Origin of the sequence: Desulfotruncus alcoholivorax DSM 16058, assembly GCF_000430885.1 — a bacterium.
GTDB lineage: Bacteria > Bacillota > Desulfotomaculia > Desulfotomaculales > Desulfallaceae > Desulfotruncus > Desulfotruncus alcoholivorax.
The window spans coordinates 1-57,671 of the sequence record NZ_KE387267.1; the positions used below are offsets into that span (position 1 = coordinate 1).

Below are 57,671 nucleotides of genomic sequence, written 5' to 3' on the forward strand. Positions count from 1 at the left end.
AATATTCCTCCGGTGTAAGGTAGCCATTGGTCTCATGTAATCGCTGTCTGTTATAAAATATCTCAACATATTCAAATACTGCGGCGCGAGCTTGTTCACGAGTTAGAAAACGTTGTTCGCAGAGCCACTCGTACTTCATTTTCCCCCAGAAGGCCTCCATCGGGGCATTATCCCAGCAGTTCCCTTTCCGGGACATGCTGCAAATAAATCCATGCCTCTTAAGGTAATTTTGATAATCGTTTGAGCAATACTGACTACCACGATCGGAATGGATTAACGCCCCCGGGGCTACTTTATACCTTTTACAGGCGCGATCCAGAGCATTAATAACAAGCTCTTTCGTCATTCGCTCGCTCATTGAGAGCCCAACTATTTTTTGGCCACATAGATCCATTACAGCAGCTATATAAAGCCAGCCTTCTTCTGTCCATAGGTAGGTTATATCGCTGACCATTTTAATATTGGGTCTCGTTGCTGTAAACTCCCGGTTTAAAATATTTTCCGCCACTGGTAGGTGGTGCTTTGAATTTGTTGTTGCCTTATACTTTTTAGCCAGCTTAGATCTAATGCCTTCCAGTTTCATTAGCCGCTCTGCTCGCTTGTGGTTAACCGGAGAAACCCCGGGGCTAAATAGCATTGACCTAAACCTGAAAAAATGTTTCTACGAACTCAACCGCTTGAACTGTTACATCAACGGCGTCGAGGACAGCCAGATGCGCATAATCCTGTCGCTCCGGTACATCAACGGCATGACGTGGCAGCAGATCGCGTTTTCTATCGGTGAGCATGATGAGCGGTATCCGCGTCGCAAGCATAACGAGTTTCTGAAGAAGCATCGCTTTAATGAAAAGGAACAGAATATGGCTGTCTGATATTTTAAAGAGTGCTTTCTGGCAAGTGCCGAGAGCACTCTTTAAAAATAAAATGTACTAATTGATGCATAAAACTTTACAAATGGCGTATAATATAGTATCATTGCATTACAAAGAGGTGGTGCAATGAATCCGCATTATAATCAAAACTATACCAAAGAGCAAATTGTCGCTGTTTTGCAGACAATACAGGATGCGTAAGAGAGAGCCGATTTGTTATTTCAAAAAACGAGAATAGACAGGAAAACATCGATTTCATAAACGAATATAACCTCACCAGCAAAAAGCAGAAAGAGATTCTTTTGAAAATTTCGCCGGAGGATTTCTGCCATACGCTGCAAAATACGAATTTGGGATTTGAAAATGAGGTCCTATATGTTTTTTGTCAGCAGGTCATGTTGTTTAATTTTGAAGGCAATGAAGAAATAGTAGATATTTATAGCAAATTTAATATTATCGACCTCGATGGAGGAAAGCGTGTGGTGGTTATATCGTTCCATAAGCGTAACAAGCCGGTTGATTACCTGTTTCGGTAATGGTCGGGAATGAAAGGAGGAAGCTTTATGAATGAGAAAATGACATTCTGTGAGGAATGCAGAAAAGATGTCGACTATTCTGCTGAAAGTGTTACTATGAAAGGAACATTGAAAGGTGAAGAATATGAGTTTATCGGAAAGAAAGCGGTATGTGCCGAATGCGGTGGTGAAGTTTATGCAGCGAAAATTGAGGATGAAAACTTAAAAGCGCTATATGATGCTTATCGCCAAAAGAACGGCATCATTTTGCTTGAAAAAATCTTGGAGATTCCACAAAAGTACAACATTGGAAAACGTCCGCTCTCCTTGCTTTTGGGCTGGGGAGAAATGACGTTTACCCGATATTGTGACGGTGATATGCCGATAAAGCAGTATTCCGATGTGCTGCAGAGAATTTACGAGGAACCGGCTTTTTACCTGTCGCTGCTGGAAGAAAACAAAGGAAACCTGAAATCTCAAACTGCGTATGAAAAGAGTAAACGTGCCACAGTAGAATTGCTTGGCGGACAAAAAACTGCGGCTTCCAAAGTGGATGAGGTTATCGGCTACCTATTGTTCCAGTGCGAAGACATTACGCCGCTGGCATTGCAGAAAGCCCTATATTACATTCAGGGCTTCTACTATGCTTTTATGAACAGTTTCTTGTTTACTGAGGATTGTGAAGCATGGGTGCATGGCCCGGTCTACCGGGAAATATATAATCGCTATTCCAGTTATCGTTTTAACCCGATTGAAAGCAATAATGAGTTTGATGTTTCTGTGTTTACGGGTGCGGAGAAAGCGATCATTGACAGTGTTATTCAGAACCTTTGCTGCTACAGTGGAAAAATACTGGAGCGGTTTACACATTCAGAAATGCCTTGGCTGAAAACGCGTGGCAATCTGCCTGCCGATGCACATTCTAACCGCACAATCAGTAAAGAAGCTATCGGCGAGTATTTCTCTGCTGTAAAGCAAAAGTACAATATGTTAACGCCTAACGACATTGAGAATTATGCTCAGGTTATGTTTAGCAGGTCAATTAAAAGTTGACGAAAATGACGAAAGGTTTCTGCTAAACTGATACCATAGACAATTGCATGAGATAGCCTTCGCGGGACTAACCTGCGGGGGCTTTTCTTATGCCTTTTGGAGGTGAAACTGTGCCAATAAAGTCAAAACGTCCATGCAGCTATCCCGGCTGCCCAAAGCTAACGGACGGCCGATTTTGCGAAGAACACCAAAAAGCAGTGGATGCACATTACAACAAATACGAGCGGGATCCAGCAACACGCAAACGTTATGGCCGAGCCTGGAAACGGATCCGCAACAGATATATTGCCGAACACCCGCTCTGTGAGCAGTGCCGGAAGGAAGGCAGGCTTACATCTGCCGAGGAGGTACGTAAGCGACAAATAATCCCCACCTTGTAAACGAAGTGGGAAATTGGATATTGTTATTTATATAGACGACACGTAATGGGTAAAGTGCTTGACCACGGCAGTAGCTTGTCTAGGGCCAAACTGTCACATTGCCGATTTAGATACTATTGCCAAGATGGATCGTATCTGCGATGATCTCGGTGTGGATACTATTGAAATTGCCAACGCCGTTGCCACGTGTATGGAAACCGGTAAAATTCAGTGGGGTGATGCGGATGCCGCTCTCGCTCTATTAAATGAGATAGATGAGGGCACAGAATTCGGCAACCTTCTTGGGGACGGTTGTGAGGCTGTGGGCAAAAGCCTTGGGTGCAAACGTATCCCGGTGGTAAAACACCAAGCAATATCCGGATATGATCCACGCAACACGAAGGGGACGGGTATCACCTATGCCACGAGCCCGATGGGTGCTGACCATACCGCCGGCCTGACGATGGGCCGTGCTTTCGATGATTGCGGGCGGGCGGCACAAGCATATGTTTCCAATAAGTTGCAAGTTGCCATGGCGTTTGCCGATAGCATGATGTGTATATTCGCCTTTGCCCACGCTGTACCAGGAATACCGCTGCTTGCAGAACTGATGGCGGCCCTGTACGGCGGTGATAGTGACATTTCCCGCGTTGCAACCATAGGAGTCAAAACGCTGTTGACCGAGAGGACATTTAATAAACTGGCCGGCATGACAACCGAAGACGACAGGCTCCCCGGCTTCTTTTACCGGGAGCGCTCTGCCACAACCGGTTCACGGTTCGATATCAACGACTATGAATTAGAGGTGCTTTTCGATTTTTGATGATTACGTTAAACGGGCGAGAAATCAACTTTGAAAAAGGTATGACCGTGGCAGATGCGATAAAGGCGGCCGGAGCATCCGTCGATGCCATGACATTGGTTATAGTGGACGGGAAACTATTACTTTGTGGCCGGTGTTATACGGAACCGCTGGTCGACGGTGCTAACATCAGACTGATGACTATTACCTCAGGAGGGTAAAAGCAAAGAATAACCTTATAACGGAAATTTAAAAACAAATTTACTTAATATCGACTTGCGGGCGATTAAAAAACCGGGGATAGATAATAGATGTCCTGTTTATCTATCCCCGGTTCTCTTGTTTGGGAGACGGTGTTATAATATGCCTGTATGCTGTTTATGCTGCCTCTCGTTAAAATGATGTTTCATGGGGTGATTGGGGTGATTAATAATTTACCGGGCACTAAACATACAAGTTACTTTTTCCCAAGACGAGTGTCTATGCCGCATCCTTCGGGAGTGGGGCAGCAATCCGGTGTATAGCAACTGACGTTTAAAAAAGAACATTTCTGACCGCAAGAGGGACATTTTTCCGGTAACTTTTCAGGTTCAGATTTAAATGTATAACCGCATTGATCACATTTCCATTCCATTTGTAACCGGCCTCCTTGTATGGGGGTTGTTTGTGATATTACTTATTATAATATAAGCTGAAAAACTTACAGCTAATTTAAGTAACTCTTAACAATTTATTAAAGTGTACAAGGCTTCAATTAGTCCTAATCGGTACGGTCAAGAAAATCAAGAAAAATAAATCACTGGAGAAAAAAATGTTTATGTATATTTTCTCAATAGTACTTATCGTAGCATCAAATATATTATACAATATATGTCAAAAGTCGACGCCTGAGAGAGCCAATCCTTTTTGTGCGTTAATGGTTACATACATGACCGCCACGTTCTTTACCTATCTTGCATTCCTGTTTTATAAAGATGATAAAAGATTCTTAGAATCTTTCAAAGATATCAACTGGACAAGTATTATGCTTGGCGTTTCAATTGTTGGTCTTGAGTTGGGGTACTTATTGGCATATAGGGCGGGTTGGAAAATAAGCTTGGGCTCTTTGGTCGCCAATATAGCACTTGCAGTAATACTTATCCCAATTGGGATATTATTTTATCATGAAGGGTTCGGATTTAATAAAATTTTGGGGGCACTATTTTGTATCCTTGGATTAATACTGATAAATAAATAATAAACCAAACAATTGAAAACAGCCAAACCGGGCCTTCTGTCGCCACCGCCGCTTACGGCCCTTTTGACAGTGCCCGGTTTGTGGAACTGGTCGGCGATCAAACATAGCATACCTTGGGAATTATTATGATATTAAGAGATATTCCAGGACAAGTAACATTGGATCTCAGATTGCTGAGCCGTGTTCCGGTGGTTTTAAGAGATGGCGAGTACCGTGTAACCTCCACCTTTTTAATGATAAAATTATTGCGCTGGAAGCGGGTAATACCACCTCGCAGTTATACGAAACAGCTTTTGATATTGGTACTACCAGTGTTGCCGGTTATTTAGTTGATTTAAACAGTCGTTAGGTTTTAACAACCGCTGTTGCGGCCAACAAGCAGAGGGTACATGGCGCCGATGTTATATCGCGGATAAATTATACCATTGAAAATTCCATTGGACTTTAATGGTATTATCAAATAAGATAGGGAGTGTGTAAAAGTGAGTGCTAATGAAATAATTCTAAAAGCCCTAAAAGCTTCCAAAGAACCTTTAAAAGCGGGTGATATTGCGGAAATTACCGGTATCGACAAAAAAGAAGTCGATAAAGCCATTAAAGCCTTAAAGAATGAAGGGAAAATAATTACGCCTAAAAGATGCTATTACTCCATAAGTGAATAGAGTTAAATCAAAAAAACTCGCAGCAACCATTGATATGGGTGCTGCGAGTTTTTTATCCTAATTCCGCCAGCTTCCTGCCATATTCCTTTACTTCTTCCATGGCTTCGGGGTGTTCAAGTATTTCTCCTTTAAGATCAACGTCACTGTAACATAACGTTTTAACCAGTTTTACTTCCATAATCATAAAGAAATATTTTACTACCTGTATTGCTCCATCAAATACACCCGGCAGGTTAGTTCCGGCACAACTAATAAAGATTCCTTCGCGCGCAGGTCTGTTCTCCAAATCAACCGCTTTTCGATCCAGCAGGTATTTAGCGGCCCAGAATTGCTGGGAACGGTCAATCAATGCCTTAGCCTGGGCGTTGATTCCCATTGAAAAAATTGGTGCGGCAACGATCAAACGGTCGGCTGATCGGATTTTATCAAATAGCTGCAGGGCATCATCTTTTATTACGCATTTTCCTGTGGTGTTGCATGCTCCGCAAGCCCGGCAGGGTTCAAAGCGATAATCTGTTAGCTGGATAAATTCTGTATCACAACCCGCCTGCCGGCATTCTGCCAGCGCCGCAGCGGCGAGTTGCGAGGTGTTTCCATTAATGCGGGGGCTGCAGGCCAGGGCCAGGGAAGTAAGTCTGCCTGGTGCCGGTTTTACTCCGGTTACTCCTGAGCGCTCCATAACCCGTGCAGATTACAGAAACCTCTGGCCGAGACGTTTGGTGCATCAACATTGAACCTGGCTTCGGGTTTTTCCCCGGGTTTCAGATATTGCCTGTACACTTTACCGCCATCAATAACTTCAACCCACTCAATGTAGTGTTTTTCTTCCATCGGGTGCTCAACACTGCCTACTTTTACAGTTACAATGTTACCTTCCCTGGTGAGTACCGGAACGTGTTTCTCCTTGGCGGCGTCCACTGTGTTCTCTTTAAATAATACCATCGGTTGGTTGCAGCATACCAAACTTCCTTTGCCCGGGTGCACAACCTCCACAATGTTTCCGCAAACGTTGCATTTGTAAACCTGATTAAGCTCAGTCAATTTAAATCCTCCTTTTTAATCTATTTATATATTGTATTATTTTACTTATATTAGAATATACAGATTAAACTTGTTTTAAGTATATCTTAAATATTTATTAAATAGCGGTATTTTAGACAGCAAGGGTATAGTTATTATCTATTTTACAATTGTTACAGGGATATTTACCCCGCTTAAAACTTTATAACTGACGCTTCCCAGCACCATCCCCTTGATGGTTCCCAAACCGCGCCTTCCCATGATAATCATCTCTATTCCATTCTCCTTGGCATACTTGATAATTGTTTCCGCCGGTTCGCCTTCTAAAATGATTGCTTTTACCCTGGTACTGTTCTTTCCAAAACTTTCCCTTGCATTTTCCAAAATACTGCCGGCGTTACTATCCTTAAAGGGATAAATAACTGACAGAAGAACGGCTTCCATATCAGAAGCCCTTTTTAACAAATCAGCGGCAAAAGTGACGGCTCGCGTTGAATATTCCGAACCGTCGACGGGGATCAGTATCTTCATTAATATTACCTCCTGCATGGGTGGATATTGGGGTTTTTTACTTCATTTTCAGCTCTATCAGGAACTTTTTAAACAACCGGTAAGTCTAAAACTGTAAATGATCAAATAACCCGGGAGGTTGGTGGTATGCTAACTGCTATAGGTATGGTTTTGTTGGGTACTTTTGGAATCCCTTTGATTATGAGAAGGTTTTTCGAGACTGAGCAGTAGTTTTTGATTTAATTATAAGTGAATGAAAATATATTCACAAGATGTGTGATATAATGCTAAGGCTAAATCGTATAATTTTTTGCGACAGCGGGGGCGGTTCTCTGTTGTCGCATTTTTTTTAAAGCGTGTGCTTGGGAAGCTGTGTGGGCTGCATATGGGGCGGGCTGCTTGCACGCAGCTTGTGTCATGTGTTTAGCGCTGCCAAATTATTGACAATCGTAATAAATCGCAGTATACTGTTGTTTACAGTATACTGTTTTAAAAAGATGAAGGGAGCAACTGGTATGGGCAGTTCTAAAAAAGGAAAGAACTATCGTCATCTCCCGGCCTTTTTGTTATTGTTCCTGGCCGAAAAAGACGCGCATGGCGGTGGGTTGCTGACTGCGCTTCAGGAAAGGCTGCCTTCGCCCCAAGTGGATAGCGGCGCGGTTTACCGGGTGCTGCAGGAGTTGGAAAAGGAGGGGGCGGTGGTTTTCCGGTGGGATACTGCGGAGCCTGGACCGGCTAAAAAAATTTATACTATTACGGAGAAAGGATGGGAAACACTGGCTGACTTTGAAGCGGACATAACCATGCGTGTGCGCAATCTCAACTACTTTTTAACTCAGTTCCGCTCTTTAAAAGAAATAAAAGAAAAGAGAATGAAAAAAAAATCTAAAGCCTAGAAAACCAAAGTGGGGAGGATGTCCTATGCGCGAGACCAGATATAGAACGGTGACCCTTGGTGTATTATCCATTGCCCATCTGATCAATGATATGTATAACAATTTTTTACCGCAGCTCTTACCTATCATAGTGGCAACGGCGGGTTTTTCAGTGGCCAAAGCCAGTTCACTGGTATCCGCCTTTACCATTACTTCATCACTGGTGCAGCCTGTATTCGGTTACCTGGTTGACCAGAAAAACCAGCGCTGGCTGGTCTTTGTGGGGACGATGTGGATGGCGCTGATATTGAGTTTGACCGGGTTGACCGTAAATTATTGGTTGTTGCTGGTAATGGCTGCCGCAGCCGGCATCGGTACCGCCGCATTTCACCCCCAGGCCTCGGCTATGGTTTCTTCAGTAAGCGGTGACCGCAAAGGCTTCATCATGTCGGCTTTTGTGGCCTCCGGCAATGTCGGATGGGCGGTGGCGCCGGTGGTTTTGGTTCCCTTGTTTGCCATTTATGGCGCAAAAGGAACCACTGTCATGGTTATCCCGGGAATTGTAGCAGCTCTGTTTTTATATATCTTTGCCCCGCGAAGCGAAAAGAAAGCCGTTCAGAAAAAAAACTTTGGTGAAATAATTTCTTCCATGCGGCCGGCGCTGGGTGAATTAAACAAGTTAATGGTCGTGGTGGCTCTGCGCTCTCTTGTATACACCGGTTTAATCACCATGCTGCCGTTATATTTTAAGTCTGAAAAAACGGACCCCGGCAGGGTAAGCTATCTGTTATTCTTGATGCTTTTTGCCGGTGCGGCCGGTGGGCTGGCAGGGGGATTTATTTCCGACAAATACGGGCGCAAACCCTTGATTGCAGGTTCTTTGGCGCTGGCAACACCTTTCTTTTATGGATTTTTGATTACTCAGGGTGTATTGAGCGATGTGTTTTTGGGTCTGGGGGGAGCTGCCTTGCTGGCATCCTTCTCGGTGACGGTGGTGGCGGCCCAGGAGGCTATTCCGGATAATAAAGCCATGGCGGCAGGGCTAAGCATGGGTTTTGCTATCGGTATGGGTGGCCTGGCTGTAACCCTGGTGGGTAAATTTGCGGATGTCTTCAGCCTTATGGCGGCAGTCCGCTTATTATTATGGCTGCCGCTGCTTGCCGGTATTTTTGCCTTAACGCTAAATCAAAAGGATCAGGCTGGTAAAATATCCCGGGCTTGCTGATCGACTTCTAATAGCAGCTAAAGGTAATCGTTTCTACAAGGGGCTATACCCGTCGATGCATAAAATGTAGTTTTTGCCATCATAACTTTGAAAAAATGTAGATATAGTTATGCATAAGTTACCGGAAGCCAGGGATATGTATGGCTCGGTGGTGTATTTACTCAGGCCGGTATTGGCGAGCAAATAATAATACTCTTTTAAGGAGTGGTCTGTTCCTCTGGGGGCAGGTTTAAAAAAAAATCCCTGGCGTCCGGTTAGTTTATCTTGATTGCAAAAAGTATCGCTAACTTGAATGCCTGCTTCGTTAAGTATATAGATGCATTCCAAGTTGGGTTGACTATTGACCACCTTGTGCAACAGTCTGTCAAATTCGTCAATAGTCAGTTCTGATAATTTGTCACAGAATTTTTTAATAAGCAAATCATAGATCCTGTGTAGTTGTCTCTTGGCATGCAATTGATCGATCATATGGTTTTTAAAATTACGGGAGACTTCGGCAATACGTGTATAGAGTTCAGCTGAACATTCAGTTTTTGATGTCGGTTTGGCAAAGTAAAAACCTTGCAACATATCTACGCCTATTTTCAGTGCCATAATTGTTTCTTCTTCTTTCTCCACCCCTTCTGCCACTACTAACGCGCCTATTTTTTGGGATAAGTTGACCAGGGATTTCAGCACTTCTTGTTTGTAATAGTCTTGATTAATATTCTTGACCAGCGCGCGGTCCGCCTTAATTAAGTCAGGTTTTACAAAAGCAATTCTGTCCAAATTGGAATAGCCGCAGCCGATATCGTCCAGAGCGAATAAAAATCCCAGTTCTTTGTGTGCGTTGATAAACCTCTGCAGCTCACTAACGTTATTAACTTTGGATTCAATGATTTCCAACACAATATTACGCGGGTTGATTCCCGCATGTTTTACCTGGTCCAGCAAATGGCCGGAGCCCACAACTCCCAAGTCAATAATAGAGGTGTCAAAGTTTAAAAATAAAAGCATTTCCTTATTTTGAGAATAAACTTGCCGGAATTTTTCAAGGGCTTTTTTCCGGCATAATCTGTCCAGTTCCAGCGTTAAATTGTGTTCTTCAGCAAGTCTGAATAAAAGGTTGGGCATGATCATCTCGCCTGATGAATGGCAAAATCCTCTGGCTAAAGCTTCCAACCCTACGATAGAACGCATTTTTGTGGAAATTACCGGTTGAAAATATATGTCCACTGATTCTTCTTTAATTATTTGGCATATGTTTATAGCTTTATTATCATTTTGCATATATTAAATACCCGTTGATTAAATTTGAATTTGGCCCAGTTTGACGTCTGCGCCAAGTACCCCAATTATTTGCTCGTTGTTAAATATTGGTACCGATACTGTTAGGCAGGGCTGCCTGGTAATGGCAGAAATGTATACGGGAGAAATAAACCTCTCGCCGGACATGGCCTTTTGCCACCATTCCCTCACCTTGCCGTTGGCCAGGGCAGCCGGCGGCTGAGAAAAAAGGAACTTTCCCTGGTGATCATTGGACCATATAGCTTCTATATCCTGATATTTGTTTTTCAACTCAGATAATGTGGACTTATGTATGTCCGGTTTCATGGCTACGATGCCTGTCAGGGTTGATGTTTCCAGCAGCAGGTTTTTGATATCTTCGACGTGCGATGCCAGCTCGTTGTTCATCGTGTAAGATAGTTGATTTCCCGCTGCAGTTTTTTCCAGTGTCTCAGCTAGATCAGCCATCAATTTTCCGGTCTGCACAACTGATTCCAAATCCTGCAGATGGTATTCCAGAACTTGAGCCGTTTGCTGCAGCCTGGTGTTGATATTGCTAAAGGCCTCCAAGGCAGAGTTGTTAACTTTTTCAATGGATCCAAGACTTTGGGAGAGTATGTGGCCGATATTTTTTACCTGACTGGTTACTATACTGGAAGAATCCAGACTGGTGTTGATGCTTTCCACTACTGAGCCAACGTTTTTCTGCAGTTCTGCCAATATATTGAAAGTTTGCTGCACTGCTGCTGCAGTACGGTCGGAAAGTTTGCCTATTTCCGCTGCCACCACCGAAAAACCACGACCGTGATCTCCTGCCCGGGCTGCTTCGATGGAAGCGTTTAAAGCCAGCAATTTTGTTTGATTGGATATTTCCCCAATGCTTTCAGATATTAGTTTTACCTGCGCTACTGCTGTTTTCATAATTTCTGTTTGGTTTTTCAACAGGCGGCTGCTGCCGGTAATACCCGTAATGGCATTGTTTACCTGTTCCATGGCGCAACTTATATTATTGATGGCTAAAGAGTTTTTTTGGAAATCCTGTTCCATTGCAGCACTTGTTTGGCCAAGTGCTATGGTCATGTTGCGCATTGATTGGAAGGCCTGATTAATATCAGCGGCAGACCGGGCTGCTGTTTCGGTTTGTTCTGAACCTGCCCGCACTTGATGGGCCGTAATCTGTATCTCCCGGGCCAACAATCTGGTTGTATCAATTAGGCAAGATATTGACATACCCAGATTGGAAAATTCACCTGTAAAGGTCTGATCTTTAATGATGGGCAGGCTAACAGAGGACCAGCCTTCAATTGCCTTTTCCAATCTAAATATTTGCTGTTGCTGCTTTTTATTGACCGTCCGTCTGGTTAACCAAAAGCATAAAGCGGCTCCTGTGACAGTCCCGGCCAGAAAGTATATCAGATACATAAAATTCAACTCCCAAGGGGTATCATGTAATAAATTAATAAAATAAAAGAAACTGCTCTCTTTCAGGCAGCTTCTTTGCTTGCGTTGAATATATAATACATCTTTGTATTACATTATTATTTTGCAGATTATAGTCTATAAATTCATTTCTTGTCAATAAAAAAGTCTCGGTATATACTTGCCTTTGTCATTGCGAAGCGCGCGGAGCGAACCACCGGAGCGCCAGTTACGAATCCGTGAGAATTTTTCTGAAAAGCAACACCAGGCATCAAGCCTTCTGGTGGTTCAGTGCCGGCTAGATTAACGCCTGCTGACGGAAATGATAAAAGCATATTATTTTTTTTCTAAAAACAGGTTGACGGCATATAAAATCTGGTATATATTAAAAGTCAGAGATAGTCAAAGTTAAAGTCAAAAATTGCGGCGGTATAATATCATCTGGCCTGATTCAAAATACTGGTAAAATAATTTGTTTTTAAAAAGGAGGTTAAAAATTATGGGTAAAACAATAGGTATAGACCTTGGAACAACCAACTCCGTGGTTGCCGTTATGGAAGGCGGAAAACCTGAGGTAATAGTTAATGCCGAAGGTTCCCGGACCACCCCTTCCGTGGTGGCGTTTAAAGAAGACGGGGAAAGGCTTGTTGGCCAGGTGGCCAGACGGCAGTCGGTATTAAATCCGAACAACACGCTATACTCGGTTAAAAGGTTCATTGGACGCAAATATTCCGAAGTGGCAGGCGAGCGGGAGCTGGTGCCGTATAAGGTAGTGCCGGGCCCCAATGATGCGGTAAGGTTCGAGATCAGGGGTAAACAGTATGCCCCTGAAGAAGTGTCGGCCATGGTGCTGCGCAAGCTTGTGGACGACGCATCCAAATATCTGGGCGAAAAAGTAACCGATGCTGTAATTACGGTTCCGGCATATTTCAATGACGCCCAGCGGCAGGCTACGAAAAACGCCGGTAAAATCGCCGGTCTGAATGTCCTGCGCATTATCAACGAGCCTACTGCGGCAGCGCTGGCTTACGGATTGGATAAGAAAGTAAACCAGACCGTTCTGGTCTTTGACCTGGGCGGCGGCACCTTTGACGTTTCAATTTTGGAAGTCGGCGACGGGGTATTTGAAGTAAAATCGACCAACGGTGATACCCATCTGGGCGGCGACGACTTTGACAAAGCTGTTGTGGACTGGATGGCGGAAGAATTCAAAAAGGATTACGGCATAGACCTGCGCAAAGACAAACAGTCTCTGCAGCGTCTGACCGAGGCGGCTGAAAAAGCCAAGATTGAGTTATCCACCACCTTGGAAACGCAAATCAGCCTGCCCTTTATCACTGCCGATGCAGCTGGCCCGAAGCACCTGGAACTGAAATTGACCCGGGCCAAGTTTGACGATCTGACCCACCAGCTTGTTGAAAGATGCCGTGGCCCGGTTAAAGCGGCCCTGGCTGACGCGAAGCTTTCGGAAAAGGATATCGATGAAGTAATATTGGTCGGCGGGTCGTCCCGGATTCCGGCAGTGCAAAAGCTGGTCCGCGAAATGACCGGCGGCAAGGACCCGCACCAGGGTGTCAACCCTGACGAGGTGGTGGCTATCGGCGCCGCTATTCAGGGCGGGGTTTTAGCCGGTGAAGTAAAAGACGTACTGCTGCTGGACGTTACCCCGCTGTCACTGGGTGTTGAGACCCTGGGCGGCGTGATGTCCAAGATCATCGAGCGCAATACCACCATTCCGGTGCGCCGCAGTCAGGTGTTCACCACCGCTGAAGATAACCAGCCTGCTGTGGATATTCACGTGCTGCAGGGTGAAAGGGAAATGGCCGGGGATAACCGCTCTTTGGGACAGTTTAAACTGGAGGGCATTCCTGCTGCGCCCAGGGGTGTGCCACAAATTGAAGTAACTTTTGATATAGATGCCAACGGCATCTTGAAAGTAAGCGCCCGTGACCAGGCCACGGGCAAAGAGCAGACCATTACCATCAGCGGGTCAACCAGCCTGGATCAAGCGGAAATCGACCGGATGGTACGTGATGCCGAAGCCCATGCTGCTGAAGACAAAAAGCGCCGTGAGGAAGTGGAGGTCCGCAACGAGGCCGATACCCTGCTGTACCAGGTGGAACGGCAAATAAAAGACCTTGGAGACAAGGTTCCCGTCCATGAAAAGGCCCGGATTGAGCAGCTGGTAGAGAATCTGAAGTCTGCGCTCAAAGAAAAGGCTGCCATAGATCGCATTCGCTCATTAAAAGATGATCTGCAGCAAGCAGCTTACTCGCTGTCCCAGGCGGCATACCGGCAGGCACAAGGCGGTGCGGCCGGGGCCGGCTGCGGTGGCGGAACCTGTGGTGGCGGCCCTAAACACCATGGCGGTGACGACGTAATTGACGCTGAATATGAGGAAAGGCCCAATGCCTAATCGCATTGCAGCACCCGGCGCCACTGGGGGTGGTTATCAATGGGCATAAAGTATCAGGATTATTATCAAGTGCTTGGCGTCAGCCGCGACGCTACCGAAAAAGAAATCAAAGCGGCCTATCGCAAACTGGCCCGCAAATGGCATCCGGATTTGCACACCGGCAAAGAGAAGGAAAAGGCGGAAGAAAAGATCAAGCAAATTAATGAAGCTTACGAAGTGCTCAAAGACAAAGAAAAGCGGGCCAAATACGACAGGCTGGGCGCCAACTGGCAGGCGGGACAGGATTTCAGCCCGCCTCCCGATATGGAAGGCTTCAGTTTTTACACCAACTTTGGCGGTGGCGGGGAAAACGCTTTCAGTGACTTCTTTGAAACACTTTTCGGGGGCGGGGCCGGGTTTCGCGGCGCCGCCCGCGCGTCACGGCACGGTCCGGTCCGCGGCAGAGACATTGAAGCGGAATTGGAACTTTCCCTGGAGGAGATTTACCGGGGAGGGGAAAAAAACCTGCAGCTTTCGACCCGCGAGCTTTGTGCCGCCTGCGGCGGAGCCGGGTATGACGATACCGGTTTTTGCAGCGCCTGCGGTGGCACCGGTGAGAAAAACGGCGTTAAAACACTGACGGTGAAGATTCCCCCCGGTGTTGGCGAGGGCAGCCGTATCAGGCTCAAAGGCCAGGGCGGCGAGGGCTTGAACGGGGGCGGCAGGGGCGATTTATATTTAAAAGTGCGGTTATTGCCGCACCCGGTTTTCAAAGTATCCGGACAGGATCTGGAAACCGAAATTACTTTGCGGCCCGAGCAAGCCGTTCTGGGTGACAGCGTTCCTGTCCCCACCCTGAATGGCCCGGTTAACCTGAAGATACCCGCCGGCATCCGGGTGGGTAAGCGCTTGCGCTTGAAAGGCAAGGGTTTGCCGGTCCGGGGCGGCAGGGGCGATGAGTATGTGCGGGTAAAAATCGATCTTCCTGATAACCTGTCGGCAGAAGAGGAAAATCTCTACCGTAAAATAGCCGAACTCAGGAAAGGGGTGCAGGGGTGATGAAAAAATATTATCTGGAACTGTACCGGCATACTTTGACCACGGCAGATGATGAAGCATTGGTCGATTTGGAATCACTGGGAGTGCACCCCGGGATTTTAGAATTGTTGGCCGAGTTCGGCGTTATTGAATTGCGCCAGGGGCGTATCCGGGCCGACCAGGCGGCCAGGGCGGAAAAAATTATGAGATTGCGTCGTAACCTGGGGGTTAACCTGCCGGGTGCGGCCATTATTTTGGAGCTATTGGAGCGTATTGAGGAATTGCAGGATCAAATTGAACATTTAAAGAGGAGGTGAACGCTCAATGGATATAAATCGCTATACGCAAAAATCGAGGGAAGCGCTGGCTGCCGCCCAGCAGCTGGCTGCAGAAAAGCATCACCAGGAAGTTACCGGCAAACATTTGCTGGCTGCGCTGTTAGCCCAGGAGGGGGGCATGGTTCTCCGGTTTGTGGAACACGCCGGGGTTAATCCCGTCGACCTGACCGGTAAGGTTGAAGCTTTATTAAAAAGAATTCCGGTGGTAACCGGTTACGAGGGTTCGTTGCACCTGGGTTCCGGCCTGGCCAGGGTTCTGGCGAGGGCGGAGAAAGAGGCCCGGGAGATGAAAGACGATTATGTGAGCGTTGAGCACCTGCTTTTGGCCTTGCTGGAAGAAGGCGAGCCGGAAACCAGGGAAGCCTTGCGCCGGTCCGGGCTAACCAGGGACGCGTTGCTGAATTCCCTGCGCGCGGTCCGGGGGAACCAGCGGGTAACCGGGGAAAACCCTGAGGATACCTATGAGGCCCTGGAACGATACGGCCGGGACCTGACCAAGCTGGCCGCGGAAGGGAAACTGGACCCCGTTATCGGCAGGGACAATGAAATTCGCCGGGCCATTGAGATACTGTCAAGACGCACCAAAAACAATCCCGTATTAATCGGGGAGCCGGGTGTGGGCAAAACTGCCATTGTGGAAGGCCTGGCCAGGCGCATAGTGGCGGGTGACGTGCCCGAGGGGTTGAAAGATAAGCGGATTACCGGTCTGGACATGGGATCGCTGCTGGCCGGGGCCAAATACCGGGGCGAGTTTGAAGAGCGGCTCAAGGCGGTGCTGAAAGAGGTGCAGCAGTCCCAGGGCAGGATTATCCTGTTCATCGACGAGCTGCATACTGTGGTGGGCGCCGGCAAGGCCGAGGGTGCCGTTGACGCGGGCAACATTTTAAAGCCCATGCTGGCCCGGGGCGAGCTGCGTACCATTGGTGCCACCACGCTGGATGAATACCGCAAGCATGTTGAAAAGGACGCCGCGCTGGAACGGCGGTTCCAGCCGGTAATAGTCAACCCTCCGTCCGTGGAGGACACCATCTCAATTTTGCGTGGCTTAAAGGAACGCTATGAGGTGCACCACGGTGTGCGTATTCAAGACAGCGCGCTGGTTGCCGCTGCAACACTTTCGGACCGGTATATTTCCGACCGCTTCCTGCCCGACAAAGCCATTGACCTGATGGATGAGGCGGCGGCCCGGCTGCGCACTGAAATTGACAGCATGCCGGCGGAGTTGGACCGGATTACCCGCCGCATCATGCAGCTTGAGATTGAAGAAGCAGCGCTGAGCAAGGAAAAGGATGCTGTCTCGCAGGACCGGCTGAATAAAATCAAGAAACAGCTGGCGGAATTGCGCGGCGAGGCCGATGCCATGAAGGCCCAGTGGCAAGTGGAAAAGCAGTCTATTTCCAGGGTGCGCCAGATTAAAAAGGAAATTGAAGAAACCCGCCAGGAGATTGAGCGCGCAGAGCGGGAGTACGATCTCAACAGGCTGGCGGAATTAAGATACGGCCGCCTGAACGACCTGGAACGGCGCCTCAAAGCCGAAGAGGAGCACCTGGAGGGCAAGCAGAAACACGGTATGCTCCTTAAAGAGGAAGTGGATGAGGAAGATGTGGCCAGGGTGGTCAGCCGCTGGACCGGTATCCCGGTGAGCAAATTGATGGAAGGCGAGAAAGAAAAGTTGATCCACCTGGATGATGAATTGCACAAGCGGGTTATCGGGCAAGACGAGGCGGTCAGGGCGGTGGCTGATGCCGTTCTGCGGGCCAGGGCCGGTATCAAAGACCCCAACAGGCCAATCGGCAGTTTTATTTTCCTGGGACCTACCGGAGTTGGCAAGACCGAGCTGGCGCGGGCGCTGGCCCAATCATTGTTCGATAATGAACGCAACATTACCAGGCTGGATATGTCGGAATACATGGAAAAACATGCCGTATCCCGTTTAATCGGTGCCCCTCCGGGCTATGTCGGCTATGAGGAGGGCGGGCAGCTGACAGAGGCGGTGCGGCGCAAGCCATATTCCGTAATCTTGCTGGATGAAATTGAAAAGGCCCACCCGGACGTGTTTAATATTTTACTGCAGCTACTGGACGACGGAAGGCTAACGGATGGTCACGGGCGCACCGTTAACTTCCAGAATACGGTGGTAATTATGACCTCCAACCTCGGCAGCCAGGAAATATTAAAACAGCAGGAGCAGGGCGGGGATTTCGATCAAATGAAGGCCAGCGTGCTGGGCATACTGCGGAAGCACTTCCGGCCCGAATTCCTCAACCGGGTGGATGAAATTGTTGTCTTCCATGCCCTTAACCAGGCCCAGGTGCGGCAAATTGCCGGCCTGCTGCTGGAAAAACTGGCTGGGAGAATCACTGCCGGAACCGGCATAAAATTCAAGTGGAATGACAGTGCCTTAAATTACCTGGCTAACAAGGGGTATGAGCCTGCTTATGGCGCCAGACCCTTAAAACGGCTGATTCAACAGGAAGTTGAAACGGCTGTCAGCCGGATGATCATCAAAGGTGCTATTGCGCCGGGAGATACTTTGATACTCAGTTCTGAGAAAGGTGAACTGCAATTGATTAAAGAATAACAGGGATTGCCACGTAGCCGGGCTCCTCGCAATGCCATGGGCCGGCCGGTATCATTGCAAATACAAAAATTATTTTTACACCAATTGACCCAATCCTCCATATCTTATAAAACAAAGGTTTAATAAGTTGGGGGTTGGGTCATTGTCATTATTAATGATCATTATTTTTGCATTGTCATTAAGTTTGGATGCATTGAGCACAGGAGTGGCGTATGGTATAAAAAATATCAAAGTTCCAATAATTTCTTTGCTGATCATTTGTATGATGTCGGTTATGGCAATTAGTGTTTCCATGACTTTAGGTCATGTTATGACCAATATTTTTTCTATATCTTTTACGCACCACCTGGGTGGGGCAATCTTACTGGTTATTGGCTTATGGATGATATTCCAAAGGTGGCAGGAGTCAAGGTTGGAAAGTAAGACTGGACATAATCAAATAATAATGAAGCAACAAGTTGAACAGAAATTAATACAGATACGTATCAAAGCATTGGGGCTAATTATTTCGATTTTAAGGGAACCATCAGAGGCAGACCTTGATAAATCAGGTCAAATTAGTGCCAGGGAGGCTGTTTTACTGGGTTTCGCTTTGGCGATGGATGCCTTTGGAGCCGGGTTTGCGGTTGCTATGCTGGGCTTTAATCCTGTATTAACCGCACTAATGGTAGGACTTGGCCAGATTATTTTAACCAGTATAGGATTAATGCTGGGCCGTATATTTGTTAACTCCTCTTTGGGCACCAAAATTGCCGCTTCACCGGGGTTTATCTTTATTGCGATGGGCTTATATAAAATGCACAACTAAACGGGATTGCCACGTCGCTTCGCTTCTCGCAATGACATGGACTGAACGATTGTCATTGTGAGTACAGCGCGGCAATCTCAAGCCGGTTATTATCTTGTTGCCGGTTTAAAATTACTGTCCAGGGAAAACAAAAACTTCGGGCTCAATTCGTCAGCAACCTGCTTCAACCTATGGTAATCATCAGCGGTTAGCAGCGGGTCGGCTTTGTTTTCATAATCTTTAATGGCCCGGTCAACTTCCAGTATTCGGTAGTGTTGCTTTCCACTGACCCGGTAGGTATCCACCCAGGTTGGTACCAGTTTTATTACTCCCAGGGTTGTTTGGCCGCTCCCAAGGTCTTTTTCAATTGCCAGGTTAATTAGCAAGCCGCTGTCCGAGTACCTCCAGCGCTGGTTGGAAATGAAATTGCCCAGTGAGTAAATAACAAATTTCTTTTTTTTAATATTTTTACCGGTCACAGTTCTGATTTCCGCAGGCTGCACCACGTGGACATGGTTGCCCAGGACGACATCAACACCGGAATCAAACAAAAAATTAACCAGGTCCTTTTGTTCCTCGCTGGGATAGCGGCTGTATTCGTTGCCGAAATGGACACAGGCGATAATGATGTCCGCTCCCCTGTCTTTTATAGCTTGGAGCTCCTTTAATATCGCCGGGTGATTAACAACATTGACCAGGTAAGGCTTGCCGGCCGGTACTGGAATGCCGTTGGTTATGCTTGTATAGTTGATGATTCCAACCCTGATGCCTTTAATGTTTTTAATCAAAGGTTTGCTTTTTGCATCTGCGCTGCCGTATGTTCCTACATGATCCAATCCAGCGGCCTCAATATTGCCCAGGGTGGCGATAACGCCTCCCGCCCCCTGATCCAAGCTGTGATTGTTGGCAGTGAGAAAAAGGTCAAAGCCGACTTTTTTCATTTCACCGGCCAGATCAGCCGGGCAGTTGAAAACAGGATAACCTGAATAACCGTATTTCGCGCCCGCCAGGCGGGTTTCCAGGTTGGCGATACTGTAATCGGCGTTTTGAATCAATCCCTGCACCGGCGAAAAAATTTGACTGAATTCATATCTGCCTGATTCCGGGTTTTTGACCGATTGAATCACGGGCATATGCATCAGCAAGTCACCCACTGCCACTATATTAATGTTAACCTGGCGTGGTTCAGGCGAGGGTGCTGTTTTAACACCGGTGACATGCCCGGCCGAACATCCGGCCGGTAAAACGGCTGATAACGCCAGCAAGCATAAAATAAATAACCTTTTAATGACAAACCCCTTCTTTATATTGATTTATGTATACAGAAAAATACTTAAAAAACAAAACCCCGGCAGTCCGGGGGGATTGTTTTTTAATTACAACATTTGCATTTTTCCAAATGAGATTCTCCCCATTCGTCCGTTAGTTGTTTTTTACTGACGAAATCGTCACAGGGTCTGCTGTCAGTTTCAATAGATTTATTTGTTTTTTCGCACATTGCGGCCTCAATAGCCTTCCATTGCTTAAAATACAAGCAATCTTTACAGAGCATAATTTCACCCCTGCTCACAAAAAATTAGTGAACCTTTCTAATTATAAACAAAAAAAGAGAAATCCGCCATAGATAAACCAAGGATAATATTACGGATAATATATAGAAAGCCCCGGGATTTAATTCACGGGGCCAATTTTTGTACTTTTGGAAAGAATTGCCTTGCCATATATATGGCAAGGACTATGGATAAAAGTATTTAGACGCGCGCAATAATGGAAATGTAAAAATATTGCCATCAGAATGGGTATATTCCTATGATGCTGCCTGGCTGGCGGTCGGCTTTTTGTTGGATTTGGTCCAAATCTTCATTTTTTCGGCTTCTTTGATCAGTTCCTCCTGGAAGTTCGGGTGAGCCAGTCCGATGAGCGCCTCAGCCCGCTCCCAGGTTGATTTGCATTTCAAGTTGGCGATGCCGTTTTCAGTTACCAGGTACATCACCATGGCGCGGGGTGTGGTAACAATGGTACCCGGACTCAGGGTGGGCTTAATGCGGGAATGCAGTTCGCCGTTTTTATCTTTATAAGTTGATGGCAGGCACAGGAATGCTTTGCCTCCCTTGGAAAGATAAGCTCCTTCCACAAAATCCACCTGTCCGCCGGTGCCGCTGATCTGGCGGCTGCCGGTTGACTCTGACGCCACCTGGCTGAACAGGTCTACTTCGAGAGCGCCGTTAATGGAAATTACTTTATCGTTTTGGGCAATGATATGCGGGTAATTGGTGTAGTCCACAGAATAGGAGGCTACGCTCGGGTTGTTATGGAGAAAGTCGTATAGTTTTTTACTGCCCAGGGCAAAGGTGAACACCATTTTACCTTTGTCGATATTTTTACGTTTTCCGGTAAGCTTGCCCGCCTCCCACATGTCCAGGTAGGCGTCACAAAGCATTTCAGTGTGGGCTCCCAGGTCTTTAAGGTCGGACTGCGCAATAAGTTTGCCCAGCGCATTCGGCATGCCGCCAATACCCAACTGGATGCAGGCCCCGTCTTCCAGTTCATTCATTATTAACATGGCTATTTTTTGGTCAACCTCGGACATCGGTATCTCCGGGATAGGTGGGACATTCCAGTCTGCTTCTACAATCAGGTCAACTTCCGATATATGGACACATTCATTGTTACCGCCAGGCACCCTGGGCATTTTCGGGTTAACTTCAACAATAACTTTTTTAGCGATATCAATTACAGCCCTGGTGAAGGTGTTGGAAAGCCCAAAGTTGAAATAACCGTGTTCGTCCATTGGGGTAACGGTTATCATGGCGACGTCGCACCTGGTATAATTGGTATAACTGGGGCATTCTCTGAAAAGAATGGGCAGGAAGTAGCAAAGCCCGTAATCTTGCACCCGCCTGTCAATTAGCGTAAAGTGTCCGCTGTTATAAATAAAGCTTTCTCTCTGCGGGTCTGACAGCACAATCATTGGCGGTCCATAAACCCTGGCTGCGGAGCGGATGTACACATCTTTTAGTTCCGGCTTGCGTTTGGCCAATGCTTTGTCAAGTTCCACCACCTGGTTGGCAAAAGTTCCATAGTCAACAATGTCTCCAGATTTAATTACTTTAACCGCTTCGTCGGCGGTGCAAAGCTTGGACTTATACTCCTCATTATAGTTCATCGGTATCCTCCCCCAAAACATTATGGAATATAATTAATAGCAAGAACAGTACCATATTCCCGGAGCCGGTATTATCAAGCCTGTCTGAGTTTTTGCCGATATATTTAACTTGTATCTTTTATTTCCGTGTCTTAATTTTGCGTCTAAATAGACCTGAGCAGGGCTTTAAAACAACGATTTAGGGTTGTGTCGCGCGTGTTGCAATTTTGCGACACAGATGTACTGGAGTTTACTTTTTGGGTATTAATTATACAACAGTTAAGATGATTGGTATAAGTTATTTGTTTTTTATGCTAAAATAAAAAGTAAATTTTTAGTTTTTATAGCAGAGGTGGGCAATTAATTTGTTATGCTCAGTTGAATTGTTAAAGCCGGGTATGGTTTTGGAAGAAAATATATATGATCTGGAAAAGGTGCTCCTTCTTTCTGCCGGCACTGTTTTATCACACGAGAGTATAAAAACAATTATGCGCCTCGGATACACTGAAATTAATGTCGAGGGTGATTCAGTTTTGCCGGATAACGCAGGCAATCGACTCGACAAGGTTAAAGTGGAGCAATTTCAGAATACCTATGCCGAGATGGAAAACGAGGTTGCCGGTATCATTAAATATATCAGTGACGGCAACTTTATTGATATGAACCGGGTTCATAGCGTGCCGAGCACGCTAATGGGAAAAATAGGCAATAATTTGGGGGATGTTTTTTCGTACCTTAATCACGTCAGCGTGCTGGACGACCATACAATGGGGCACAGCATCAATGTATCCCTGATCTGCGCTGTTATATGTGATTGGATCAAAATAAATCAAACCCTGAAGAAGGATGTTATTGTCGCAGGGATGCTGCATGATGTAGGTAAAAGCCTTGTCCCGCAAAATATATTAAAAAAGCCCGGTCCACTTTCCCGGGAAGAATGGGAACAGGTTAAACAGCACCCGGTCAATGGTTATAAAATATTGAAAGAGGCCAAAGCTCCCGATCCAGTGCTGATCGGGGCACTTATGCACCACGAGCGGGGCGACGGCACCGGCTATCCCCTGGGTTTAAAGCAAGCAAAAATACCGCTAATTGCCAAAATTGTGGCTATTGCGGATATCTATGACGCTATGACCTCTGATAGGACTTACAGGGCCAAAATGTGTCCCTTTCATGTGATCAGGCAGTTTCAGTTTAATTATTTCGGTATTTTGGACACCCAAATTTTAATGACGTTTTTGACCAGGATTGCTGAATGCTATATAGGAGAATTGGTAGCATTGACCGATGGGACAGTAGGCGAAATAGTTTTCATCCCCCCTGGCGATCCCGCCAAGCCGCTTGTTAAAACAAAATTCGGCTTGATTAATTTACAGGACAAGCCTGGTCTGGAAGTTGATCATATAATCACTAAATACTAACGGCGGTGCGAAAGTTCCGAACGCAGCGGGGACTACTTTATTCTATTTGCTCCAGTTTTCGATATAAAACAGAGCGATGGATACCAAGTAAACGCGCCGCTTCTTTTTTATTGTTATCTGTAACGGTAAGGGCCTTTAATATGGCTTTTTTTTCTGCTTCCTTCACTACTTCATGCAGAGGTCTGACGGTGCCGGAGAAAGAGCGGCCTTCCAACTGCCTCTCCAGGCGTTTCTTTAAAACGGGAAAATCAGAACGATAAAGAATTTTATCCTCCGCCAGATTAATTGCCTGCTCCAGAAGGTTTTCCAACTCGCGTACATTTCCCGGCCAGTCGTAGCTGAGGAACATTTCCATAACTTCCTGGTCGAGACCGGTGATTGTTGCTCCAAGCCGTTTATTAAGCTTTTTTACCAGCTCTGAGGTCAGATCGGGAATGTCTTCTTTTCGTTCTCGCAGCGGGGGGACCTGGAACAGAACTACATTTAAGCGGTAGTACAAATCCTCCCTAAACAGGTTGGCGCGCATCATCTCTTCCAGGTTGCGATTGGTTGCAGCTATAACCCTGACGTCAATGGGCACGGGCTTATTGCCCCCAATTCTTTCAATCTCCTTCTCTTGCAGCACCCTAAGTAACTTAGCCTGCATCGTCCTGTCCATGTCGCCGATTTCATCGAGGAAGATCGTGCCCCCCTGGGCAATTTCAAATTTACCAAGTTTACCGCCACGTTTTGCTCCGGTGAAGGCCCCTTCATCATAGCCAAAAAGCTCGGATTCCAGCAGGTCCATTGGTATCGACGTGCAGTTTACCCGTACGAAAGCCCGGGTTCTGCGGTTACTGGCGTTATGAATGGCGTGGGCAAACAGCTCCTTGCCCGTACCGCTTTCACCGGTAATAAGCACGGTGGAAGATGTTTTAGCCACTTTATAAATCCTATTTTTAAGTTTGAGCATTCTGCCGCTGTTACCAATGATTTCATCAGCTTCATACTTGGCGCGCCTCACATGGTCCAATTCGGCGCGATAGCTGGCAAGTTTATCTTCCAACTTTTTTATTTTTTTTGCGAAATCAAGAGCCAGTCCAATTTCGTCACGAAACACACTCCGCCCAAGCACGCCAATAATCTGGCCGTCCTTTTCAATGGGCAGCCTCGTTACCACCACCCTGTTGCCATTAATTGTCCAAATATCACCATACTGTGGTTGGCCGGTTTTAAGTACTTCCAATAATTGCGTCTGGGGAACAATTTCAAGGATGTGCCGGTTGATTAGTTCTTCGGGACTATAACCTAGAAATTCTGCGTAACCTTCATTAATAAACCTGATTATACCCCCTGTGTCAACAAATATTATTGCCTCATGGGGGGTTTCCACCATTGCATTTAGTAATTCTTCCTTGGTAAACGATTGGTTGCTTATTTTATTGGCCATATTGACTCCCCCTGCAGTGATTTATTCGACATATTGTGCGTATTTCCTTTGCTTATAATCAGGAGACGGTTATTCTTTGCGCTGCGGCAATTCCCCAATGACAATTTTCAGGCTGCCGGGTGCTTGCCTTCTTCCATAAGATTATTTTTTGCATGATAGGTGCATTGGTCATTGATATACCCTGTGATAATGGTTTATATTTATAAGAAAACTTTTAAAGGCAACTTTAAAAACTACATTAACGAAAAAGTCGGGTGCAGGAGGGCAAATAAATGAAAGCTTATCCTTCCGAAAAAAACAGCATGGGAACCATCAGGTACAACGAAGATGTTCTCAGGACGATAGTTGGCATTGCCCTGTCACAGGTCGAAGGCATTGCAGGGGTTGAAAGCCGGGTGGCGGGCAATATTCTTGCCCGTAAAAGTTATTCCCATATCAGTAAGATTACGGTAGAAGATAAGAAGGTTATTGTGGATGTAGCCATTGTGGCCAAGTATGGAATGTTACTGCGTGAGTGCGCTCAAACGGTACAGCAAAAAATTAAAGAGAATATTGAAGAAATGACTGACTTATATGTTGCTGCTGTAAACGTGACCGTGGCCAGTCTGGATCTCCAGGAATAATTATTGGCTAAGACCTGTTGAAGATTTAAAACCAAATATCAGCCGGCTGCATAATCTGTTTATCAATAGATTATTTTTCAAGGAGTGTTAGTGCATGCCGGCAGTGGTGGCGATCAGCGACCTGCATCTGGGCGAAGAGTCTTCGGCTTTGAACCCCCTGTTGGGAAAGGTCGTTCCCCCAATTTTGCAGGATGATGATGCTTTCAAAAATCCCCCGCAAAATCCAACCCCGTACGAGTTGAACATTTTATTGCATAAGATTGCCTGGGAGTCGGGTGGCATAGCTGAAGTGGTTTTGGTTGGAGACATCATTGACCTGACCCTGGCCGCCTACAGCGATTGTCTCTTGCAAGCGCGGGAATTCTTTCGTTTAATTTTTACCGGCCTATCGCCAGGCGCTGTGGTATGGGTTCCGGGAAACCATGATCATCATATTTGGTTGCAAGTCTGCGAGGAAGAATATATTAAATGGCCACTGCTCAATGAACAATTGCCGCGCGAATATCCCAGAATTACAGGGCCGGGCAAGGAAACAGGCGCCTTTAACAGCATGAATTTTGGGGTGCGGTTCTTGCTTAATCTATTACCGCCCTTTTTAAGGGGGCGCTTCTGGCTTGCTTATCCCAATTACGTTACTACTTGTGGTGAAAAAACGATTTTATTTCACCACGGGCACTTTTTTGACCGCAAGCAGTCCTGGATTGGTGCCAATGTGATTCAGGCTCAAAACCTGTCCGAGTTGGAAATGTTTAATTCTTCTTATCTTGAATTTATCATGTATGGCAGCGGCCAGTCCGGCCGGCTCTCGGAACAAATAGAAAACGCGTATGAGGAGTTCCGCTGGTTGTTGGAAAAGATGGGCCATGTATTAGATTATATTGCTATTAGGAAAATTTTCCAAAGGCTGTTCGGTAATTTGAAAAAAGGCGGCGATCGTAATGCCACATTAGGATCCGGGCTATCAACGCGCATCGAAAAGTACCTGCAGTACATTGAGAGTGAGCGTGAGCTTGCTCCGGAGGTATATCCCCCGGAATTCAGCCTTGTATTTGGCCATACTCACCGCCCTGTACACGGGGAGCAAGTGGGAAACTGCCAGGTCTACAATGCGGGAGGTTGGACTGTGGATGAATTGTGGCCGGGCAGGGATAACCTGCGGTCAAATGTATTCGTCGCTGTGCCGGGTAAGCAGTTTGAAGTCCGGCAATTTTCGATAAGACGGGATATTTATGATTTTTGCCACAACCTAAATGCCGCACTTAGGGACGCCGTAAAAATAAACTTTGGTGCTGTTCCCCGTGGTTTCGGAGAACCAAAAAATGATTGACCATAACCGGTGGATTCTATATAATTAAATTGATAATGCAGTCATGAAGGCTGTACTTAAGAATATCGGCTTGTCATTGTGATCGTTGCTAAGCTATCTCCACAGTGAATGCTGCGTCACTTCACTATTGTTGCATTTAATAATTAAAATTAACATAAACAAAAGGACCACGGAGGTTCTGTCGGATAAAGGCAGGTTTTCGTGGTTTTTATTTTTTCGGGGGGCGCGGTCATGGATTTTTGGTATTCCGTTAATAATAATACGTGGATGGGCCGGTTGGATCCCAGGGTAAAGATTGTTTCGCTGGCCGGTTTTATTTTCATTATGATGTCGTCAGATTCAATTGCAGCTCTGCTGGGTGGAATGACATTTATAGTTTTACTGGGTGCTCTGGCCGGGATCTCCTTTACCATGTTCTTAAAAAGGCTGCTTTGGATACTGCCTTTCGGAGGGGTTATGGCAGTCATTTTGCCATTTGTCGTACCCGGCGCGGCAATTGCCCAGTTTCATCTGGGAACGCTGGAGCTTACAATGTCTGTTGAGGGCATGACCCGGGCTGCCTTGCTGACATTGCGCATGGGTTTGGGCATATTCGCCGTTACACTTTTAATTGCCACAACCGGTTTTGGCCGGATAATGTCGGGATTGCGCCAGATGCATGTACCATATGTTTTTGTCGCTATAATCGAATTTACCGTCAGGTATATTAATGTGCTGCTTGATGAGCTAAAGACCATGTCTCTGGCCCGCAAAGCCAGGGGGTTTGAATCCGGGCGCAGTTTCCTGCACAGGCGCACTTTCGCAACACTGGGCAGTCAGGTCGGGGTGCTGTTTATGAGGGCCGGCAGCAGGGGCGAGAGGGTTTACCAGGCTATGCTGTCCAGAGGTTACTGCGGCGAAACCGGAGCTGTCCTTAGTAACGGCTTCAGGCTCCTTGATATCGGCTTGGGCCTCGGCATTCTTGCTGTGGCCATGTTTCTTCAAGTATATGATGCCGGGGGTTGGCAATGGCTAATATCATTAAAGTAGAGAACTTGTTTTTTACGTATTCAGATGGAACCAGGGCTTTAAACGGAGTTTCTTTCGCCGTTGAAGAGGGCTCAAGGGTGGCCATGCTTGGTCCTAATGGGGCGGGCAAGTCCACCCTTCTTTTACACCTTAACGGGCTGCATTTACCCCAGCAGGGCTCTGTATCGGTGCAGGGGCGGGAGGTAAACAAAAAGACCGAAAAGTGGGTGCGAACAATGGTTGGTATGGTGTTCCAGGACCCTGATAATCAGGTGTTTTCATCCACCGTATGGGATGATGTGTCGTTCGGGCCGGTTAACATGGGACTGAGTAGTGCTGAAGTTACCAGCAGGGTCAGCAAGGCACTGCATGCTGTGGGGATGTACGAATACAAGGACAAGCCCCCGTATCATTTAAGTTACGGCCAAAAGAAAAGAGTTGCTATTGCCGGTATCCTGGCCATGGAGCCCGGGGTTATCGTTTTGGATGAACCCATGGCGTACCTCGATCCATCAGGCAAAGAACAGGTGGTGAACATTCTTGACGAATTGCATCAAAGAGGGATAACTATAATCATAGCTACCCATGACGTAGATCTGGCTGCAGAATGGGCGGATCACATTATTATTGTTAAAGATGGGCGAGTTTTGGCTGATGGCGGCTCGGAATTGCTTATCCAAAAGAAAATTGTAGAGGAAGCCAGTCTGACCTACCCGCTGGTGTCGCGTATATTTTTAAATATACCGGAGCTGGCAATAACAGTGCCAAGAACGGTGAATCAGGCAGTTAAGGTAATACGGAATCTAATTAAAAGTAATGCAATCAAGCAATAGAAACCGGTTAAAACGGCAGGTACGGGCTTTCTCTAACTTTTGGGCAGTATTTTTCTTTTTATTAAGGCAATCATCAATAGCATCACAGGAATGCCAAATTGGAAAAGAAGCAAAGAATAAAAGGGCCAGACATGAGCCAAGAAGATTGATATGTCTATGGTATTGTTGGCTACAATAACAGATAGTGCAATTAAGATTACCCCTACCGGCAGGACCAGCGGCCGGTAGTCCTTAAGTCTAAGCCATTGGGCCATGCCAAAAACAATAACGAAATAAAAAACGGCTATTTTTATCAGCCCGCCGGCAATCCAAATAGCCATTATGATAGGTTCAGGCCGCTGGATAAATTTCGATACACTAATCAAACGGGCTGCATTTAAAACGGGATACATCATTGATGAGATTGAAGCCCCAAATACAAGTAAACTTCCTGCAACATGCAAAAGAAAATTCAAGCCCACAAGGATAGTTGAGGCAATAGTTACCTTTAAGGATTGTTGAGGTTTGTTTAAAAAGGGTATGAACATGGCAAAAGTAAATATTTCCGTCATCCAGCCCATGGGAACCAGTGATCCCTTAAATATATCAACGGCATTGGTTTCAAAAACAGGTAACAACCTATTGATATCCATTTCCGGAATCAATAGAAGGAATAGTACTAAAATTGATAAAATGATCCACGGAAAAAAGACTTCCAATGTTCTGGCCAGCACCTCCAACCCCTTTGTAACGGCGTAGGCAATAACCAAAGTGGCCACAACCGGAAAAACAACCAGCGGCGTTTCCGGCATAAAAACATCCGTAAGAAATTCAGAGTATTCTCTGAACATGATAGAAGTAATGTGAATAAACCATAGGAGGTAAAAGAAGGCTAAAATTTTACCCGGCCATAGCCCCAAAATATCTTCCAGGTATTCTATCAGTGTTTTCCCCGGGTAGAGGGAGCTGAGCCTACTTGTTATCCAGGCTATTGGTATGCTTAATAGAATAGCTGTTAGAAGTGAAATCCAGGCGTCTTGTTTGGCTTTCTCGGCGATAATTGCCGGCGCGCTTAGCCAACCCGTCGCGATAACCATGTTAATGTTGATATATATGGCCTGCTTGTTGCTAATCTTTATATCTTTTAACATCTTATCCTCTTTCGCCAAATTTATAATTTAATAGGATTAGTTATGCGTTAAAGATTGAACATTTATGAATTTTTATCAATAAAATCCAAATTTTTTGTATCAATTTAGCTACAGCAACCGGAAATTGCTTCGCTGCGCCCGCGATGTAATGAGGCGAAATTTGTCATCGCGGGGAGTGAAACGACTGATCAATCCAATACTTTCATCTCTGGACAATTAACCTGGATCGTGATAAAATGTCCATAATTTAATACAAGTACAGGCCAAGGTTCCCCCGGGTCCAAACCGGGGGGTAAAAGGGAACCGGGTGCAAATCCCGGACGGTCCGGCCACTGTGAATGGGGAGCATTTCCCTGAGGCCACTGGGTTTATTGCCCGGGAAGGCGGGAGATGTGCTATGAGCCATGAGTCAGGAGACCTGCCTGGTCGAAGTGGTATCGCCTTCCGCGCAAAGGCATGGTGCATTTGGTTTATAGTTCATCCCAAAGATTAAGCCCGGCTGGCGTGGAACAGCCGGGCTTTTTAATACTTCGGGAAGAGTTTATCCCCATATTTATGGCCGGGAATTAAGATTAAAGTATAAAAAAGCGCGCGCAATGAGAACTGGTTGTGTACGCTTTTTACAGGTTTAAAACCCATTTACTCCATACTTTCTTTAACCGTCGAATTTTCGCCGGTTACTTTTTTTCCGTTGTGAAGTGCTTACGGCAATAACTAGCTTCCCTGGTACACTTTTAGTCTATCACCAAGTGTGGAGAAGTGTTTAAGCCACTCCCCGGCATCGTTATCTTCAGGTGGTTTTTTAGCTTGAACCGGGTAAACGGTTTGGAGCAGCCCATAATAAACGTTCTGCACTTTCCAAAGGTCTACCTCAAAGGGCAGCGAGCGGGCCAGTCCGGTCAGCATATCCAGGTTTTTCAGCAAATTAAGGTCCAGAGGATTTTTGAGCCAGCGGGCAGCTGAGTTTTCCATTGTTTTGGCAAGGATATAGCTTAACCCATCGTGATCAAGGCTGATTTCCAATGCTTTTGCCTCTTTCAGCAGGCCGGTGATATAGTCCAAGTCCGGGGTCTCATTGGCAAAAGACCGCCGCAGGCTGGTATTTAAGTAGAAATCAGCGGCACAAATCAGGGCGTGAGGCAAAGGAGTGCCCATATCTTTTAAAAAACGCATTAGAAATGCATGATGTTCGTAAATTTTTCGGTAATCGGCTTCAATTTCCTCCAGCGTGGAATTAAGAATGATGTCCAGGATGTTGCGCTGCTGGTCTTTAAATATTTCTTTGAGTGAGTAAATCACTCCGTCTTCAAAATAAAAATCAAGCAGCCTGATTACCTCTGGTAAATCGGCCTGGTTAAAAGCCGCTGTTACTTCCTGTTTAAGCTCCCGGTACAGGTTTTCGTTCACGAAAACTCTGACACCGCAATTGACGCTGTGATAACCGAAATAAACCACTCCATAGCAAATGGTGGCGGATTCTCGGGTAATCAGCGAAGTGATCCTTGCCTTGCCCACTTCTAATTTTGCTTCACCTGCTATGGCCGCTTGTTTTTCCAACCGGTCTATATCGTAGCAAAAAATTCTGGTTTTATCACCATATCTTGTAAACAAGGAGCTTATGGCATAATGGGCACCCACTTTGGGCAGGTCCACCATTGATGGTGAAATATATTTTTTGTAGATATCCGCCCCGTTTCCAAGCTCGCTGCGGTTACTTTTGGCCTGGGACAGTATTTCAAGGAAATCTTTTTCCAGCCCGGTGCCGAACAATTCTTCCGCGAGTTGAATTACCCGCCTTGCGTACTGTAGTATTTGAATGGCTTCAATTCCTGAAATATCGTCAAAAAACCACCCGCAGCTGGTGAACATCAGCATGGCGTTTCTTTGCAATTCCATTAGTTTAAGTACTGCTATTTGTTCGCCGTCATCAAGCCGGTGCACGGCGTGGTTATTAATATACTCATCAATGTTTTGCGGTGAGCGGTTCAAAATAACTTTAATGTATTCGTTGCGCGCAGCCCATGGATCTTTAAGGTAGATGCGGGCTTTTTGTTCAAAAAGCGGAGTTATTTTGTTGCGCAGCCAGTTTAGAGAATGGCGCAAAGGTGCCCGCCAGGCTTGGTTCCAACCGGGGTTTAATCCGGAGTGGCAGCCGCAATTGCTCTGCCAGCGTTCCACCCCGTGGGCGCAGCTCCACGCGGTGAACTCTTTGATTTGCACCTCGTGAGTCGGGGGATATAATTCAAGGTATTCTCCGTAATTGGTAATCCGGGCTATTTTGCGTGTTTCGATATAATCCAGCGCGTATGCCAGAGCCATTTCGCCGTGCCGGTGGTGGTGCCCGTACGTTTCACCGTCGGTGGCAATATGCACAAGCTGGGGGCGGTCCTGTAATTCGTAAAAGCCGCTTGCCAACCGGTGGGCGAACAGTTCGCCGTTGGTAAGCAGGTTTTCAAAGGCAACAGCCTGGGCTATGGGCCCATTGTAAAAGAATATATTAATGTGCCTGTTGGAACCGGGCAGGTTCAGGCGGTACGGCATAGTTGGGTCTATGCCTTCAGGTCCCACCTCGGCCCAGTTTTCTGTGCCCAGTTTGCGGAACCGGCCGGCTTGGTACGGGCTTAGGATGGTGAAGCGGATGCCCAGTTCCGCCATTATATCGAGAGTATCCAGGTCGACGGCTGTTTCCGGCAGCCACAACCCTTCCGGAGAACGGCCGAATCTTTTTTCAAAGTCGCGGATGCCCCAGCTTACCTGGGTATATTTATCCCGGCGGTTGGCCAGGGGCATGATCATGTGGTTGTAAGCCTGGGCCATGGCTGAGCCATGCCCGGAAAAATGCTTAATGCTGGCCTGGTCGGCCTGGATGATGGCTTCATACACCTCGGGCTCATTGGATTCCATCCAGTCAAGCAGGGTCGGCCCGAAATTAAAACTGATCCGGGAATAATTGTTAAAGATTTTTTTAATCCAGCCCTTTCCGTTTAGAATCCTTGCCGCGGCATTCGGTGCGTAACATTCGAAACTGATTCTTTCATTCCAGTCATGATAAGGATAGGCTGAATCTTGTACCTCTATGGCTTCAAGCCAGGGGTTTTCCCGCGGCGGCTGATAAAAGTGGCCGTGGATGCAAATGTATTTTTCCATGATACTTCCTCCTTGTAACGGGACAGGGCGAAATAGATTCTATTTCTTTTTTCTTAATTCATTAATTTTTAGCAGCAGGCTGTTAATCCTGTTGGAAACGGTGAACTCTTCAACGCTTTTCCTGGATTTACGGCGCCAGTTCGGATATTCGCCGGTTGTCCCGGGAATATTTTGCGGGGACTTTTCCAGCCATAAATCCTCCAGGTTGATTAACATCATTTTCGCCGGCCCGGCGGCCAAATAATTCAGGCAGCAGCTTATTGCGGCTTTAATGCTTTTTTTCCCGGCCCCGTTTCGTTTCCTGCAATGAATATTTTTGATCAGGGCAGCGCGATCAGCTGCCTTATTGCTGCGCCAAAAAGACGCAAAAGGTTGCATGTCATGCGTGTTCAGACAGGCCAGCGAGCCGGCGGGCGCCTGGTTTGGCAGTACCCTGCCCGCGCGGCGCTTGAGCTCAAAAGGCAGCACGTACATGCGCAAAATTTTTCTGTCTTCCATTTCTTCTCTAACACCTGCCGGGACCATACCAAGATCTTCGCCTACCAGGACAGTTTTTTGCCTGTTTGATTCCAGGTTCAAAATGGCATAGAATTCCTTGGCCTTGTAGCCCACATAAACTCCATTTTCAGCTGTTTGACCGGTAGGGATCCAAAACAGGCGGTGAAACCCCATTACATGGTCAATCCGCAGGACGCCGGCCTGCTTCATGTGATGGCGCAATACATCAATAAAATAGCCATAGTGCTGCTGCCGGATGTGTTCCGGATGCAGGGGAGGAAAATTCCAGTTTTGCCCCTCTGCATTAAGCAAATCGGGTGGAGCCCCACAGCTGGCGTTAAGGGCAAAAAGGCTTTGCCTGCTCCAAACATCATAACCGGCCGGGTGGACGCCCAGGGGTAGATCCAGATACAGGCCGGGCCATTCCTTGCTAGCCTGACTTGCTACCGCTTGCAGCTGGCTATGGGCGAGCCACTGAACGTAAAGGTGGTATTGTTCGGCTTTAGGGTCGCAGTCTACCGCGCGAAGTCTTCCATTGCGCATATGGTCCGGCCACTGCTGCCACGGGGTATTCCTTTTTTCCATGACCGCCCGGAATCTGGCATAACGTTTTACCTCGGGGTTGGCTTCAACCCACCGGCGCAGTTCGTCATGCCGGGAGGAGCCGGAACTCTCGAGGTATTCTAACAATAGTTCCAGTATGTTTCGTTTAAGACTCATTACGCGCCGGTAATGCACCAGGGAAACGGCGCGGAGTTCCGCCAGGCTATCCCTAAAAGCGCGGGAATTTACCAAATCCAGTGCGGCGGAACAATGTTTTAATTCCGGTACCCGGCTCATGTCCAGGTAAAACTCGTTCCAGAATAACCGGCTGGCCGGTGCATACGGACTTGGTTCAAATGGTTCACTTAAAAAAGAAGCTAATAGCGGGAGAGTCCCTGCAAAGCTGCCGCCAAGGTCAGCTGTCCACTGCAGTATTTTTTCAAGGTCGCCAAAATCGCCGGCGCCCCAATTATGCTCCGAGCGAAGCGCATATAACGGCATGAACGTTCCCCAGCTGCGCTTAGCTTCCAATGCTAAAGGAAAGTAAGCTTGAGGTGGCGCCACAATGATAAGTATTTGATGTGATCCGTCGGGGAGGTCAAATTTGCAGTGGTGGTAGCCGACGGGTAATTCTTCCGGTAAGGGTATGGACCTGGTAACATATTTTAAGCCATCCACCTCTGTTACCTGAGCGGTAAGCTGGTCCAGACCGCAGTTCCACCGGCGCAATTCGCCGTTTTCCAAATGAAAAGTCAATTCCAGGTCACAGGTGGTTCCGGCCGGCAGGCGCAGTTCAATAAAGCCTGGAGTCCCCTGATAGGTCGCCACCACGGGTTCACAGCAGCGCTGCCATATTTCTTGCTTTTTATGATGAAGGGCTTCCGGTATATCGTTGGGACTTTCTATTTTAACCCCCAGCGCTTGCAATATCGCTATTAAATTTTGTGGCTCTATTTCCCGGCAGGTGCCTCCTGCTGTTGTGTATTTTGTTTGTATGTTATGCAGGGATGCCAGTTTTTGCAGGTTGGAATACTGATTTTGGTCCATTATTATTTACCTCATTTAAGACACTGGCTCGGGTGCATGTTACACTGATTATTATATGTGGGGTCGCGGGTTTTTAAGCAGTTTCCGTTCGACTGAAATTCCGATGAATTAATTTTATCTAAATCGGATGTTGTTTCATAGTAAATTTTAAACCCTTTAATATTTACTGAGCTCAATAATCATACATAATAATACAAAAAAGTTCAATCAATATGGCAAAACAGTGTAACGTTGGACTGTACAGTATGATGGTTATGGTTTATAATAAAAGATGAGGTGATGTAAATTGGGGAGTTAAGCAAATATAGGATTGGTGAAATTGCCCGGCTGGCAGGGGTCAGCAGAAGGACGATAGACTACTACACCAACCTTGGCTTGCTTGAACCGGTTCGATCGGAAAGTAATTACCGGTTTTATACGGATAAGTCGTTGCTGAGGCTAAAGATTATTGAAGTGTTAAAAGCAAACAGATTCACTCTGGAAGAAATCAAGCGGTATTTAAGCCAACTCAATGATGAACCGTCATGCTCTGTAACCATTGACCTTTTAAAGAAACAATTTAAACAAATTGAATCCCAGCTGGTCAAATTGCAGCCCGCTGCAGTTGCAGGCCTTGATGAGCATCAGGCAGTTCAAATGAGAAATAAAATTATGTTACAGGGTATTGCCCTGGTGCAATCCTTGCTGGTTTATTTAAATGAAGTGACGTCAAGTTTTTAAGACAAATTTTCTAGAAAGGGAGGTTGGTTTAAGATGAATACATTAAAAGTGTGGCTGTTGATGAGCGGTCTAACCGTTTTGCTGGTGTTGATGGGTGACGCGTTGTTCGGACAGTCAGGCGCAGTGATGTTTTTTGTTATTGCCATGGCGCTAAATTTCTTCAGTTACTTTTACAGTGATCAAATCGCTATTAAAATGACCCGATCCTACCCTGTATCTGAGGCTGAAGCCCCCGAACTTTACGCCATAGTCAGAAGATTATCAGACCGGGCCGGAATACCTATGCCCAAATTATTTGTTACTCCGTCGGATCAGCCCAACGCTTTTGCTACCGGCCGCAACCCGGACCACTCGGCTGTGGCTGTTACTGAAGGTATTATGCGCCTGTTGAACCGTTCCGAGGTTGAGGGTGTGCTGGCGCATGAATTGGCCCATATTAAGAATAGAGATGTTCTTATCGGTACCGTAGCAGCCACCATTGCCGGTGCGATATCCATGATGGCCAACGCTTTTCAATGGGCGGCCATATTCGGGATGGGCAGGGGAGATGATGAAGAGGGTGGCGCCAACCTGATAGGTGGTCTGGCAATGGCTATATTAGCTCCAATTGCCGCCATGATCATCCAGATGGCCATTTCCCGTTCCAGGGAATATTCAGCGGATGCAACCGGCGCCCGCCTGGCCGGGTCCCCGGACGGTTTGGCCAACGCGCTATTGAAATTGGAATCGGCTGCCCACCGCATCCCCATGCAGGTAAACCCCGCTGCGTCCCATCTTTTTATTGTAAACCCGCTTTCAGGCGCATCCCTGGCTAAGCTGTTCAGTACTCACCCGCCTATTCAGGAAAGGGTCAGCAGGCTGCACAGTATGAGATTATAGTTAAATTTTGAGGGACTGAACCAGCCCAAACTGGTCAGTCCCTTGTTTAATTTTTTTCTACAGGATGGATTTTTTTACTTCTTCGATTCCGGTGCGTTCCACGAACCTGGCTGTTCTTTCTCTGTTTCTGGCGTTAGCTTTATAGTAATCAAAGAATTTTTGGGCAAGAGCTATAACTTCCTCTGCGGTAAGGTTTTCTGCCAGAACATCGCCAATCCTGGGCCTTCCTCCGGAGTTGCCCCCCACAACCACCGTCCAGCCGGATTTTTTGCCGAAAACACCAAAATCTCTCACGTAGCACTCCGCGCAGTTCATTGGGCATCCGGACACGCTGATTTTAGCCTTGGCGGGCATTTCCATGTTCACGAACAATTTTTCCAGTTCCCCGGCCAGACCTAGCGAATCCTGAATCCCGTATTTACACAAAGTGGTGCCGGGGCAAGCCTGGACATAATGAACGCATAGTCCCACTGCCGGCCCGACATCCATGCCCAGGTCCCGCCAGACTTCCTCTACGCATTCCGGTTCCAATCCCACCAGTGCCAATCGTTGGCCCGAGGTGATCTTTATTACCGGTATGTTGTGCTTGCGGGCTGCCCGGGCGATATTTTCCAGGGTATCAGGTGTTACCAGGCCCATGGGTGATCTTGGCACAATGGCATAAGTCTTTTTGTCCCTTTGGATAAAAGCTCCCCTTGGTGCTTCATGCATAATTATCCCTCCTGGTTGGAATAAAGTTTTTAATGTGTTATATTCCAGATAAGGAGTAGTTTTCCCTTGTAACAATCAGATAAAAATAATCACGAGGTAATCTGTTGCTCCTGGCGAACGCGTTAATGGCGGGTGATGATATGAGCAAAATGGGAACAGTTTTTGCGGGAAAAACAATTGAACCGATCGCATTCTTTGAGCGATTATCCAAATTTATAGCTGTGTTAAGGAGTTTGGGTCTGAATACGGGAACCTCGGAACTCAGCGATGCCGTCAGGGCGCTGGCGGAGGTGGATGTTTTGGACCGGAATCAGTTTCGTGCGGCGCTCAGGGCTACGCTGGTGAAAAAACAGAAGGACGCCAGGGTGTTTGATCTTGCTTTCGACAGGTTTTTTGCACCCTGCGAAGTCAAGGACCAGTGGCGTCGCCGGGAAACAAAAGAAGCCGCTGAACTGGAACAGTTAATGAAGAGTTCACAAGCAGAAATTATGGATGGTGTTTCACGAAGCGGGGGGGAATGGGCCGGTGGTGCCACCGAACAGATTAAGCTTACTGAAGACCAGCTGGAAACCTATGCCCGCTTGCCGGAAAATGAGCGCAAAAAAATTCGCGATTTATTGGAGAGCTACCGGGGTAATCCGGTTAATGACCCTTCCGATTTAATTGCCCAGGTGGTGGAGGCTTCACTTGATTACTGGCGTTATCACCTGAACAAGAAAGAAGAAGAGCAAGGGGAAGCCCGGCCGGATTACAATGTCAGCTATTGTGGTGACCAGGAGGCGGATGAAATAATTAGATTGGTGGCCCGGGACCTGGTTGGAGAACCCGAGGAGTCGCTTCTGGAAAAGGATATGCGGGCAATAGGTGAGCAGGATATGCCGGTGGTAACTGTGCTGCTGAAAAAAATGGCCCGCCGCCTTGCCACCGGATTATCCCGCCGCTACCGGGGCAGCAGGAAAAAACAGGCCATTGATATCCGGCGCACTGTGCGAGGCAGCATACAATTTGGCGGTATTCCTTTGTACCTTCGTTACCGGAGCAAGCGTGTGCAAAAACCAAGGCTTGTACTGGTATGTGATGTATCCGCTTCGATGGCCCGCTACGCCCGTTTGATCATTCAGTTTATCTACGGTCTTTCCGATGTGGTTAAGGATATTGAAACATTCATTTTTTCTGAAGACCTGGAAAGAATTACGCCACAACTTGAAAGGCGCCTGGGATTCGCACAAACGATGTCCGCAATAATGTTGGAGAGCGGCCAGTGGGGTAAAACCACTAATCTTGCGGCTTCCCTGTGGACATTTATTAACGGTTACCAGCACCTGTTAACCCGTAATACTTTTTTTATAATCGTGAGCGATACTAAGACCCTTGAACCTGAAAACACCGCTTTGCTCTTGGCAGAAATTAAAAAGCGCGTCAAAGATATTTTGTGGCTGAATACGCTACCCCGCAAACAATGGCAGGATGTCCGGACTGTCGAACTTTTTGGGAAAACGGTCCGGTTACTTGAAAGCAACACGCTGTCACAGTTGGAGCGTTCCATGAAACGGCTATGAAATCGATTAATGCCCCGCAAGGGGGCATGACTACTTCTTTTTTCAGCCAAAGTAGAAGGGGTAAACTTTAGTTTCTTTGACCCACCTTTCAATGCTGAACGGTAGCACACTGAATGGATCATAGCTGATTTTAACTTTGTCGTCAATTATTTGTACTTGTTCGATGCCTGGCTTGCTTAAAAGTTTTTTTACCACTTCCTCGCCGGTTTTGTTTCTGGGAATTTCCAGTGTAATGATAGCCAAAATGACACCCCCGAAGATCATTGAGGGTCAGGCGCTGCCTGACCCTTGTTTAAAGTTTCAAGCATAACTTGTTTATATTATCTCGGCTTGTGACAGTGATTCCGGCAGGGGTCCGGAAAGAGCTTGCCCGGGCAGACGAAAGGATCAATGGGAGATACTGCTTCACATTCTGTAGGTGTGCAGAAGCCGAAAGTGGGCACAAGCAATTTTACGGGGGCCACTGAACTGATCACAATGCACAGGTTAATGGCGCAGCAAATTTGGCCGTTTGTAACTATGCAGGGGCCGCAGGAACTGTTTACGACTTCACAGAATGTGCGTGTGCCTTCCGGAGCGCAAAGGGAAACCGTCTTGAAGAAAGAAAACTCATGTGGATCATGATGATGTCTTTCAAAGCTGTCGTGATGTATTTTGATCTTTATTTTTACGGTTATGGCAAATGTAACATTGGCCCGGCCATGTTCATCCGGCTCTGTGCGTCCAACTTCCTCGCAGTCTGTGTGTACGATCATGCAGTCGATTACTGATCCCGGGGGAGGTGTTGAGCTTGGTGTAAAACAGTTGTTTTCCAGGTGTAAGGACTGGTAGCAAAAATCATAAACTTTGTAAGTTTCGATACAAACAACATCGAAACGGTGCTTGGGATCGTGGTGGTTGGGGTCGAAATCTGGTCCGGGGTCATGATGGTGCTCAACATGTGCAACGCCCTTAGTGTTAGCATCTTTTACATTAACGTCGTCAGACATTTTGATTCCTCCTTTTATCCACTAATAATGGACTTAGTATAAAAGTATGTCAATTAATGGTATAGTGTGCAAATAATAAAGATTTTTTTATTTTTCATTAACAAAAAAAGTCTGGATTAAGTAATATATATAAATTGATGAAGCAGGTGGTTTGATATGCCCTGGATTTGGAACCCGCTATGTGGAAATATTTGGGTTGATGCGCCCGGAGGAATAAACCCTGTCAGACGGGGCGGTAAAGCCTGGGGAGGCTGCGCCGGGAGGAAAAAAATGAGATGTGATGAACCCGTGGTTAAAGATGAGCGCGATACTGCGCAAGGTCGGGTGATTGAAGTGGATATTAAAGGTGACCTTGGGGAAAAAACTGTTGATGTTGAAACAAAGCCTGTTGTACCCCAAAAAATACCTTCAGGTCCCGGTGATGTATGCCGGAGTAATCTTAAAGAGAAATTTGATCAAGTTGCGCCTGGTATTTTCAAGTTTAAGCATTCCAATGCAGCGCCCGCCTCCGGACAAAATGGCCGGCTATCTTTAAATAACCCAGCTTCAGCCCTGCCTGGTGATCTCGGTAAGTACAGAATGGTTGGTACAGCCGGCGACGGCACACCGGTTTTCACCTTTACATGAAAGAAGTAATAACGGCGGTCGGCCGGTAAATTAGCGTAAAAACAATATGGCACACTAAAAACCCAGCAGATAATAAACTGGGTTTTTAACTTTTTAATTCCCTGCAAATAGTTGGGTAACATACACCCCGTAGGGAGTTTCAAATATACCTATGCCGATGATGGTATGCCTGGGGTCAAGGACGTTGTTGCGGTGGTTGGCGCTGTTCATAATCAGTTCGTGTGTCCTGAGTACAGTGGCAGCTTTGGCGATGTTTTCCGCCCCCATGACCATGGCGCTGAAACCGGCTTTTATCTCCATGCTTAGAGCAGAACCGTAAGTCGGGGAGGTGTGCCTGAAATAACGGTTATGATACATATCCTTGCTTTTCATGCGGGCCAGTTGCACCAGTTTGGGATCTACTTCATACATAGGTAAGCCGGCTTTGCTTCTTTCTTGGTTAACCAGTTCCAGCATTTGCTTTTCGCCGCCGGTTAAGGTGACTAGATCACAAGGTTTTATATGGGAAGTATATGCAGAACCATGATTCTGCGAAATGCCGTCTGAGTTATTTGTTGGAATTTGCGTTTTACGGCATGATATTGTTAAGTCGTCGGCCGGTTGACCGGTTCTCTGGTTAAAACGGTCACAGTAAAGTTTGTTATTGGATAAGCCGGAATAAGTGGGCGAATTTGTACCGGATAATCCTTTCCGCCAAGGAATTATGGTTCTAATACTGGTTGTGCCACCAGGCGGATTTGTTTGGTTATTCTTTTTGCCTGCCGGTCTGGTTGTTGGTTGAGTAATGACATATCCCCCCATTATATCGTAATGTTTTATACATTATGTAAAATAGTTTTGAACCGTGATTATAAAAACACGCGTTGCTAACACTTCCATTGGTCGCGCGCGATTATGCTTTTGAAATTTCAAAAGCGGCCATTTAATAGCCGCTTTGCATAAAAATAAAAATATGCAATTGTTTTTAAATGCTGGCAGGTATCCATAGCCCGTCGATTAATTGTTCAATATTGATTTGTTTGCCCAAGGTTTGATAGGTTTGAATGTAAATTTGGACTAACCACCTGGAATAGAGGTGGTATTGCCTGTTTTCACCGTCGCCGTTAATGGTTAACCGATACGCTGTATTGAGTTTCATAAGACCACCTCCATACTCATATTATGCATATTATACACAAAGGTTATTAATAAGGCAACAGTTTTTCAAGAAAGTTTATGTTAATTTGTGGTTAAGTAACCCGGACAGCAATTCTTAAGGCCTAACAATAAATGTTAACTAATAATTAATACTTTTTTTACAAATTTTCATTTAATTCTTAACTCATCTTTGCTATAATAAGCATGTAATTATTTTTAAGTACTTTAAAAGGAGGTGAGATATGGTAATGACCAAAGAATTAATTGACGAGATCCTGAGGGGCATTGGCTTGGAAAAAATTGAAATTGAACCCGATGAAAAGCGGGATACCTTGTCCAAGGATAGCTAACAATGAATAATTATTTATTGAATAATATTTAAGGAGGTTTTTAAATTTGGTACCGGAAAATAAGTAACCGGGGGCTGGAGTTAAGCAACTAACCCGCCCCCGGTTTGGTTTTGGTTGTATATTTCATTCTGTATACTTCGTGATAAGCCAAATTCGATTGGCCCAATTATTGCCGGTCCCCGGTGGAATGGTTTTCCTCTTCCCGCTGGTACAGCACCCGGCGGGGATAAGGGATTTCAATGCCTGCCCGGTCCAGTGCATATTTAAAACGACGTCGTAATTCGCGTTCTACAGACCATTGCTCACCGGGAATGGTTGGGGCAATGGTACGGATATTGACAGAGGAATCGGCAAGTTCGATCACACCCTGGACCTGGGGCTCGTCTAAAATTGTTTCGATATCTCGGTAGGCAATATGGCTTTCCTGTTTTAACACTTCAATGGCCCGGTCAATGTCTTCCTCGTAAGCAATTCCCACGGTTACCACAGCCATCATTTGTCCCCGGTTGTAGTTGGTCACTTTAGTTATTTCCCCGTTAGGAATAATGTGCAGCTGCCCTGTCCACTGGCGGATTTTGCAGGTGCGCAGACCGATTTCCTCCACTGTGCCAATTACCCCTGCTGTTTCTATGAAATCACCGACATTAAATTGATTTTCAAATAAAATAAAAAACCCGCTGATTACGTCTTTAACCAGGTTTTGTGCTCCAAACCCCACGGCCAGACCCAGTATGCCGGCGCTAGCCAGGATGGCACTGGTGTTGACATTGAGAATTTCCAAAATCATCAACGCGGCCAGGAAAAAAATTATATAAGTAAGCACACTGCGGAGTAATGCTTCAAGAGTCTGGGTCCTCCGTTGCTCATTTAGTTTATGGCGCTCAAAAATTTGTTTAACGGTCAACTGGCCGATACTAATTGCAAGTTTGGCTCCAACAAGTACTCCCACAATCTTGATAATTTTAACACCTATGGATTTCAGGTCATCCGCTGAAATTACTTTCACATTAAAGATTTGAAGGATTAAAATAGCTGCAAAAAAATATCCCCCGTAAAGAAGCAGCGTTTTTAATAAAACCCTGGTTGAGCGGATTATGTTATCTGATACGAGGCGATTGTCTGTTTCATTATCCTTATTTTCTTCGTTGCTGCCCCTTTCTTTCATTACCCGGTCAAGAATTAAGGATAAAATTTTTATTAGCAAGTAAGTTGTAAATAGTACTACCGCTGATAGCCCAATATTGATCAATAAAGATTGAATGTTCGCCGGATTCATGATCCAGTTTCTAACCTGATCGACAGTCATTTGAAGTTGGTCTTGTGTAATTCTTATCACCTGCCTTATTTTATTTTTGCGGTATATTATAGATCACAAGGATATTATACCATGCGAACTGGTGTTTTTGAAGTGATTATCACCCTGCGGGAGATGACTCTTTCATCCGCGCATCGCCCGTAAATACCATCCGTATCGGATATATCCACATAAACCACCAACTGCCAGGGTATTACTAATATTCGAGATTGCTATATGCGGTTTTAATGGTTATTATAGTTGGTTTAAGCCTGACCCCGAGGTGGTGGTGGAGTTGTTGAAGTATCTGCTCTACAGGAAGCCAAGTTTTATACCGTCTGTTTTTGAATCAGGGATTGAGGACCGGATGGATGAGAACTCTAATCAATCCGGCGGGAATAAAAAGGAAGGTTCTGCAAAAGATTCCACCGGGTTTGGAAACGGCGGCCGGCAGGATCAAGATGGACGGGGCGGAGGAAAATCGAAAGACGGGGGAGTGAAGAGCAACCCTGTAACAGAGAAAAGGTTTGCCGGTAAGATAGCGGAAAACAAGGCTATTGACGACATAATGAACAATAAAGTTAGGCTTTATCCGGGCCTGGATAACAATAAGCAGGTGCTGGAGAAAATTTTTCGCGTGCCCCAGAACAAGGACCCGGTTTTTAGACCTATCTCAATTGGTACTAAGCCTCCTACCAGAGCGATGCTGCTTTACCTGGATGGGATTACCAATACCCAGTTACAGAATAGCACTATCCTGCAGCCGCTGATGCTTCTTTCGGAACTGAGGAATGTTGGCCAGGATGGGGGTGCTGCCGTCGGTAATCAAGATGATGAAGATTTTATCGAGCGGATAAAGGAGGCGGTACTCCCGAGCAACCAGGTTTCCGAGGCTGAAACTTTCGAACAAGTGGTTAACGATGTGCTAAATGGCAACACTGCGTTGATCATCGATGGTTTTGACCGGGCCATACTGATGGAAACCAAAGGCTGGCAGTACCGTAGTGTTGGCAAGCCCCAGGTTGAGGCGGTAATTAGGGGTCCACAGGAAGGCTTTACCGAGCTGGTCAAAATTAATACCACCCTGGTGCGCAAGATCCTTCACCGCCCCGCTTTGGTAGCCGAATATGTCAATGCCGGCGCCGTCGGTCCTGCGCAGTGCGCTGTGATGTATTTGGCGGATGTGGCAAATCCGGATTTGGTCAAGGAAGTAAAAAAACGGCTTGAATTAATCCGCGCCGATTATTTAAGCGAACCAGGCCTGGTGGAACAAATGATTGAGGATTCACCCGTAGTTCCGGTTCCTCAGGTGCTTACCACCGAGCGTCCGGACCGGGTGGCAGCCGGCCTGATCGAAGGCAAGGTGGCTATTTTTATCAACGGTAATCCCTTTGTTATGCTGGTGCCGTGTACTTTTTTCAATCTAACGCAGTCCCCCGAAGACGCCTACATCAGGTGGCCCGCCGGCTCCTTTATCAGGATTATCCGCTATCTGGGACTGTTTATGGCGCTGCTGCTCCCGGCTCATTACATCGCTATCGTGGCTTATCACCCGGAATTTATACCGACGGACCTGCTGCTGGCCATGACTGGAGCCCGGGAAAAGGTGCCATTTCCGTCTATAGTGGAGGTTCTGGTGATGGAAACGTCCTTTGAACTGATCAGGGAAGCAGGGATCAGGATTCCAGGCACTGTCGGCACCACTCTGGGCATCGTGGGGGCTTTGATTCTTGGTCAGGCGGCAGTATCGGCCAACATTGTCAGCCCTATTTTGATCATTGTAGTGGCGGTAACCGCTTTGGGCTCATTTGCCATACCCAATTACTCTTTTTCTTTATCCATAAGGCTATTGCGGTTTGTTTATATTATGTTGGCTTCCGTTATGGGCCTTATGGGTATTTTGGTTGGGGTTTACATACATATTGGGGTATTGGTTTCCCTGAAGTCTTTTGGAGTACCTTTTATGGCGCCGGCAGCGCCGGTAACCATTAAGGGGACAGACTACTTCATGCGTGGCCCGGTATGGAGCCAGGAAGCCCGGCCGGATTATTTGGATCCGTTGAAAACCCGGCGTCAACCCCCAAAAAGCCGCAGCTGGTTGCGGCGGGGCCGCGGCAAGCGGGGCGGAGGTGGCAAATGAGCCGGTTCAGGCCCGTTGTAGGTGCTTCTGAAGCTATAACACTACTGTTTATTTTTATTTCGTCCAAGGTTTTTTTAACCTATACGGTTTTTTACTATCATAAAGGTTTGAATGCCTCCTGGGTTATTCCCCTGATAACTACCATTGCCGGCGTTGTGGTTGCATTATTGCTGGTTGCTTTGCTTAACCGGTATCCAGGCCTGGATTTGGTTGAAATTGGCGAGGAACTGGCAGGCCCGTATTTAAACCTGCTGTTTGCCTTTTTTTACCTGGCTCTGCTGCTGCTTGGGGCCGGGATGGCCCTGCGGGGGACCAGTGAAGGTGTGGTGTCAGGGTTTCTTACGGATACGCCAATCAGCCTGGTAATCGCTTTTTTTATCACCGGTACGATGGTAGTGAGTTACCTGGGACTTGAGGCTGTTGCCCGTACCGCCAGGTTCTTTGTCTCGGTGTTGGTGGTTACAGCTTTGGTTTTGGTTGCTTTAACCATCCCCCTGTGGCACTGGGACGCATTTTTCCCTTTGCTGGGTCCCGGCCCGCTGAAATTGCTGTTGGGGAGTTTAAACTTTACCGGAGACTTTGTGCAAATTATATTGCTGGGTTTGATCTGTCATTTTTTGCCGGCCGGCAGGATCAGGGCCATTGGTGTCGGGGGTACGCTCATTGCGGGTTTTTTTCTGTTTTTATTTACAACGGTCCCTATTTTGGTATATGATTACCCGCCTGTAACTGAATTAATGCTTCCTTCTTTTGAACTGGCCAGGATCATTAACATGGGCAGGTTCGGCCAAAGGATGGAGGTTTTATTTGTACCATTATGGGTTTTTGGCAACATGATCTTTCTATCCATCTCCTATTACGCCGCGGCTGTAGTGTTAACCCGTATCTGTAAACTTAGGGATTACCGCCCGTTTGTATTGGCAGCGACGGTTCTTACTGCGGTCATTGCATTTATTCCACAAAATGTGATCCAGGCGGCATACTGGAGCCAGCTATATCTGGGCCGTTACAGCTTGGGGATGCTGGTGGCAATTATATTGCTGCTGCTGCTGATTTCCATATTCAGGGGCAAGGGAGGCGGCCTTGATGAAAAAAGTAATTAGCCTTTTGTTAATTGGGTTTCTTCTTTTACTGGTACCCGGCTGTTATGACTACAATGACCCTGATGAAATTGCCTGGGTGTTGGCCGTTGGACTGGATAAGGGGAAGCAAAACAAATTGACTGTAACTGCTGTTGTTGCGGTGCCCAAGAATATCGCAGGCGGGGGAGGCGGCCAGCCTGCCTCGGGCGGAGGCGGCGGAGGCGGCTTTTTTACGGTATCAATGGAATCTCCTACTTTTTTAAGTGCCCTGGAACTGCTGGACTCCGTGGTGGACAGGCGGGCTGATCTGAGTCACATTAAGTGGTTTGTTTTTTCACGGGCTTTGGCTGAAGAAGGTATAGCGAAGTATATTGATGTTATGGCCAGGTTTCACCAATTTCGCAGGACCTCGCACATCATCGTTTGCGAGGGCAGGACCGAAGATTTCCTGTCAAAAGGCGTGCCCAAACTTGAGGATAACGTGGGGAAATATTATGAACTGCTGCAGAGGGGGTGGCGGTATACCGAGTTTATACCTTTTGATACTTTCGAAAGTTTTTATCTTAAATCCAAAATGCCCGGTGTTGCCCCGCTGGGGATACTGGCATCGCTCAACCGTAAAGAGCCCGTATACACCGGTAATTCCCAAAAGGAAAAGGGGAATTACCAGGCGGGAAAGATTCCCCGCAAGGGCGGCGGTGAGTTGGAATTTATGGGGGCCGCCATATTTAAAGGGGGTAAAATGATTGCCACATTAAATGGGAACCAGGTCGGCGTGCAGAAAATTTTCGACGGCACAATGAAACGCACATTTATTAATGCGCCCGACCCCAAGCACCCGAATGATTTCATTATTGTTGAGGCCAAGCCGCGCCAAAACCCGCAGGTTGATGTGCAGATAATTGACGGTTACCCGCACATAGCCGTTGATATTAAAATGGAGGGGGAAGTGGTCAGCATACAAAGCGGTGAGAATTACACCACCCCGGACAGGCTTTATATTATTGAGAATGCAGTTGAAAAAATATTATACAAGGAAATTAGTGACACACTGGCTAAGAGCAGGGAAATAGAAGCAGATTTTTTGGGGTTTGGGCTTCATGCCAAAAAGTTGTTTTTAACTTGGCCGGAATGGGTGGCTTACAACTGGGATGAAAAATACCCTGAAGCGACCTTCGATATCAAAGTGGATTACAAGGTGCGCCGCACCGGGTTGTTGCATGAAATGGCGCCTCTGCAATAGGAGTGGTATAGGTAAAATGTATTACGCAGCAATTTTAATTATGGCGGGTCTGGTTTCCCTGCATATTGCCAGTTACGGGTGGTATGCTTTGAAAGAGGAAAAAAACCTGCGCGGGGCGCTGGGGGCCTTTTGCACCGCCGGGGTAACCTTTGCAGCCCCGCTGGCATTGATTATCTATTACGCTTATTATGCGGCTGATATAAACGGTTGAAAAGGAGGGGGATAAGCCCCCCCTTTTTTGGGCTATTGATTTAGTATATGCTTGGCTATAACAATTCTTTGGATTTGGTTGGTACCCTCATATATCTGGGTGATTTTGGCGTCCCTCATGTAGCGCTCCACGGGGTATTCCTTGCAGTAACCATAACCGCCCAGGATTTGTACCGCGTTGGTGGTAACTTCCATGGCGGTGTCGGTGGCGTACATTTTGGCCATTGAGGCCTCCTTGCTATAAGGCAGGCCCATATCGCGCATGCGTGCGGCCCGGTATACCAGCATCCGGGCGCAATCTATACGGGTGGCCATATCCGCCAGCATAAACTGGATTGCCTGGAAACTGGCAATGTACTTGCCGAACTGCACTCTTTCTTTGGCGTAGTCTTTGGCGACGTCGAAGGCCGCCTGGGCAATACCCAGTCCTTGGGCACCGATACCGATACGTCCTCCGTCCAGCAGGGCCATGGCAACTTTAAATCCTTCGCCTTCTCTTCCTAAAAGGTTTTCTTTGGGGACAACGGCGTTGTCAAAGATCAATTCGGTGGTTATATCGCCGTGCAGGCCCATTTTTTCTTCTGTTTTACCAATAGAAAATCCCGGCGTATTTTTTTCCACCAGCAAGCAGGTAATGCCCTTGTGTCCCTTGCTTTTGTCCGTGGTTACAAAAGTAACATACACACTGGCCTCCCCGCCGTTGGAGATAAATATCTTGTTGCCGTTGACAATGTAGTGGTCGCCTTCAAGCCTGGCGGTGGTGGAAAGATTGGCGGGATCGGAACCGGCGTTGGGCTCGGTAAGCGCGAAAGCGCCGATATATTCTCCGCCGGCCAGTTTAGGAATATACTTTTGCTTTTGCTCTTCGGTTCCAAAGTACAAAATGGGGAAGGTGCCAACCGAGGTATGAACCGCTAATATAACGCCGGTTGAGGCGCAGGCCCGTGAAATTTCCTCGATGGTGATGATGTAGGAGAGGAAGTCGCAGCCGGCCCCTCCGTATTCCTCGGGAATTGGCACGCCCATCAGACCCAGTTCGGCCATTTTTTCTATATTTTCCCGGGGAAATCTACGGGTCCGGTCAATTTCGGCGGCCCGGGGGGCAATTTCATTCTGGGCAAGTTTTCTTACCATATCGCGCATCATTTTTTGCTCATCAGTAAGTAAATAAGGCATTGCAGTCACTCCTTTCCTGTACTATTCAACCTTAACCATCACAGCATCACCCTGGGCGGCGCCGCTGCAAATTGCAGCCACGCCAATGCCGCCACCGCGCCTGCGGAGTTCATATACCAGGGTCATCAGAATGCGGGCACCGCTGGCCCCAATTGGATGTCCAAAGGCAATTGCGCCGCCGTTTACATTAACCCTGTCGGGGTTCCAACCTGCGATCTTACCGCTTACCAGTGCTACTGCAGCGAACGCTTCATTTACTTCCAGCAGGTCTACCTGGTCGATGGTCATATTTTTTTGTTTAAGCAGTTTATTAATTGATAGTCCGGGAACAGTGGCAATGTACTTGGCTTCCTGTGATACCGAAGCGTGCCCCAAAATGGTAGCCATGGGCTTTAAGCCCAGTTCCGCTGCTTTCTCATTGGACATAACCACCAGGGCTCCGGCACCGTCGTTAACGCCCGGGGCGTTGCCTGCCGTCACTGTATTATTAGGATCAAAGACGGGTGGCAGTTTACGCAATGCTTCAAGACTGGTATCGCGCCTGGGACCTTCGTCCGTGTCCACCACCTTGGGATCGCCTTTCTTCTGGGGAATGTTTACCGGCACAATTTCTTCTTTCAGCCGTCCGCTGTCGATAGCGGCAACTGCCAGTTGCTGGCTGCGCAGTGCCCATTCATCTTGCTCCTCCCGGCTAACCCCGTATTCTTTGGCGACTTCGCCGCCGTGAATAGCCATGTGCCGGTCGTAGAAGGAGCACCACAACCCGTCGTGCACCATCAAGTCGGTAAATTTAGTGTCAAACATGCGCAGGCCCCAGCGGGCGTCTTTAACAAAGTAGGGGGCATTGCTCATGCTTTCCATGCCGCCAGCTACAATTATGTCGGCATCTCCTGCCCGGATAATCTGGTCCCCGATGGTTACAGCGCGAAGGCCGGAGGCGCATACTTTATTGACAGTTTCGGAAGGGGTTTCCCAGGGCAGGCCTGCTTCGCGGGTTGCCTGGCGGGATGGAATCTGCCCGCAGCCGCCCTGGAGAACCTGGCCAAAAATAACATTGTCCACGTCGCTGCCTTCAAGGCCGGCTCTTTTTACCGCTTCGGCTATGGCAATGCCGCCAAGTTTGGTCGCTTTGACGGTCTTTAGCGCACCGCCCAGCTTGGCGAAGGGTGTTCTGGCGGCGCTTACGATAACAGTCTGACGCATTATTTTACTCCTTTCTAATGCTATATTATTGCATTATAAAATTTATCAAGCCGCTAGCGCGGCACCAGCAGATAAATGAACAAGTATGGCGGAGGGCCGGTGGTTCCCCGCAAGTGATGTGCGAAAGCGCCGGTAACAGCACCCGGCGAAGTCCCGTAAGCGAAACCGGGCGAGCGGGCGTGATGCCCGCGAGAGCCCGCCAGATAATTTATTTTAATATATTATGCAAAAACCGTACCAGTTTAGCTTTTAGAGCTTACATGCATTGATTTGTATTCATTTGGACAGCGCAAAGTTGTATTTTGTACTTAACGTAGACAGTGGCTATCCCGGGTGTAAACATAAAAGCCCCGGCAAATTCGGGGCAAAAGAGCATAGTTTGTTGTAAAAATTTAAAGGCCGCATTCCTCCGTTAATTTGGTGGAAATTGGCCACATATCCAACCTAATCAATCACACTATAAGCTATTCAAGGGTCATAATTACCGTGTCGGTATTAACAACATCGCCGGGGGACGCTTTAATTTCTTTCACTGCGCCTTCGGCGGGAGCATAAATTTTAACCATCATCTTCATGGCTTCGATGGTGGCAACGGGATCGTTAGCCTTAACCGCATCGCCTACTTTAACGTCGATAGATACCAGTTTCCCTACCATAGGTGATACAACATTAGTCATATGAGTAACCTCCTTATTTTGCTAAATTAATCGGCACGATTATAAACCGATTTATCCAGGCACATCTTGAAGTACTGCCGGCGCATGCGTCCGGAAGTTTAAAATTATTTCCCGGCTTGTCCCATAAATTATTTTTCCCTATTGATCGGGCAAATAATCTTAGCTTATGTGGCATAATTGCCGGTTTGAGTGTGACCCCTCCCCCCTTGCATCTATCTCTAGCTGTCTTTGGCTGTTCTAAAAAAATGTTTTTTTTGTATACCGTATGTACTAGAGAAAATTATTACATATTTCGAATGTTACGTCAATTCAAAAAACAAAAATCTTTTCTCTTTGAGATATTGCAGTCCCGGCCAAAGCGTGTTAAAATTAAATGTCAATTAGAGTTAACTGCCGGCGTAATAACACCGGCTATTTGTTTTTATGGTTTAATTTAGCAAACGTAAAAGGAAATGTTTAATCCGTTGTAGAATAGCATTGTAATTATTAAGGTTTTGGATAAAATATTACTGTGCGATGGAAAACATTACATATGACAACTTAAAAGGGGGAGCACATTATAATGAAGGCAACCGCGGAACGGTTGGAGAATAACCAAGTGAAGATTGATGTAGAGGTCGATGCGGAACAATTTTCTAAAGCCATGGATCAGGCATACCGCAAGCTTGTCAAAAAAGTTTCAATACCGGGCTTTCGCAAGGGAAAAACGCCGCGGGTGGTTTTTGAAAATTTCGTCGGCAAAGCAACCCTTTACAACGAAGCTGTTGAGATAGTTGTGCCCGACGCTTATATGGAAGCAGTCAAAACAACCGGGATAGAGCCGGTTTCCCAACCTCAGCTTGAACTGGTGCAGGTTGAGGAAGGTAAACCGGTTATTTTTAAAGCTACCGTTCGCGTTAAACCGGAGGTAAAGCTGGGCCAATACACCGGACTACAGGTAACCAAACCTGTTTCAGAAGTAACCGGTGAAGACATTGAGAACGAGTTGAAGAAGCTGCAGGAAAGACACGCTCGGCTGGCCAACCTGGAAGAAGGAACGGTTCAACAAGCCGACATTGCGGTAATAGATTTTGTGGGCCGCCAGGACGGAGTTGAATTTGAAGGAGGTTCAGCCACCGATTACTCGCTGGAAATTGGCTCCGGCTCTTTTGTACCGGGTTTCGAGGATCAACTGGTGGGTGCTGCAATTGGCGAAACCAGGGAGGTTACCGTAACTTTTCCCGAAGATTATCCTAATGAAGACTTAAAGGGACGGGAAGCGGTGTTTACTGTTACAGTTAAAGGTATCAAGCGTAAGGAAATAGCTGAGCTTGATGATGAATTTGCCAAAGACGTAAGCGAATTCGATACACTGGAGGAATTAAGGACTGATTTAGCGAATAAATTAAAGGAAGCGGCCGAAAAGAGGGCACAGCAGCAAATAAACAGTGAGGCTGTTAAGAAAGCAGTGGATAATGCGGAAGTAGATATACCGGATGAAATGATTGAAACCAGGCTGGAAGAAATGATCGAAAACATGGAAAGGCGGCTCATGCAGCAGGGAATGACCATGGAAAATTATTTTAAATATACTAATTCCAGCCTGGATGAATTAAAGAACAGCTTGCGTGATGATGCGGCAAGGGGAGTTAAAACCACCCTGGTGCTGGAATCCATAGCTAAACAAGAAAAAATAGAGGTCAGTGACGAGGACTTGGAAAACGAAATAATTAGAATGGCTAAAAATTACCAGCAGGATCCCAAGGTTTTACGTAAAATACTTGAAGGGCAAAACCAGCTGGAATATGTGAGAGACAGCCTGCAGCAGCAGAAAACTATTGAATTTATTGCAGGCAGGGCCGAGCTTGTTGAGGGAGCAAACCAGAAGGAAGCGGAATAAGTTATTCACGTAGGTGTTATTGATAGTGATAATCTTTTAACCATGATTTTATAATTGTTAGGAGGAGATCCGTGTGTCTTATCTTGTTCCCATTGTTGTTGAACAAACAAACCGGGGAGAAAGATCATACGATATATATTCCAGATTATTAAAGGACAGAATTGTTTTTATTGGTGGCGCTATCGATGATAACGTGGCCAATCTTGTTATAGCGCAGCTTTTATTTTTAGAAGCCGAAGATCCGGAAAAAGATATCAACATTTATATTAATTCCCCCGGTGGCGTTGTTACTGCAGGTATGGCAATATATGATACCATGCAGTATGTAAAACCGGACGTTTCCACTATCTGCCTGGGGCAAGCGGCCAGCATGGGGGCGTTCCTGCTGGCGGCAGGTGCTCCTGGCAAGAGATTTGCATTACCTTATGCCAGGATTATGATCCACCAACCAGCCGGTGGCGCTCAGGGGCAGGCTACGGATATAGAAATTCATGCCAGAGAAATTTTGCGAACGAAAGACATTATTAATGAACTTTTGGCTAAGCATACCGGACAGCCCAAAGAAACCATCGCCCGGGATACAGAACGTGATTTCTATATGTCGGCTGGAGAGGCCAAGGATTACGGCATCATTGACAAGGTGTTTGTACGGGCGAAGCAAAGCTAAAAGAGGTGTAAATTATGTTTAATGAAAAAGGTCAGCTGAAGTGCTCCTTTTGCGGCAAACTCCAAGACCAGGTTAAAAAGTTAGTGGCCGGGCCGGGTGTGTATATTTGTGACGAATGTATTGAACTGTGTAATGAAATTATCGAAGAAGAACTAAATGAAGATATTGGTCTGGACCTTGGTGACGTTCCCAAGCCCAAGGAAATAAAGGCGATCCTGGACCAATACGTTATTGGCCAGGAGAGCGCCAAAAAAGCATTGGCCGTGGCTGTTTACAACCATTACAAAAGAATAAACTTGGGCGGTAAAATTGATGATGTAGAACTGCAAAAGAGCAATATTGTCATGCTGGGTCCTACCGGCAGCGGTAAAACACTGCTGGCCCAGACGCTGGCCAGGCTTCTTAATGTGCCCTTCGCCATTGCTGATGCCACCTCGCTCACTGAAGCCGGTTATGTGGGTGAAGACGTGGAGAACATTTTGCTGAAACTGATTCAGGCTGCTGATTACGATGTGGAAAAAGCCGAAAAAGGTATTGTCTATATTGATGAGATCGACAAAATTGCCCGCAAGTCTGAAAACCCCTCCATTACCAGGGATGTTTCGGGTGAGGGCGTTCAACAGGCTTTATTGAAAATTTTAGAGGGGACTGTAGCCAGTGTACCGCCCCAGGGTGGCCGCAAGCACCCGCACCAGGAATTCATCCAGCTCGATACAACAAATATACTGTTTATTTGCGGTGGGGCCTTTGACGGTATTGAGAAAATTATTCAGAACCGGATTGGGCAGAAAGTCATGGGCTTCGGGGCTGAAATTAAACCCAAGCAAGAGCAGCGCATAGGTGAAATTTTGGCCCAGATACTGCCGGAAGATCTTTTGAAGTTTGGTTTAATTCCGGAATTTGTTGGCCGTCTGCCAATCATTGTTACCCTGGATGCTCTGGATGAGGATGCGCTGGTTCGCATTTTAACCGAGCCCAGGAACGCGCTGGTCAAGCAGTACGAAAAGCTGTTTGATTTGGACGGGGTCAACCTGGAATTCCAGCATGACGGTCTGGTCACCATTGCCCAGGAAGCTTTAAGGCGCAAGACAGGAGCCCGTGGCCTGCGTTCCATCCTGGAAGATATTATGCTTGATATTATGTACGATATCCCGTCCCGCGAGGATATTGCCAAGTGTGTGATTACCAAAGACACCATTTTGAAAAAGGAAAAACCGGTGCTCATAACCATGGAACGCAAAAAGAAAAAGGAAGAATCGGCGTAACCGTAAAATATAAGGCCACCCGTTAGGGTGGCCTTATATTTTACGGTTTTATGCTATTTGTCAAATTCATGGTATAAGTCGATAAATGCTTTTAAAATCAACGCGGATGCCTGCATTAAATCTTGAACATTCGCGGCAGTGCAGGAACCGGCCAGTTCCTTGGCCGCCTGGTGCACCCTGCGGTGCGGTTCGTCTACATCCTGGTAGGCTTTTAAATGACCGAACTTTTCACGGTTGGCGTTGTACCACTTGCCGAAGGCGCATTCGTCGTGTCCCGTTACACTGGAGCCTTTTCCCGCCTCGGCCATGGTTTTTTTCAAAAAGTTGGCGTGGTCGACCAGCCTGGCGGATAGGGCTGCTATCACGGAATCATTACCGGAAGTGGTCAGGCATGGTTCAATAATTTGGTTTAAATAGCCTGATTCATCCCTAAACAGTTCGCTGATATATTTACAGTTTTGTGACAATGCTTCGGATGCCCTGGCAAGGTTATCGGCAATGCCGCTTTGCTGCTGCATGGCGTTGGTAATGTTTTCAATTGTGGCGGCGCATTCTTCAATTTGATTTGTACTTTCACGAATGATATTACCCACTAAATTGGTGTTATGAATATATTGGTGGAAATTTTGGTCTACACTGGTGACATTATCAACTGTCACTGTAGATTTAAAGTTCATTTGTTCAGAAATCTGTTTGACATTCGTTACTGCGTCTTTGGTTTGACCGGCCAGCTTGCGCACTTCTTCAGCAACGACATTAAACCCCCGGCCGGCGTCGCCTGCCCTGGCCGCCTCAATTGCCGCGTTTAAGGCCAGTAAATTGGTTTGATCGGCAATGTTGGACACATTTTGACTGATGGTGTCGATATGCTTAATTTGGTCGCTTAACTCTCCTGCGTTTTCAGTCATGTTTTGCAGGATGGACAGTGATTTTTGCCCCATTACGGCCAGGTCATTAATCTTGGTTACACTTTCCTGCGCCCCGGCTGCAACCTGTTGCATGGAAGCATTAATTTGTTCAACAGAAGCCGATACTTCCTGGGTCATGGCGGCCATCTCCTGGCTGGAGGAGGTGAGCTCCAAGGCGGTTTGTGCTATTTCCCGCACTTTGAGTATGGCCAGAAAGGTGATTAAATCAGTATGGACCAGGGAAAACCCGGCAACTGCCGCGATAAAATCAGCCCTGTCCATTCCTTTGCCGCCGCTATTCCGGCTGGTTTCAGCGGTTTTCGTGAAAAACATTCAGCATACCCCCTGGTAAATTTCAAAATTTGATGAGCCGGGCCCGCATTGCAGAACCCGACCTGTTACTATTGGCAGGGCAAGTTTTTCTTGCGAGCTTTTTCACGGTACATATTGTCATCGGCCCTTTTATACAGGTTTGGCATATTATCGCTGGTGTGGGCGGTAGCCCAGCCGAGAGATATGCTCAGCGGCAGCTCCGGGGTTGCCAGGTTAAACTGTTCCACGGCACCTGCTATCCGCTTGCAGGCAGCCTCTGCAGCAGTTTCATCTGTATTGGGCAGGATTACCACGAATTCATCGCCGCCCACGCGGGCCACCACATCGGAGGAACGGAGCGAATTTTTCAGTGCCCTGGCGGCTGCTATCAGCAATTCGTCTCCTTTTTTGTGGCCCATGGTGTCGTTGACTTTTTTAAGACCATCGACGTCGGCGCTGATGAATGATACCGGAAACTGGCGCCCCTTTTCCAGGCGGAGTATTTCTTCTTCAAAATATGTACGGTTATACAAGCCGGTTAGGGAATCATGCAAGCTCAGGTAGCGCAGCCGCTCCTCCGCCCGCTTGCGGTCAGTGATATCCCGGGCGATGCCCCTGAAGCCGGTTATATTGCCGGCCGTGTCTTTAATAGGGGAAATTGATACTTCGAGGTTTCTTTTTTCTCCGTCCGGTCTAATGATCTCCCAGGTAAAACCCCGCTCGGGCATGCCGGTATTGTAAACTTTATTAAAAGCCGCAAAAGCTATTTGGGCATTTTCTTCGTCCACTCCATGCCGGTAGCTTTTCCCGATAAGGTCACTTTTGTTAAATCCTGTAACTCTCTCCACCGAATTATTTAACAAAATGTAGCGGCCTTTTAAATCAACCTCGTAAAAGACGTCCTCAAGATCGTCCAGCAGTTGCCTGTACTTTTCTTCGGATTCCCTGAGCGCCCGTTCTATGTTTTTGCGCTCCGTGATGTCAATCATGGAACCAATACTCTGTCCGGTACCCGGAATTAAGCCAATGGTATAATAAACGTCAATTATTTTTCCGCTGGTGTTAATTAGTTTAAATTCGTAATGATCGGGAGCAACGCCGCCTTCCCTTCTCCGTTCCAGGTGGTAATGCTTCATTCTTTCCAAATCTTCGGGGTGCACAAATTCGTCCCAGGTTCTTTTATTTTCCAGCTCTTCTCTGGCATAGCCGGTCATCTTTTCAACTTCATGGTTGGCCATTAGGATGGTTTTATCTTCATCAATTACCAACATCGCCGTTCCGGTATATTCAAACATGGCCCGGTACATGGCCTCGGAACGGCGCAAAGATTCCTCAAGCTTTTGCCGCCGCTCGAGCTCTTTTTTTAATTCCCCGGAAGTTTTTGCGCTTAACGTTTCAACCTGGCGAAGCCGGGTGATGTCCTTCATTAACACAGTGCTGCCGACAATTTCGCCGTCATCGTAAAGGGGAGAAGCGGAAACTTGGACGTAAAGGGTTTCCCCGCCTGCGGTTTGTAGAGACTTGTCAAAATAGCGAGG

At 46.8% G+C, this 57,671-nt stretch carries 53 protein-coding genes, 2 pseudogenes and 1 riboswitch (1 of these 56 running past the window's edge); of the genes and pseudogenes, 31 read left to right on the forward strand and 24 right to left on the reverse strand.

The annotated features are described in order from the left end of the window. Positions 1–610 (reverse strand): annotated as a pseudogene (locus tag H569_RS20995) (IS3 family transposase); the annotation flags it as partial. 103 nt (positions 611–713) lie between these two features. Between H569_RS20995 and H569_RS22680 the strand changes: the two are divergent. The 6 genes and pseudogenes from H569_RS22680 (at position 714) to H569_RS0118085 (ending at position 3,822) form a co-directional block, all read left to right on the forward strand. Beyond that, positions 714–872, forward strand: coding sequence for a hypothetical protein (locus H569_RS22680; protein ID WP_157833584.1), 159 nt, complete (start codon positions 714–716; stop codon positions 870–872). A 398-nt stretch (positions 873–1,270) separates the two neighbouring features. Continuing rightward, positions 1,271–1,408 (forward strand): hypothetical protein, encoded by a 138-nt coding sequence (locus tag H569_RS23510; protein ID WP_309294797.1) that lies wholly within the window; start codon positions 1,271–1,273, stop codon positions 1,406–1,408. A gap of 27 nt (positions 1,409–1,435) precedes the next feature. Beyond that, complete coding sequence (locus H569_RS0118070) at positions 1,436–2,440, forward strand: type II toxin-antitoxin system antitoxin SocA domain-containing protein (RefSeq protein ID WP_027366123.1); 1,005 nt, start codon at positions 1,436–1,438, stop codon at positions 2,438–2,440. 110 nt (positions 2,441–2,550) lie between these two features. Then, positions 2,551–2,811: pseudogene (locus H569_RS21010) on the forward strand (HNH endonuclease); the annotation flags it as partial. A 67-nt stretch (positions 2,812–2,878) separates the two neighbouring features. After that, entirely contained in the window at positions 2,879–3,622 is a 744-nt protein-coding gene (locus H569_RS21015) for an aldehyde ferredoxin oxidoreductase C-terminal domain-containing protein (protein WP_051273754.1), read from the forward strand. Next, positions 3,619–3,822: a ubiquitin family protein gene (locus tag H569_RS0118085; RefSeq protein ID WP_027366124.1), complete on the forward strand. Its 204-nt coding sequence runs from the start codon at positions 3,619–3,621 to the stop codon at positions 3,820–3,822. The genes H569_RS21015 and H569_RS0118085 overlap by 4 nt, the downstream gene beginning before the upstream one ends. Positions 3,823–4,058: 236 nt before the next feature. On the opposite strand, the gene H569_RS23770 is transcribed toward H569_RS0118085, so the two are convergent. Beyond that, complete coding sequence (locus tag H569_RS23770; protein ID WP_407638109.1) at positions 4,059–4,235, reverse strand: rubredoxin-like domain-containing protein; 177 nt, start codon at positions 4,233–4,235, stop codon at positions 4,059–4,061. A 177-nt stretch (positions 4,236–4,412) separates the two neighbouring features. On the opposite strand from H569_RS23770, the gene H569_RS0118090 reads away from it, so the two are divergent. Further along, positions 4,413–4,838: an EamA family transporter gene (locus tag H569_RS0118090; protein ID WP_027366125.1), complete on the forward strand. Its 426-nt coding sequence runs from the start codon at positions 4,413–4,415 to the stop codon at positions 4,836–4,838. Between the two features lie 482 nt (positions 4,839–5,320). After that, entirely contained in the window at positions 5,321–5,500 is a 180-nt protein-coding gene (locus H569_RS0118095; protein WP_027366126.1) for a helix-turn-helix domain-containing protein, read from the forward strand. A gap of 52 nt (positions 5,501–5,552) precedes the next feature. On the opposite strand, the gene H569_RS0118100 is transcribed toward H569_RS0118095, so the two are convergent. The 3 genes from H569_RS0118100 to H569_RS0118110 all read right to left on the reverse strand — a co-directional run bounded on the left by H569_RS0118100 (position 5,553) and on the right by H569_RS0118110 (position 7,051). Continuing rightward, complete coding sequence (locus H569_RS0118100; RefSeq protein WP_034631381.1) at positions 5,553–6,179, reverse strand: flavodoxin family protein; 627 nt, start codon at positions 6,177–6,179, stop codon at positions 5,553–5,555. Continuing rightward, a complete protein-coding gene (locus H569_RS0118105; RefSeq protein ID WP_027366128.1) occupies positions 6,161–6,541 on the reverse strand; it encodes a desulfoferrodoxin in 381 nt (126 codons plus the stop codon). The genes H569_RS0118100 and H569_RS0118105 overlap by 19 nt, the downstream gene beginning before the upstream one ends. A 138-nt stretch (positions 6,542–6,679) precedes the next feature. After that, a complete protein-coding gene (locus H569_RS0118110; RefSeq protein WP_027366129.1) occupies positions 6,680–7,051 on the reverse strand; it encodes a universal stress protein in 372 nt (123 codons plus the stop codon). Positions 7,052–7,545: 494 nt separating this feature from the next. Here H569_RS0118110 and H569_RS0118120 point away from each other — a divergent pair, with 494 nt between their 5' ends. Beyond that, positions 7,546–7,926: a PadR family transcriptional regulator gene (locus tag H569_RS0118120; RefSeq protein ID WP_027366130.1), complete on the forward strand. Its 381-nt coding sequence runs from the start codon at positions 7,546–7,548 to the stop codon at positions 7,924–7,926. 25 nt (positions 7,927–7,951) lie between these two features. After that, positions 7,952–9,130: an MFS transporter gene (locus H569_RS0118125; protein WP_027366131.1), complete on the forward strand. Its 1,179-nt coding sequence runs from the start codon at positions 7,952–7,954 to the stop codon at positions 9,128–9,130. Between the two features lie 33 nt (positions 9,131–9,163). On the opposite strand, the gene H569_RS0118130 is transcribed toward H569_RS0118125, so the two are convergent. Both H569_RS0118130 and H569_RS0118135 read right to left on the reverse strand, forming a co-directional pair. Further along, on the reverse strand, positions 9,164–10,399 hold the full coding sequence (locus H569_RS0118130; protein WP_027366132.1) for an EAL domain-containing protein: 1,236 nt from the start codon (positions 10,397–10,399) through the stop codon (positions 9,164–9,166). An 18-nt stretch (positions 10,400–10,417) separates the two neighbouring features. After that, a complete protein-coding gene (locus H569_RS0118135; RefSeq protein ID WP_027366133.1) occupies positions 10,418–11,818 on the reverse strand; it encodes a methyl-accepting chemotaxis protein in 1,401 nt (466 codons plus the stop codon). 496 nt (positions 11,819–12,314) lie between these two features. On the opposite strand from H569_RS0118135, the gene dnaK reads away from it, so the two are divergent. The 5 genes from dnaK (at position 12,315) to ytaF (ending at position 18,975) form a co-directional block, all read left to right on the forward strand. After that, a complete protein-coding gene (gene dnaK, locus H569_RS0118140) occupies positions 12,315–14,231 on the forward strand; it encodes a molecular chaperone DnaK (protein ID WP_027366134.1) in 1,917 nt (638 codons plus the stop codon). 39 nt (positions 14,232–14,270) lie between these two features. After that, a complete protein-coding gene (locus tag H569_RS0118145; protein ID WP_027366135.1) occupies positions 14,271–15,269 on the forward strand; it encodes a DnaJ C-terminal domain-containing protein in 999 nt (332 codons plus the stop codon). Next, positions 15,269–15,565 carry a chaperone modulator CbpM gene (locus tag H569_RS0118150; RefSeq protein ID WP_027366136.1) on the forward strand — a complete coding sequence of 99 codons (297 nt, stop codon included), beginning with the start codon at positions 15,269–15,271 and terminating at the stop codon, positions 15,563–15,565. Before H569_RS0118145 ends, H569_RS0118150 begins: the two co-directional genes overlap by 1 nt. Before the next feature lie 7 nt (positions 15,566–15,572). Next, entirely contained in the window at positions 15,573–18,167 is a 2,595-nt protein-coding gene (gene clpB / locus H569_RS0118155; RefSeq protein ID WP_027366137.1) for an ATP-dependent chaperone ClpB, read from the forward strand. A 142-nt stretch (positions 18,168–18,309) separates the two neighbouring features. Next, positions 18,310–18,975, forward strand: coding sequence for a sporulation membrane protein YtaF (gene ytaF, locus H569_RS0118160; protein ID WP_027366138.1), 666 nt, complete (start codon positions 18,310–18,312; stop codon positions 18,973–18,975). 89 nt (positions 18,976–19,064) lie between these two features. On the opposite strand, the gene H569_RS21020 is transcribed toward ytaF, so the two are convergent. Then, positions 19,065–20,219: a CapA family protein gene (locus tag H569_RS21020; RefSeq protein ID WP_081411112.1), complete on the reverse strand. Its 1,155-nt coding sequence runs from the start codon at positions 20,217–20,219 to the stop codon at positions 19,065–19,067. 542 nt (positions 20,220–20,761) lie between these two features. Continuing rightward, a complete protein-coding gene (locus H569_RS0118175; protein ID WP_027366140.1) occupies positions 20,762–22,120 on the reverse strand; it encodes an acetyl-CoA hydrolase/transferase family protein in 1,359 nt (452 codons plus the stop codon). Positions 22,121–22,464: 344 nt separating this feature from the next. Between H569_RS0118175 and H569_RS0118180 the strand changes: the two genes are divergently transcribed. Further along, positions 22,465–23,520 (forward strand): HD-GYP domain-containing protein, encoded by a 1,056-nt coding sequence (locus H569_RS0118180; RefSeq protein WP_027366141.1) that lies wholly within the window; start codon positions 22,465–22,467, stop codon positions 23,518–23,520. Positions 23,521–23,557: 37 nt separating this feature from the next. Here the strand turns inward: H569_RS0118180 and H569_RS21025 are convergent, their stop codons facing one another. Beyond that, positions 23,558–24,949, reverse strand: a complete 1,392-nt coding sequence (locus H569_RS21025) for a sigma-54 interaction domain-containing protein (protein WP_051273757.1) — start codon at positions 24,947–24,949, stop codon at positions 23,558–23,560. 272 nt (positions 24,950–25,221) lie between these two features. Between H569_RS21025 and H569_RS0118195 the strand changes: the two genes are divergently transcribed. The 4 genes from H569_RS0118195 to H569_RS0118210 all read left to right on the forward strand — a co-directional run bounded on the left by H569_RS0118195 (position 25,222) and on the right by H569_RS0118210 (position 28,740). Beyond that, the gene (locus H569_RS0118195; RefSeq protein ID WP_027366142.1) at positions 25,222–25,572 is read left to right on the forward strand and encodes an Asp23/Gls24 family envelope stress response protein; all 351 of its coding nucleotides are present in this window, start codon (positions 25,222–25,224) and stop codon (positions 25,570–25,572) included. Between the two features lie 94 nt (positions 25,573–25,666). After that, positions 25,667–26,899 carry a metallophosphoesterase gene (locus H569_RS0118200; protein WP_027366143.1) on the forward strand — a complete coding sequence of 411 codons (1,233 nt, stop codon included), beginning with the start codon at positions 25,667–25,669 and terminating at the stop codon, positions 26,897–26,899. Positions 26,900–27,130: 231 nt separating this feature from the next. Then, a complete protein-coding gene (gene cbiQ / locus H569_RS22110) occupies positions 27,131–27,928 on the forward strand; it encodes a cobalt ECF transporter T component CbiQ (RefSeq protein ID WP_027366240.1) in 798 nt (265 codons plus the stop codon). Next, positions 27,907–28,740, forward strand: coding sequence for an ATP-binding cassette domain-containing protein (locus H569_RS0118210; RefSeq protein ID WP_027366144.1), 834 nt, complete (start codon positions 27,907–27,909; stop codon positions 28,738–28,740). The genes cbiQ and H569_RS0118210 overlap by 22 nt, the downstream gene beginning before the upstream one ends. Positions 28,741–28,772: 32 nt before the next feature. Here H569_RS0118210 and H569_RS0118215 read toward each other — a convergent pair whose 3' ends face one another. The 3 genes from H569_RS0118215 to malQ all read right to left on the reverse strand — a co-directional run bounded on the left by H569_RS0118215 (position 28,773) and on the right by malQ (position 35,105). Next, positions 28,773–29,870: a GerAB/ArcD/ProY family transporter gene (locus tag H569_RS0118215; RefSeq protein WP_027366145.1), complete on the reverse strand. Its 1,098-nt coding sequence runs from the start codon at positions 29,868–29,870 to the stop codon at positions 28,773–28,775. Between the two features lie 249 nt (positions 29,871–30,119). Continuing rightward, a riboswitch (cobalamin riboswitch) is annotated at positions 30,120–30,310 on the forward strand. 274 nt (positions 30,311–30,584) lie between these two features. Beyond that, complete coding sequence (locus H569_RS0118225) at positions 30,585–33,017, reverse strand: DUF3536 domain-containing protein (RefSeq protein ID WP_027366147.1); 2,433 nt, start codon at positions 33,015–33,017, stop codon at positions 30,585–30,587. 39 nt (positions 33,018–33,056) lie between these two features. Next, positions 33,057–35,105 carry a 4-alpha-glucanotransferase gene (gene malQ, locus H569_RS0118230; RefSeq protein ID WP_027366148.1) on the reverse strand — a complete coding sequence of 683 codons (2,049 nt, stop codon included), beginning with the start codon at positions 35,103–35,105 and terminating at the stop codon, positions 33,057–33,059. Between the two features lie 309 nt (positions 35,106–35,414). On the opposite strand from malQ, the gene H569_RS23440 reads away from it, so the two are divergent. After that, positions 35,415–35,825: a MerR family transcriptional regulator gene (locus H569_RS23440; protein WP_257720130.1), complete on the forward strand. Its 411-nt coding sequence runs from the start codon at positions 35,415–35,417 to the stop codon at positions 35,823–35,825. Between the two features lie 33 nt (positions 35,826–35,858). Next, complete coding sequence (locus H569_RS0118240) at positions 35,859–36,704, forward strand: zinc metalloprotease HtpX (RefSeq protein ID WP_027366150.1); 846 nt, start codon at positions 35,859–35,861, stop codon at positions 36,702–36,704. Positions 36,705–36,761: 57 nt separating this feature from the next. On the opposite strand, the gene H569_RS0118245 is transcribed toward H569_RS0118240, so the two are convergent. Continuing rightward, positions 36,762–37,415, reverse strand: a complete 654-nt coding sequence (locus tag H569_RS0118245; RefSeq protein WP_027366151.1) for a nitrite/sulfite reductase domain-containing protein — start codon at positions 37,413–37,415, stop codon at positions 36,762–36,764. A gap of 104 nt (positions 37,416–37,519) precedes the next feature. Between H569_RS0118245 and H569_RS0118250 the strand changes: the two genes are divergently transcribed. Next, the gene (locus H569_RS0118250; RefSeq protein WP_027366152.1) at positions 37,520–38,974 is read left to right on the forward strand and encodes a vWA domain-containing protein; all 1,455 of its coding nucleotides are present in this window, start codon (positions 37,520–37,522) and stop codon (positions 38,972–38,974) included. Positions 38,975–39,016: 42 nt separating this feature from the next. On the opposite strand, the gene H569_RS0118255 is transcribed toward H569_RS0118250, so the two are convergent. Together H569_RS0118255 and H569_RS21030 are read right to left on the reverse strand one after the other, a co-directional pair. Then, positions 39,017–39,217, reverse strand: a complete 201-nt coding sequence (locus H569_RS0118255; RefSeq protein ID WP_027366153.1) for a hypothetical protein — start codon at positions 39,215–39,217, stop codon at positions 39,017–39,019. Positions 39,218–39,294: 77 nt separating this feature from the next. Continuing rightward, the gene (locus H569_RS21030; protein ID WP_051273761.1) at positions 39,295–39,963 is read right to left on the reverse strand and encodes a hypothetical protein; all 669 of its coding nucleotides are present in this window, start codon (positions 39,961–39,963) and stop codon (positions 39,295–39,297) included. A gap of 156 nt (positions 39,964–40,119) precedes the next feature. Here H569_RS21030 and H569_RS0118265 point away from each other — a divergent pair, with 156 nt between their 5' ends. Further along, on the forward strand, positions 40,120–40,590 hold the full coding sequence (locus tag H569_RS0118265; protein ID WP_027366154.1) for a calponin homology domain-containing protein: 471 nt from the start codon (positions 40,120–40,122) through the stop codon (positions 40,588–40,590). A 93-nt stretch (positions 40,591–40,683) separates the two neighbouring features. Here the strand turns inward: H569_RS0118265 and H569_RS22685 are convergent, their stop codons facing one another. From H569_RS22685 to H569_RS21040, 3 genes are all read right to left on the reverse strand, one after another. Beyond that, entirely contained in the window at positions 40,684–41,046 is a 363-nt protein-coding gene (locus H569_RS22685; protein WP_034631425.1) for a CAP domain-containing protein, read from the reverse strand. A 508-nt stretch (positions 41,047–41,554) separates the two neighbouring features. Then, entirely contained in the window at positions 41,555–41,728 is a 174-nt protein-coding gene (locus H569_RS22690; protein ID WP_157833585.1) for a hypothetical protein, read from the reverse strand. 515 nt (positions 41,729–42,243) lie between these two features. Continuing rightward, the gene (locus H569_RS21040; RefSeq protein WP_238492600.1) at positions 42,244–43,383 is read right to left on the reverse strand and encodes a mechanosensitive ion channel family protein; all 1,140 of its coding nucleotides are present in this window, start codon (positions 43,381–43,383) and stop codon (positions 42,244–42,246) included. 277 nt (positions 43,384–43,660) lie between these two features. Here H569_RS21040 and H569_RS0118290 point away from each other — a divergent pair, with 277 nt between their 5' ends. From H569_RS0118290 to H569_RS0118305, 4 genes are read left to right on the forward strand one after another with little or no spacing between them, the layout of a single operon-like run. Next, entirely contained in the window at positions 43,661–45,511 is a 1,851-nt protein-coding gene (locus H569_RS0118290) for a spore germination protein (RefSeq protein ID WP_238492601.1), read from the forward strand. Further along, entirely contained in the window at positions 45,508–46,614 is a 1,107-nt protein-coding gene (locus tag H569_RS0118295; protein ID WP_027366156.1) for a GerAB/ArcD/ProY family transporter, read from the forward strand. Before H569_RS0118290 ends, H569_RS0118295 begins: the two co-directional genes overlap by 4 nt. Continuing rightward, entirely contained in the window at positions 46,598–47,836 is a 1,239-nt protein-coding gene (locus tag H569_RS0118300; protein WP_027366157.1) for a Ger(x)C family spore germination protein, read from the forward strand. Before H569_RS0118295 ends, H569_RS0118300 begins: the two co-directional genes overlap by 17 nt. 16 nt (positions 47,837–47,852) lie before the next feature. Then, on the forward strand, positions 47,853–48,047 hold the full coding sequence (locus H569_RS0118305) for a hypothetical protein (protein ID WP_027366158.1): 195 nt from the start codon (positions 47,853–47,855) through the stop codon (positions 48,045–48,047). Between the two features lie 32 nt (positions 48,048–48,079). Here the strand turns inward: H569_RS0118305 and H569_RS0118310 are convergent, their stop codons facing one another. The 3 genes from H569_RS0118310 to H569_RS0118325 form a co-directional block, all read right to left on the reverse strand. Further along, on the reverse strand, positions 48,080–49,222 hold the full coding sequence (locus H569_RS0118310; RefSeq protein ID WP_027366159.1) for an acyl-CoA dehydrogenase: 1,143 nt from the start codon (positions 49,220–49,222) through the stop codon (positions 48,080–48,082). 21 nt (positions 49,223–49,243) lie between these two features. Beyond that, positions 49,244–50,425, reverse strand: coding sequence for an acetyl-CoA C-acetyltransferase (locus H569_RS0118315; protein ID WP_027366160.1), 1,182 nt, complete (start codon positions 50,423–50,425; stop codon positions 49,244–49,246). 464 nt (positions 50,426–50,889) lie between these two features. Further along, positions 50,890–51,102, reverse strand: a complete 213-nt coding sequence (locus H569_RS0118325) for a biotin/lipoyl-containing protein (protein WP_027366161.1) — start codon at positions 51,100–51,102, stop codon at positions 50,890–50,892. Positions 51,103–51,664: 562 nt separating this feature from the next. On the opposite strand from H569_RS0118325, the gene tig reads away from it, so the two are divergent. The 3 genes from tig to clpX all read left to right on the forward strand — a co-directional run bounded on the left by tig (position 51,665) and on the right by clpX (position 54,913). Further along, positions 51,665–52,981: a trigger factor gene (tig, locus tag H569_RS0118330; protein ID WP_027366162.1), complete on the forward strand. Its 1,317-nt coding sequence runs from the start codon at positions 51,665–51,667 to the stop codon at positions 52,979–52,981. A gap of 73 nt (positions 52,982–53,054) precedes the next feature. Beyond that, positions 53,055–53,648 carry an ATP-dependent Clp endopeptidase proteolytic subunit ClpP gene (gene clpP, locus H569_RS0118335; RefSeq protein WP_027366163.1) on the forward strand — a complete coding sequence of 198 codons (594 nt, stop codon included), beginning with the start codon at positions 53,055–53,057 and terminating at the stop codon, positions 53,646–53,648. A gap of 14 nt (positions 53,649–53,662) precedes the next feature. Then, positions 53,663–54,913 (forward strand): ATP-dependent Clp protease ATP-binding subunit ClpX, encoded by a 1,251-nt coding sequence (gene clpX / locus H569_RS0118340; protein WP_027366164.1) that lies wholly within the window; start codon positions 53,663–53,665, stop codon positions 54,911–54,913. A 53-nt stretch (positions 54,914–54,966) separates the two neighbouring features. Here clpX and H569_RS0118345 read toward each other — a convergent pair whose 3' ends face one another. Together H569_RS0118345 and H569_RS21580 are read right to left on the reverse strand one after the other, a co-directional pair. Beyond that, positions 54,967–56,154, reverse strand: coding sequence for a methyl-accepting chemotaxis protein (locus tag H569_RS0118345; protein ID WP_027366165.1), 1,188 nt, complete (start codon positions 56,152–56,154; stop codon positions 54,967–54,969). A 68-nt stretch (positions 56,155–56,222) separates the two neighbouring features. After that, positions 56,223–57,671, reverse strand: the 3' portion of a protein-coding gene (locus H569_RS21580; RefSeq protein ID WP_051273763.1) for a PAS domain S-box protein. The gene runs 228 nt beyond the window's last position; only the last 1,449 of its 1,677 coding nucleotides appear in the window; its start codon lies off the right edge, out of view; it ends in the stop codon at positions 56,223–56,225.

Excerpts from the sequence above, each read along its gene's own strand:
- H569_RS22680 (WP_157833584.1), top strand. The coding sequence starts at position 714 with ATGCGCATAATCCTGTCGCTCCGGTACATCAACGGCATGACGTGGCAG.
- H569_RS0118070 (WP_027366123.1), top strand. The coding sequence starts at position 1,436 with ATGAATGAGAAAATGACATTCTGTGAGGAATGCAGAAAAGATGTCGAC.
- H569_RS23770 (WP_407638109.1), bottom strand. The coding sequence starts at position 4,235 with ATGGAATGGAAATGTGATCAATGCGGTTATACATTTAAATCTGAACCT.
- H569_RS0118090 (WP_027366125.1), top strand. The coding sequence starts at position 4,413 with ATGTTTATGTATATTTTCTCAATAGTACTTATCGTAGCATCAAATATA.
- H569_RS0118100 (WP_034631381.1), bottom strand. The coding sequence starts at position 6,179 with ATGGAGCGCTCAGGAGTAACCGGAGTAAAACCGGCACCAGGCAGACTT.
- H569_RS0118110 (WP_027366129.1), bottom strand. The coding sequence starts at position 7,051 with ATGAAGATACTGATCCCCGTCGACGGTTCGGAATATTCAACGCGAGCC.
- H569_RS0118120 (WP_027366130.1), top strand. The coding sequence starts at position 7,546 with ATGGGCAGTTCTAAAAAAGGAAAGAACTATCGTCATCTCCCGGCCTTT.
- H569_RS0118125 (WP_027366131.1), top strand. The coding sequence starts at position 7,952 with ATGCGCGAGACCAGATATAGAACGGTGACCCTTGGTGTATTATCCATT.
- H569_RS0118130 (WP_027366132.1), bottom strand. The coding sequence starts at position 10,399 with ATGCAAAATGATAATAAAGCTATAAACATATGCCAAATAATTAAAGAA.
- H569_RS0118135 (WP_027366133.1), bottom strand. The coding sequence starts at position 11,818 with ATGTATCTGATATACTTTCTGGCCGGGACTGTCACAGGAGCCGCTTTA.
- dnaK (WP_027366134.1), top strand. The coding sequence starts at position 12,315 with ATGGGTAAAACAATAGGTATAGACCTTGGAACAACCAACTCCGTGGTT.
- H569_RS0118145 (WP_027366135.1), top strand. The coding sequence starts at position 14,271 with ATGGGCATAAAGTATCAGGATTATTATCAAGTGCTTGGCGTCAGCCGC.
- H569_RS0118150 (WP_027366136.1), top strand. The coding sequence starts at position 15,269 with ATGAAAAAATATTATCTGGAACTGTACCGGCATACTTTGACCACGGCA.
- clpB (WP_027366137.1), top strand. The coding sequence starts at position 15,573 with ATGGATATAAATCGCTATACGCAAAAATCGAGGGAAGCGCTGGCTGCC.
- H569_RS0118175 (WP_027366140.1), bottom strand. The coding sequence starts at position 22,120 with ATGAACTATAATGAGGAGTATAAGTCCAAGCTTTGCACCGCCGACGAA.
- H569_RS21025 (WP_051273757.1), bottom strand. The coding sequence starts at position 24,949 with ATGGCCAATAAAATAAGCAACCAATCGTTTACCAAGGAAGAATTACTA.
- H569_RS0118195 (WP_027366142.1), top strand. The coding sequence starts at position 25,222 with ATGAAAGCTTATCCTTCCGAAAAAAACAGCATGGGAACCATCAGGTAC.
- H569_RS0118200 (WP_027366143.1), top strand. The coding sequence starts at position 25,667 with ATGCCGGCAGTGGTGGCGATCAGCGACCTGCATCTGGGCGAAGAGTCT.
- cbiQ (WP_027366240.1), top strand. The coding sequence starts at position 27,131 with ATGGATTTTTGGTATTCCGTTAATAATAATACGTGGATGGGCCGGTTG.
- H569_RS0118210 (WP_027366144.1), top strand. The coding sequence starts at position 27,907 with ATGGCTAATATCATTAAAGTAGAGAACTTGTTTTTTACGTATTCAGAT.
- H569_RS0118215 (WP_027366145.1), bottom strand. The coding sequence starts at position 29,870 with ATGTTAAAAGATATAAAGATTAGCAACAAGCAGGCCATATATATCAAC.
- H569_RS0118225 (WP_027366147.1), bottom strand. The coding sequence starts at position 33,017 with ATGGAAAAATACATTTGCATCCACGGCCACTTTTATCAGCCGCCGCGG.
- malQ (WP_027366148.1), bottom strand. The coding sequence starts at position 35,105 with ATGGACCAAAATCAGTATTCCAACCTGCAAAAACTGGCATCCCTGCAT.
- H569_RS0118240 (WP_027366150.1), top strand. The coding sequence starts at position 35,859 with ATGAATACATTAAAAGTGTGGCTGTTGATGAGCGGTCTAACCGTTTTG.
- H569_RS0118245 (WP_027366151.1), bottom strand. The coding sequence starts at position 37,415 with ATGCATGAAGCACCAAGGGGAGCTTTTATCCAAAGGGACAAAAAGACT.
- H569_RS21030 (WP_051273761.1), bottom strand. The coding sequence starts at position 39,963 with ATGTCTGACGACGTTAATGTAAAAGATGCTAACACTAAGGGCGTTGCA.
- H569_RS0118265 (WP_027366154.1), top strand. The coding sequence starts at position 40,120 with ATGCCCTGGATTTGGAACCCGCTATGTGGAAATATTTGGGTTGATGCG.
- H569_RS22685 (WP_034631425.1), bottom strand. The coding sequence starts at position 41,046 with ATGCTGGAACTGGTTAACCAAGAAAGAAGCAAAGCCGGCTTACCTATG.
- H569_RS22690 (WP_157833585.1), bottom strand. The coding sequence starts at position 41,728 with ATGAAACTCAATACAGCGTATCGGTTAACCATTAACGGCGACGGTGAA.
- H569_RS21040 (WP_238492600.1), bottom strand. The coding sequence starts at position 43,383 with ATGACTGTCGATCAGGTTAGAAACTGGATCATGAATCCGGCGAACATT.
- H569_RS0118295 (WP_027366156.1), top strand. The coding sequence starts at position 45,508 with ATGAGCCGGTTCAGGCCCGTTGTAGGTGCTTCTGAAGCTATAACACTA.
- H569_RS0118300 (WP_027366157.1), top strand. The coding sequence starts at position 46,598 with ATGAAAAAAGTAATTAGCCTTTTGTTAATTGGGTTTCTTCTTTTACTG.
- H569_RS0118305 (WP_027366158.1), top strand. The coding sequence starts at position 47,853 with ATGTATTACGCAGCAATTTTAATTATGGCGGGTCTGGTTTCCCTGCAT.
- H569_RS0118310 (WP_027366159.1), bottom strand. The coding sequence starts at position 49,222 with ATGCCTTATTTACTTACTGATGAGCAAAAAATGATGCGCGATATGGTA.
- H569_RS0118315 (WP_027366160.1), bottom strand. The coding sequence starts at position 50,425 with ATGCGTCAGACTGTTATCGTAAGCGCCGCCAGAACACCCTTCGCCAAG.
- H569_RS0118325 (WP_027366161.1), bottom strand. The coding sequence starts at position 51,102 with ATGACTAATGTTGTATCACCTATGGTAGGGAAACTGGTATCTATCGAC.
- tig (WP_027366162.1), top strand. The coding sequence starts at position 51,665 with ATGAAGGCAACCGCGGAACGGTTGGAGAATAACCAAGTGAAGATTGAT.
- clpX (WP_027366164.1), top strand. The coding sequence starts at position 53,663 with ATGTTTAATGAAAAAGGTCAGCTGAAGTGCTCCTTTTGCGGCAAACTC.
- H569_RS0118345 (WP_027366165.1), bottom strand. The coding sequence starts at position 56,154 with ATGTTTTTCACGAAAACCGCTGAAACCAGCCGGAATAGCGGCGGCAAA.